Genomic DNA, 53,120 nt, shown 5'->3' with positions numbered 1-53,120 from the left:
GTGTTCTGTACTTATCTGCCTTTATCGGCATGAAGAACATAAACTTGAGCAGAGCGTGATGGTCTGCTCCATGTTAATTTAATCAAGTCCGCTTCTGGCACGAAGCGGACTGACACGCAGGCCTGTATCCGCTATGAGCGAAAAGCGGACGCCCGCATAGCGTGAACAGGCGTCCGATATTTTGAAGTGGGCAGATTACTTAACCCGCTTCCCCGTTTCGTCAATGACCTTCTCGCCATCCTCTTTGGTAAACGCTCTTTTCTGACCTTCCGGTAGAATATCCAACATTATTTCTGAAGGGCGGCAAAGACGAGTGCCAAGCGGCGTAACGACTACCGGCCGATTAATCAGGATCGGATGTTGAAGCATGAAATCAATCAACTGCTCATCACTAAATTTCTCTTCATCAAGACCCAGGTGTTCATAAGGCTCAACATTCTTACGCAGTAATGCACGCACCGTAATTCCCATATCTGAAATAAGTTTAATCAGCTCATCACGGGTCGGTGGCGTATCGAGATAATAAATTATCGTCGGTTCGTTGCCGCTGTTACGGATCATCTCCAACGTGTTGCGAGAAGTGCCGCAGGCAGGGTTGTGATAGATGGTAATGTTGCTCATATCTGTATCTCATTACAAAGTGATGGAGAGCCGCAACGCCAGCGCGGCCAAAGTGACAAACAGCACGGGCAGAGTCATGATAATGCCGGTGCGGAAGTAATATCCCCAAGTAATCGTTATATTTTTCTGGGCAAGCACATGCAGCCAAAGCAGGGTTGCCAGACTGCCAATCGGGGTGATTTTCGGGCCTAAATCGCAGCCAATCACGTTGGCATAGATCATAGCCTCTTTGACGACGCCAGTCGTCGTACTCCCGTCAATCGACAGTGCGCCAATCAGCACCGTCGGCATATTATTCATCACCGACGACAGGAACGCGGTCAGGAAGCCGGTGCCGAACGTTGCTGCCCATAACCCCTTTTCTGCCAGTAGGTTCAGCACGTCAGACAGATACTCAGTGAGCCCTGCATTGCGCAGGCCATAGACCACTAGGTACATGCCCAGCGAAAAAATAACGATCTGCCATGGCGCACCGCGCAGGACTTTTCCGGTGTTGATGGCATGACCTCTTTTCGCCACTATAAACAGTACTGCTGCGCCAGTAGCCGCTATCGCACTGACCGGGATTCCCAGAGGCTCCAGAACAAAGAAACCGACAAGCAGCAATAACAGGACAATCCAGCCAGCCCTGAACGTTGCCGGATCCTTTATCACACTGGCAGGCGCCTTCAGCAGCGAAACGTCATACGTCGCCGGAATGTCCCTGCGGAAGAAGAGATGCAGCATAACCAGAGTGGCCGTAATCGCTGCCAAATCTACGGGGATCATAACGGAGGCATACTGCGTAAAGCCCAGACCGAAAAAGTCCGCCGAGACGATATTCACCAGGTTAGAAACAATGAGCGGCAGGCTGGCCGTATCTGCAATAAATCCTGCGGCCATGATGAAGGCCAATGTCGTGCCCTGGCTGAATCCTAGTGCGAGCAGCATCGCAATTACAATCGGCGTCAGGATCAGCGCGGCGCCGTCATTGGCAAACAACGCAGCAACAGCGGCACCAAGCAAGACTATCCAGGTAAACAAAAGGCGGCCACGTCCGTTACCCCAGCGAGAGACATGCAGTGCGGCCCATTCAAAGAAGCCGGACTCATCGAGCAGCAGGCTGATGATGATGACCGCAATAAATGCCGCTGTCGCGTTCCAGACGATATTCCAGACAACGGGAATATCAGCGATATGGATGACTCCGGTTCCCAGCGCCAGCGCAGCTCCGACACTCGCGCTCCAGCCAATACTCAGGCCTCTGGGTTGCCAGATCACCAGTACCAGCGTCAGTAAAAATATACTCCCTGCTAAAAACATTTTAGACTCCGTTATATATGATTATGTAAATATGTTTCCCCTACTTCAGCAGGAGTTGCAGGCCGATTTTGCCAACCATTCCCGCACATCCTCCCGAAGGCACTGCCAAGACGTCGTGATTGTCTCAGCGGCCCACGCCGGAATATGAGGTGACAGACGATAGTGGATCCATTTGCCTTCCCGACGATCAAGAACAAGCTTAGCCTCGCGCAGGATGGCCATATGGCGTGATATTTTGGGCTGTGATTCGGCGGTAGCTGCACAGATATCGCACACGCACAATTCTCCGGACTCCCGCAGAAGCATGACAATGGCGAGCCGTGTTTCATCCGACAGGATTTTGAAAAGCTGAACAGGTTGTAGCATTTTCCTCTCCGTTACCTTTAGAATATACATATGGTAAATCATATGCATTAACTTTGAAATCATCTGCTCTCTGGAGGAGAAAAATGGAACAATTTCCTGCCCTGAATACTAAATGCTTTGATCAACACATCGCTGAGCGCCTGCACCTGCAGGAGCCACCACGGATTCTGATCCTGTATGGTTCAGTAAGAGAGCGCTCCTACAGCCGCTTTGCCGCAGAGGAAGCAGGTCGCCTGCTGACGGCGATGGGCGCGGAAGTGAAACTCTTTAACCCATCCGGTTTACCCCTGCCGGATGATGCGCCGGACACGCATCCCAAAGTCACCGAGCTGCGCGGTCTGGTCAGATGGTGTGACGGGATGGTGTGGAGTTCTCCGGAACGGCACGGTGCTATGAGCGCAGTTATGAAGGCGCAGATTGACTGGATACCCTTAAGTGAAGGAGCGGTTCGTCCTTCGCAGGGCAAAACACTTGCGGTAATGCAGGTCTGCGGCGGTTCACAGTCCTTCAATGCCGTGAACCAGATGCGTATTCTTGGTCGCTGGATGCGGATGTTTACAATCCCCAACCAGTCCTCTGTAGCCAAGGCATGGCAAGAGTTCGACGAAAACGGACGAATGAAACCTTCTTCATGGTATGACCGCATCGTCGATGTAGCCGAGGAGCTGTTTAAAATCACGCTGCTGCTTAAGGGACAAACCGGTTATCTTGCAGATCGTTACAGCGAGCGAAAAGAGAGCCATCAGGAGCTTTCATCCCGTGTCAATCAGGACAAAATATAACGTATATTCTTCGTGAATCCATACTGCATGAGCTTAACAACGTCCGCTATTGGTAAAAAGCGGACATTATCCACTGCAGCGTTCTTTCTGCCGTCAGTTCAACCTGTCTTCCAGCACCAGACTCGGTACCCTCTCAAACTCCCGCACATTATTCGTCACCAGGATGGCGCCGGTCGCAATGGCGTGCCCGGCAATGGCCGTGTCGTTCGGGTCGTTCGGGGTTCCGGCCGCGGCCAATGCCGCCTTCATCTCCATGGTTGTATTGAAAGCTGCACTGTCCCGGGCAGACCTGCCCTGAGTCAGGAAACATGATCTTCATCAGTTTTTTTCCATGTATGTAATATGGAAATAGTTTACCTCTAACCGGAACGGTGTTTATAATCAGTAGTCGTCACCTCGGGTGTTCCCTCTCTGCGCTTTTTACCGCCTGTAAATGGTTACAGGGACTTCCGGCAGTAGCCGGACTGTAAAAGGAAAACCCGCCATGAAACCGAAAATTGTACCCGTAATACGGTATACACGTTTTCGTTTCGGGCGCGTAGAACATGTGCGTAAGCACATGCGCTCGCTCCCGACGCGTTAAGTGAACGGTACCCGCAGGTGACGATACTTATCGTTTAGTCTCCCACTTCCTGTAGCTCTTTTGATTCCCCCATCATGGCAAGATAGTGATCATCATCATCAGTATGAATAAACACTTTCCTGAACATTTTCAGATAGCGCTCTTTATCAATGACACCGGTAGAAAAGATATTTCTGCCATCTGAATGAGAATGCCGGTTGATTGCCCGGTAAAATGAATCATATTCTCCGGCATCACTGTGTTCGCTTGCCAGAGACTCAAGGGCTTCTTTCAGTTTTTCATTTTTGCAGGCAAAGCTGAAATAATACTCAAGAATATTTCTCATCGTATTAAACAGCACAACAGGCTGGGTTTTCTCGTCCCTGACATCTTTCAGGGTCTGCCATAACGCCTGATATTCATTGAGCATTTCGTGCATGGAAAGCGTTTCGCATGAACTGAAGTCAGATTTAATGATTCGAAGCAGAGACCAGTTTACTGGCGTTTCCCGCTTATCCTGCAGGCGACCACTGTTTAGCAGTATTTCCTGGAAGAAAAACATATTATGAGTAAGTATGATGACATGTCTGGCCGCTTCTGCTTTGATGATTTTTCGTTTAATGAGTGCAGCGACTTCATAGATATAGTTATGTGACAGGCTGGAAATAGGATCATCAATGACAATGAGTTTATTTTCAGGATTAATTGTATCGGGTGTGAGGCTACCAGAGCATGATTCAATAAAATAGAGGAAAGACACAATGGTTTTCTCCCCTTCACTGAGAGATTTGAATACTTCCGCTTTATCAGGTTCGCTCCCACGCTGCAGACGATACAGTTTCATTTCGGCATCATGGCAGATTATTTCAAAACCGGTGATCCCCAGCAGCCTGAGATTAGCATTGATAACATTTATGGTTGGCTGTATGTCAGAAAGCTGGCCTGTCAGCGCGTTCGTTTCTTCATCCAGCTGCTGCTTACTGGCTGCGAGGGTTTGCGCTTCACTCAATCTGATCTCAACGTCATTCTGAAGCTCACCAAGCTGCCTGTCGCGTTCGGTAAAGAACTCATCACAGAGCCTCCTGAGGTGCGCCATGACGTCTGCATAAAGCTTCTGCTTTTCCTGACTGTAATTCTCAGCCAGCCGGTTGTTTTCCCGTACCCGGGTATTAAATGTGTCTACTTCATACTCGAGTAATGAAAGAGGATCCTGAATATTCTCAGGTTTTACTACCAGTGAAGGTTCTTTTATTTTATTAAGGAGTTGCTGCAGCAAGAGCTGAAAGCCTTTATTTACGGATTTCACCAAAGTAAGGATCTGACTCCCCTCATCGACGTAAAAATGGGTCGCAACACGGCGTTCAAATTCATTCAGGCTATCACAGTCCTGAGAGAGTCGTTCTGCTGCCTGGCGCAGTGATCCGAGGGACGTCTGATATGTCTCATCAAACATCTCACAGAGCTCTTGCGAAAATTTTATGACATCAAAGGACTGCTGACAGAACGGGCAAAAATCGTCGTGGATAAAATGCTGCCCCTGGCGCACCCAGTCGGCATTGCCAATGTTCTGAATAAATGTCGAGAATTGCGTACTGCTTGCAGGCATGACGGGTACCTGCATGAGTTTTATTATCTTTTCCGTCAGTACAAAGGTCGGGGGAATGTTAATTTCATCGACAAGTGTACCTTCACTTTGGCTAAGCGCCTGCCATCTTCCGGCCAGATCTTCAGTAGTGGTATGCGCGCCGGCAGGTAATGTTGCAATCATACGTTCGTAGAACGTTCTTTGTATTCTGGCGCCATTCAGAAAATCGCTGAGGCTTTTTCTGTCATTAACTGTCCTGTTAAAAATATCCTTGGCACAGTGCTCGATGACAGTCTCTTTCATCCCGTTCTTTTCCGCAATCTCCTGATTAAGTTTTTCAATGCGGGCAGTCAGCTTTGCTCTTTCTTTGTTAATACTGTTGATTTTATCCTGACTTTCTTCATTAGCTTCGCTGAGCGTAAAGATCCCGGGCTGATAATCTGAACGGGCGAATTTGCTGTCGATGTATTCCTGATTAAAGACCTGGAAATGACTGACATGTGGGCTTTCAAATGTGCAGTGCCGGTACCTGTCGGCCTGACGATCATAGAAATAACCTGATACAGTGGATTTTCCCGACCCGTTCTGGCCATAGATAAGCGTCACCTTGTTGCTGAGATCAAAGCTGATATCTCTGTCGGGAGCGTAGCTTCTTACCCCCCTGATTTTAAGTTGTGCCATTATTATTCTCCTTATCCCTGAATTATCTGAGCCTTCCCATCGTAGCGCACTTCGCTTTCAGGTTAACCCTGCTTGGTAAGATTTTTCTGATTTTCGCTCACAAGTCGAAAAATGACACGACGGGAATTGATGCCCCACCGGTTTACCCTTTCCGGTCATTTTTGCGTTTTTAGCAATAAAAATTAATTCCTTTAACTAAATAGTTATTATTGCTGTATTTGAAACAATCATCCTTAATTGATGAACAAAATGCCCTAGAGCTTTTCTACTTTCACGCAGATCCGAAAAAAGGTAATGTCGGGTCAGGACTGAGTGATGGTGTTGAAGAGTGAAAGAGATACGGCAGAAAGGAGTTCAAGGTAGAAGGCAGATGGGAACGGAAGGTCCGCTTTGAGCGAAAAGCGGACGCTGACAGTTTTTGTAAAAAGCCGGTTTGCGTTTTATTGCATTAGTCCAGGGAAGAAAAATATTGCGTCGGTGACTTCCCCAGCGCTTTTCTGAACATGGTTATAAATGCACTGACCGAATCATAACCCAGCATACCGGCTACGCGCTGCACAGACAGCCCTTCAGCCAGATGGCTCAGGGCAATCATTAAATGCAGTTGCTGACGCCAGCGACCAAAGCTCAGTCCTGTGGCATTTTTTATCAGTCTGGCCAGTGAGCGCTCGCTGGTTGCCAGGTGTACAGCCCACTCTTTTAACGTCCTCCGGTCATCAGGATCCTTAAAAAGTCTCTCGGCCATAGCCCGGATTTTAGGATGGCCGGATACCGGCAGGTGGAGCGCTTTAACCGGCACGTCCGGTATATGTTCCAGCAGCACCGCTGCCAGCCTCGCGGTTTTACTGTCAGGCGAATAAGCATGTTCCTGCTCTGCCAGAAACAGAACAAGCTCGCGGACCAGAGGACTAATCGCCAGGGTGCAGCAGGTTTCCGGCATTGCTGCCGCGCCGGGCTCGATAAATAAAAAGCAGGTCTCTGCATTCTTTGTGACACGGCAGCTGTGAGGGACTTCTCCCGGAACCCAGACAGCATGTCCCGGTGGGACAAGCCACAGCGCATCCTGAACCTCACAGCTCACTGCACCGCGCAAAGAGAGAATAAGCTGGCCTTTACGATGGGCGTGCGGACTTTGCCCGGCATACTCGCCAGACGAAGATACATGCAGGGCGATAGCAGCCTGACTGAATGCATCGGCTGTAAATTCTTCCGGCGAGGTCACCGGTTTCTTATAAGCTGGCATGATTTAGTTATATGTTGTCAGGTTATCTGTATTCTGTAACTCATGCGTACTTTAAAGTCTTTCTTTTTTTCAGAGAAAGCACAGTTTATGTCCCACACTACGAACAAGTGGTCTTCAGTCATACTTGTGACCGGCATCCTCTTTATCGCTATTAACCTGCGTGTTCCGTTTACCGCTGTTGCGCCCGTTTTAGAGTCCATCCGCCATGATTATGGGCTAAGTATTACTGCCGTTGGGTTGCTTAACTCACTGCCTTTACTGGCCTTTGCCGCCTTTTCACCCCTGAGCGCCTCCATCTCCAGGAAGTACGGTCTGGAACGCACCCTTTTTGGTGCACTGGCCGTGATTTCAGCGGGCATTCTGCTTCGCTCCACAGGTAGTGTCTGGACGCTTTATGTCGGGACAGTATTTATAGGTATAGGGATTGCCCTTGGTAATGTCCTGCTACCTGGCCTGATCAAACGTGACTTTTCCGGCAACGTGGCTTCCGTGACGGGGGCATATTCCATCACCATGGGCGCGGCTGGTGCTATTGGTTCAGCCCTTGTCATTCCTCTGACGCAGAGCTGGGGCTGGAACATCGCGTTAGCCATGCTGGTGATTGCGCCTCTGCTGGCGCTGCTTTTATGGTTGCCCCAGTTGAAGGAGAAGCATCAGCTCCCAGCAGTGGGGGAGAAAAAAGCGGCGACCGTCGCGGTCTGGCGCTCGCCTCTGGCCTGGCAGGTCACCCTTTTTATGGGCCTGAATGCAATGCCGTTTTATGTTGCAGTCGGCTGGCTGCCAGCCGTTCTTACGGACAGTGGACTCTCCTCAGCTCAGGCTGGTGAGGTACACGGGATCCTTCAGCTGACCACCGCCATTCCCGGCCTGATTCTGGCCGCGACGCTGCGTCGTCTTAACGATCAGAAATTAGCTGCTGCTGGCGTCAGCCTGTTAACCGCGGTGTCCTTTATCGGCATCCTGTATTTGCCGAATCTAGCGATGCTGTGGGCGGCGCTTCTCGGCTTCGGCTCGGGCGCCAGCATGATGCTTGGTCTGACCTTCATCGGACTGCGTACCAAAAACGCCGGTGATGCTGCCGCGCTGTCAGGCATGGCACAGAGTGTAGGTTATCTGATGGCGGCAATGGGGCCACTGTTGCTGGGTAAAGTACAGGAGCTGTCCGGAGGCTGGACGGTGCCGTTACTGCTGACCGCAGCAATCGCGGTCGCAGGTGCCTGCACCGGAATGGCTGCCGGACAAAATGCGCACCTGGAACCTGCGCAGCAGTCGGGCTGAAATTGCTGACACAGCAGGGAGACAATAGGTTCCTCTGCTGTGGGTTCTGTTAACTATCGTTCTGAAGCATCTTCCTGCTCTCAGGACCCTCTTTCATCGGGAAGACCGTGTCTTACCTGCGCCATCGTTAAAAAGCCCGGCGACCCAGCCAGCAAAAGCACGCACGGCAGGAGAAAGAAAACGCTGATGCGGATAGAGCATCGTCACCGGCACTGAAGGTGGCTGCCAGTCCGCCAGGACCTCGACCAGTTTGCCTTGCTGCAGGTCCTCCGAAATCACATTCTCAGCAAGCTGCGCCAGCCCAAAGCCCTCCAGACACAGTCTGATATAGAGTCCCGTTTCGTTAACGGCCGCATCGCCCCCGACCGGAACGGAGAACGCCTCCGTGCCTCGTGTAAAGCGCAGTTCATTGGTGCGTCTTCCCGAACCGGAAAAGTAATGAATCGCCCGATGCAGTGACAATGCTTCCGGCGTCTCAGGAATACCGTATTCCCTGAGATAGTCCGGCGAGGCGCAGGTCACCCAGCGAAACCGGCCAAGCGGACGCGCAACCAGCGTGGAGTCGGTTAACTCCCCGGTTCTGATAACGCAATCCACTCCTTCCTGAACAAGATCGACCTGCCGGTCGCTGACCCCAATCATCAGATAAATTTCCGGATAGAGCCGGTAAAAATCTTTCAGGCGGGGCATAACGATAAAATGGGCAATACCTCCGGGCATATCAACACGCAGCCGCCCCCGGGGGCGCCGTACGGAGTCGGTCAGGCTGGATTCACTGTGTTCAATCAGCGACAGGATCTCCCGGCACTGCGCCAGATACTGAAGGCCTTCAGGCGTGAGGCTGACCCGCCTTGTCGTCCGGTTAAGCAGGCGCACCTGCAGATATTTTTCCAGATTTTTAATCGTACTGGTGACGGTGGATGAGGGCAGTGAAAGTGTTTCTGCCGCGCGCACAAAACTTCCGGCTTCAGCAACCCGCATGAAAACCTGCATAGCCTGAATCCTGTCCATGGTTCTGTCCCGCAATAAATGTAAGTCTGATTATTCGCGAATTATGAATTATGAAAACGTTTTAAGCATCTTTTTCAGGTTAATGGTGTGGCGTATCGTTTTATTATTAATCAGGAAAGAGGCAGTTTTAATGACCAGTTACAGCAGAAATATTGTTAACAATCAGAACATCACGTCACAGGTTACGCTGATCCGTGGCGCGACGATACTGAGCATGGACGATAACGTCGGTAACATTGAACGCGGTGATATTCTCATCAACGGCTCAACGATCTCCGCTGTAGGACAGAACCTTGACGCACCGGGTGCACAGGTGATTGATGCCACCAACATGATTGCCATGCCGGGAATGGTCGATTCTCATCGTCATGCATGGGAAGGACAGCTGCGCCGCATTAACCCGAACGCCACCTGTCTGGATGACTACAGCAATGCCACGCACTTCTCGTTCGCTAAATATTATCGTCCTGCCGATATCTATGTCGGCAACCTGCTGACAGCGCTGGGCGCTATTGACGCGGGCATCACCACGATGATTGATAATTCGCATAACAGCCGAACCTCAGCGCATTCCGATGCCGCCGTCGAGGCCCTGCTTGATAGCGGTATTCGTGCCATTCATGCTTCCGGCGCACCGGTAGCCGGCGAATGGGATAAAGCGCACTGGCCGGGAAACTGGCAGCGCCTGCAGGAGAAGTATTTCACCAACAACCCTGAAAGCCTGGTTTCCCTCGCCGTCATGGCGCAGCTGGAGCCAGCATTGTGGGCCGAGGCACGCAGGCTGGGACTGCCGATTGTCACTGAGTTCTTTGGGGCTGAAATGGGGTCTGAACTTGAGTCGCTGCATCAGCAGAGGCTGCTGGGTCCGGACAATATTTTCAATCACTGCACGGCGCTGCCTGACCGTGGATGGGAAATTCTGCGGGAAGCAGGTGTCCGGGTGAACGTCTGTCCACGCTCAGATTCGCACTATGGCATCGAAAGCGGGATGTTCGCCATTGAGGCCGCGCAGCGTCATGGCATCAGTCCTGGCCTGAGCGTAGACAATGAAACGTCGTACAGCACCGATATGTTTATGGAGATGCGCGTCGCCTTTTACCTGCAGCGGGTGATGGGCATGCATCAGCAGCAATGCTGCGATTCTGAACATGCGCTGAAAACGCTTCCGGCGGCGCAACTCCTTAAAGCCGCGACTCTTGATGGCGCTGCCTGTGCAGGATTACAGGACAAAGTGGGCAGCCTGACACCAGGTAAGCAGGCTGACCTGGTGCTGATTAACGCCAGCGATCTCAATCTTTACCCGTCCGGCAATGCCGTTGGTACGGTGGTACATGCTGCTGAACGCAGCAACATCGATACCGTGATGATCGGCGGGCGCATCGTCAAGCAGAACGGCAAAGTGCTGGGTGTAGACAGCGAGTGCCTGCGTGCCGCCATTGATGAATCACGCGAGCACCTTTTTACGGCAGCAGGGTATGAACCAGATATCTTTGCGGAAAAATTCCTGCCGCTTATTCAGGCAAACTGACAGGGACGAACAGCATGAGCGCGATTTATTACGTGATAGCTTTTGCCGCAGGTCTGGGGATCACTCTGCAGACGACTCTGAACAGCCAGCTGGCACGAGGTCTGGGCGGCGACCCGGTCACTGCGGCGTTGTTTTCCTTTACGGTGGGCGCGTTCAGTCTGGGTATTTTCGCGCTGCTGAGAGGGGGGCTGATGACATCGTTAGCGGCGATCCCGTCGCAGCCTCCCTGGAGTCTGGCGGGCGGTCTGATTGGCGCATGTGCTCTGTTCAGCTATGTCGTGCTTGCGCCGAAAATCGGGTTTTCAGCCCTACTCGGGCTGGCAATTGTCGGACAGTTACTTTCCTCGCAGATGATTGACCATTTTGGCTTGCTGGGGGCTGTGCGTCGGCCGGTTTCGTTACTCAGGCTGGGGGGATTATTTGTCATGCTGGTCGGACTCGCCGTCATGCTTTTCGGCGACCGGCTCTCAGCACGTTTTCTGCAGTAACTGCGTTACCCACCCCTGCCGACGGGCAGTAAAACCTTTGATAATCCGGAGGATTAACATGTTATCAATCGCAGCAGATGTCAGGAATACGCTGGGAGAGTGCCCGCTGTGGTGTGAAAGAACCCGCAGGCTCTACTGGACTGACATCGAAGCCAGTGAACTGCTCGCACTGGAAGAAGGCACTGGCGCTGTGATGCGCTGGTCGCTGCCTGAACGTCTCGGCTCTTTTGCCCTGACTGAACAAAGCAACGTTCTGCTAATGGGATTTGCGTCCAGGCTGGCTTTCTATGATCTCAACCGCGCGTTGCTTACCCCGGTGGCCCATTCACCGGGAGACACCGGCACCCGCATAGGTGATGGACGGTGTGACCGTGCCGGTAATTTTGTCTTCGGGACGATGGATGACGGTTATCCCGTTAAAGTCATCGGTAAATTTCACCGGCTCAACGCGGCGACGCTGACCGTCGAGACGCTCGCACTGTCCGACGTCGCTATCCCGAACAGCATCTGTTTCAGCCCCGATGGCGGCACCCTCTATTACTGTGACTCGATGCAGGGTCGGATAATGTGCTGCGATTATCCCTCGCTGCAAAACCAGCGCGTATTCACTAAAGTCGAAGGTGAAGGTGCCCCTGATGGTTCCTGCGTGGATGCCACGGGCTATTTGTGGAATGCTGAATGGGGGGGAAACCGTGTTGTCCGTTACCACCCGGATGGGACCACCGACGCTATTCTGACGTCACCTGGAATCCAGAGCACCTGCCCGACACTTGGCGGTGAGGGGTTTACCCTTCTCTATTGCACCACGGCTTCTGTGGGACTCACTGCGCTGTCTGAATATGACGGTGCACTGCTAAAAGCTAAATCTGATGTCAGCCCCGGATTACCTGAGAACCGCTTTGCAGCACACACTGTTTAACGGTTTTGATACTGGCAGAACGTTGCCAGTTCAGACATCAAAGAAAATGTCCGCTTCTGGCACAAAGCGGTCCGTTTTACCCTACGGGTTTAAGGGACAACCTTTTAAGAGCCTGTTCAATTTTCTCTGCGTCCTGTTCAACGATGGCTCCCTCATCGGGTGTGGGCGGAACTTCTTCAAGGTAACGTCTGACAGAGGCTTTGCTTTCCAGTACCAGTCCGCGTGCGCTCTGTTTGAGCAGGTTAAAATCGCAACCAATGCAGGCCATCCGATGCTGACAGCTACTCCAGAATGGGTTCGTGCAGTATGAGTCCCCCAGATCATAGTACGTCGCGGGTCCGGTCAGACTGGCGGCTTCCGGATCGTGGTCAATCAGCACGCTTATCATGTGAACCACTCTGTCTGCTTTTACGAACGAGGCGGCCAGCTGAGTCGGACGTATACGAATATAATGCATGGTTGACTGTAGGGACGAGTGGCCGGACCACTGCATCAACTCATATAAAGACATGCCCTGAGGAACACTGGCCAGTGCTATAACATTCTTGAAGAGAGGTGCGCCCATTTTTATGGCCATACGTTTGGCTTCAGCTGAGCGGGCAATGATGCAGCCGTCATTGTTTGACACAACGCAAACCGGTTTTCCGCGCAGATCGGGCCGAAACACCGTTTCGCAGGACGCATAAAAGTTATTGGCGTCAGCAAGTGCAAACATATTTTCTCTCCGGCTCAATTTCGAGTATTTCAGCTTATACGCACCACAGTTTAACTGAGGATGTGTTTCGTTCACTGAGTGGATGCGTGAAGCCCAGCCCTGCGATATTGGTAAGCGCATAGGCCACAACACCCCATACAGGCAATTCCTGACTTTCATTGAGCAGGGTAATGGTTTCATCACCCCTAAGCTCTTGGAGAGCCGGAACGGGGTTTATAAGCAGTCTGCGAAGTACAAGCTCGCCATCAACCTCTGCCACAATAATATGCCTGTGCTGAGGTGTAAGCGCGTGATCGATAGCAAGAACTGAGCCTTTCATGATCCCAGCCTCGGGGTATTACTGTCGCTACGTACAAGAAACGTTGAATAAGGTAACAGCGTGACCAGATCGCCCAGATTGAGTCGCTGTTCTGCGAAGTTTTGTGCGGGGTCCTGAAATGCCATTTCAGCTCCAGTGTGTAGAAAATTAAGGAGATTAGAGTTTGTTTATCCACATATCCATTGGATAGATCAATTCTTTTAGATCATATAAAGATCAAGTAAAGATCAATAAAGATCACTAACTTTGTAACCCCATGATTCATAAATTAAAAAAGGTACTTTTGGCGGTCACTTTCATAAGAGCAGCGGTCACTTTCATAATAAAAGCGTTTACTTTCATAAGCTGGGCGGTTACTTTCATAACTCTACTGCGGTCACTTTCATAAACTGACTGATGTTTACTCATTGGGTGTGGATAAATGGAAAATAAACTAGAAAACAGCGAGATAGAAAGTCCTTTTTGCATTGTTAAAAAAGAGTCCAACACAAGTTATGAACTGACGCCAAACAGCAATAAGACGGTTCAGCCTGTAGCACTGCTTCGTCTTAGCGTGTTCACGCCTGTCGCCCCAAAAGAGAAGGGTAAACGCGACTTTTTGATCGATGCATCTGAGGAATTATCGAGCCTGGAAGTGGCAAGACAGGAAGGTTATACCGATATAAAAATACAGGGGGCAAAGCTAAGCATGTCCACTGATTTTAAAACATGGATTGGTGTGATCTCCGCCTTTTCAAAATATGGCTACAGCAGCGAGAAAATCACACTGTCGTTCTCTGAGTTCGCAAGGATGTGCGGCCTCAAACCAACGGATATCAACGGAAGAGCCCGTGCGCGCCTGCATGATTCACTCTTTAACCTTTCCAGCGTAACGCTCTCATTTCGTGGTAAAAATACAAAAAAATCGTTGGTCACCCACCTCGTTCAGCGAGCGGTGCTGAACCATGAAACTGACCAGGTTGAAATAGTCGGTGACAGCAGTTTATGGGAGCTTTATCGTTACGATCATAAGGTGTTACTCGGCTTAAAAGCGCTTTCAGAGCTGTCGCGAAAAGAAGCAGCACAGTCGCTTTATGTTTATCTGGAAAGTATGCCTGCAGGTCCCCTCTACATCTCAATGAAGCGCTTTCGTGAGCGCCTGGCTCTTGAATCACAGATTAAGGATCAGAATGCCATAATCAGACGTGCGTTGGCTGATCTGGTAAGGATTGGCTACCTCGACTTTACAGAATACAAAAAAGGCCGGGAAATCATGTTTGTTATTAACAGCCGCTCGCCAAAGCTTCAGGCGATAGGACGAACAGCAAAAAAATAGCGGTCACTTTCATAATGTATCTGCGGAGCGGTTACTTTCATAAGGCAGCTTCCACAAGGTAGGGTGCTTTCATAAATTATGACTCTGCAGGGTGGGGTACTTTCATAACATAGCTCGCTAAAAGTCGTTATGGAGGCAAAGATTTTATGAAAGTAACCACCTTTAAGGTTAGTCTTATGAAAGTAACCGCCATAGAGTTATGAAAGTGTCCGCCACAAAGGTCCATAACGACTTATTTATGAAAGTGACCGCCTTCACGTTCATGAGCAATGCATCATCCTACCGCTTTTGACTTCGATTGCAGCTCAACAGACTTATGAAAATGTATTGAAAACAGTTTGTTACGGAATGGTTATATCATGATTAGAACAGTTCATATTTATTCGACAGGTAGTTGTAACCAGCAAAAACGCGAAGGCTTTGCACAAGTACTGATAGAGCGGGAAAACATAAAAACGCCGATGACATTTCACTATCAGGACACGACCTCAAAACGCAGCTTAATGCAGGGGTTGATCGATGGTGTCCTGCAGCTTGATGAACCTTGCCACGTAGTCCTGGTTACTTCATCACGACTTGCTCTTGAAAAGGCTGCCGTAGGTGAAGGCCCAAATCGTGACCTTATCTACGAGCTGTATCGCGTTCTTGCAGCGAAAGGCTGCACGTATGGCTTCGATTTTCGCGAAGGGCAGGGAGTGAAGCTGAAAAAATACATTCAGGATATCTCGCGTTAACGTCATGCTTTTGGAATGCATCGGGACCAATGTACTCCTGCGACAGCACGGCTTCGGATGTGACTTTAGATCTCATCCTGTCCCGGCAATCAAAACATTGCCGCTCGTAAAGCCTTACAGCAGCTGAACGAGAAAGGATTTCCAGATTACCCGATCGAGAAAGAAGGGAAGAATTACGTTCTAAATGTCTTCAGACGCAATATAAGATATGAATTATCCGACATAGAGTGGTATTCACTGTAGCGGATTTTATCCCGCTACAGTGAATGTCTGGCTTAAATATGGCCATTTATTTATAGCGTTCCAGCACGATAATGATAATGGCCACTATCGGATGAATGAGCTTGAAGAAAAACAACGCTTTGTTAAGCATAGCTTGTCTCTTTTGGCTTTAGCGATACCCTTGCGCGACTGCCCTGACATTACCCATCGCGCCCGGTGAGACATTTTCCTACAGACGTCACACCAGATATTGCCAGGTTGGGGCTAAGAGATTACCGATCCCCACCGGTATCTCCCTGGATTTTCCTGGAACTACCCAAAAATTTTTTTCGTCTATTCAACAGGTTCAAATCTGCGTGTACCCATCCTCTTGATACCCGACCGGTCGCAAGTTATGCTTCGCAATACCTACAGACGTCACACCTGTTACAGGCTGATGTCATGGCAAGACCGGTTCCCCAAACCAGGCTTTGCCTAAAACCCGCTTCGGCGGGTTTTTTTATATTCTTTTTGAGGTTTTGAGAAACACAAATCCATCGCGAATACCGCATATAGTGGGTGTGTGCTTATAGGGAGACTAGATAATGAGCATTCTAGTAATTTCTCCCCGCTTAACAAGCCTTGATTTTCGCTAAGAATTCGTGATCTAAGGCTGGCTAATTTCCTAAGTCCACGTTTCATAAGGCGTCCTACACAAGTCAATCCTTTGAAAAAAAAACGTTAAAATTTGATCGAGTGCCTGGTTCTTGTTCAGCCTTAATTTTTAACCCATTTTGACAGTGTTTACCCTATGCGCGTAGCGCATGGAAAGGGACAAAGAAAGCTTTATGTCATGCTGTAGTTGAACGTCCCTGGAGGCGCGCCGCAGGCGCTTCAGGGCTGTAAATTGCACTGACCCAATCATCGCCCTGCAAAGCCTTACGCGCTTAACGCGATAAAATAGTTTATCTAATCCCTATAGCCCCGGTGAGCGGGCTTAACGGCGCATGGCGACGTTAAGTGCGTGATTTCCGGGGTCTTGGTCTCTGGTGGCGGTATAAGCCGCCAGAGAGCTAGAGGATTAGTTACATCATCCATTAAAGCCACTCCTGTTCCGCCCGAAGGGCGGGGCGGGCGCGGCTTTTTAATGGTTGGGTGTGCACAGGAGTTACCGATATCCCCGAACTTGGGGGTTGAATTAAATGTATATATTTTATGTTGTAACTAAAGTGAACGCCCGACGTTTACGTCGGGAGCTACTTTAATGATCTGAGCGGCGCGGATGCTTGTGGTCGCTGCAAGCGAAGGCATTTAGCTTATCCACGTAAAATGCCTGTATGAATACCTTATTTATTATTTTGATTATTTCTTTCTGATGTAAATCAGGACTGTCTTGCGCGTAGCCGTGATTGTGTATGCCGGTAAACTCAGGATATTAATTGCGGGTAACTGTGGGTAAAACAAACTGTGCCACATTTTTGACCCGGTTTGCGGTTTTGCAGGAACCAATACTGGTGCAAATACGGGCATTTGGGCACAGTACAAACGACTTTACCGCCAGTTAAGGCGGTAAAAATAGCAGGGCGGCATCAGTGAACGATATCAGGAATTTTTGTGAGCGCGGGCTCATAGTCGAGGCCCAGCTCCAGCTGTCGCAGACATTTCCAGACCAGGCGGTCAAAGTCTTCAGGCGGAAGATTTCGCCATACATGAGCCGGACGTGTACGCAGCAGCTTGGCCATTGCGTTACGCCTGTCATCAAGCGGCAACTTACTCAGGCGCTTGCGGCGCTTCTGCTTTGACGCTTTTTCACGGCGGCTTATCAACGTGGCCATGCGCATGTTTTCATACCAGCGCCGGCGCGCAGCGCGAACGGAAGCGTGTGTACCCGGTTCAATGATGCCGTCGGCTTCAGCAGCGAGGCGCTCATTGCGCTCCGCCAGAAATTTGTCCATATCGATGCCGCACAGCTGCCAGAACTGGTCAGTCAGTACGATGTGACGCGGCATGCAGTAACCCGTCACAGGATCCATCTCCAGATCCGGTCGTTCAATCAGGCCATAGCGTTCCCATTCCTCAAACAGGCGGGAAAGCCGGCTGGGCTCAACGCGCGTTTTCGGAATTACATTGCCATTTTCATCTTTTGGACTCAGCTCGTCAGCCAGCTTGCTGCCGTTGAAGGTGACTACAGATGTGGCCAGATCTGCTCGCTGAACACACAACGGCCACATGGCATCATATAATGCCTGTTTTTCCGGGCGAAAATCACGTTTACGTCCTGCGACGTCGCGAAGCTGAACAAAATAAGGATGGCGGGACATGCGCTGGCGCAGCGTCATTTTACCTGTGCGCTTGTCTTTTACTACAAGCCGGCTCATGGCATGGCCCATCTGCCCGGGCAGGCGTCGGTAGCTCTCTGGCGCAAACCACTCCGGATTAGCGCATTTGCACACTGTGGAATGATCGCCACGGTGGCGTTTGTCCAGTCGGGGAGCTTCAGTGAAGGTTACCTGCTTATACATGCCGCCCGGCGCTTATATTACGCAAGTGGAGTAAGCACAGAACGGATTGTCTTTTTCTGGCCATAAATCTATACTCCCTGCACAGGGCAATAATCCTGTGCAGAACTAGTTGAACCCCGTTAATCTTATCCGTCGCCAAACTGAAGAGATTTTCGGGGTTTTTTCTTTTCTGATTTGGTCCTACCGCCTCAGATCCCTGCCACATCATGGTGTGGCCAGCCATGAATTCTTAACTATCCGTAATCTATCACTCAAAAACGCTCAGGGCAATAAAGTAACCTGGTTACAGCAATCCTTTATTACGGGCTTGTGCCTCAATCAAAGTTTCTAGCACTTCAGCCTGCGTTGTTCCCTCTAACTCACAAAGCTTTATCAGCGCCTCTTTCAAGTCACTGCGAATAAAAAGGCTTAGTGCTTTATGAGTTTCGCGTTTTCTTGCCTTATAGGCACGAACGCGTTCCTTATCAGGAGTTGGCTGCTCTCTGTTACGGGTACGTTTCTTTTCGGGAGCTGATGTTACTGAATCACGGGGGCTCATGCTCGTATCCTGCTACAAAATAAGACTTTCCGCAGCATATCATAAGCCAAATCAGTAATAAGCCTTAATTGTGATGCCTCACAGCAGCTGGCGATTGGGCTGTTAGGCGTTACGGTCGGGTAAGACATTTTATCAGCCAGCATTCACTGCCCGAATCCCGGCGTGAAGGCCAAGGCTGTATATAGTGACTGCCAAGCTCCGGCATATCCCCGATGCCCAGTGCATTTTCACTATTGTGCCAGGGGGCAGCGCACCTACTTAAAGCCTTCGGTTTCAACCTTGTTGTTTCAGAGGACATTTTTCGCACAAGGCATACTTCTCAAACAAGCAGCCGTTAAGAGATGCTAACTTTTTTGGCCAAGAGTATAAAGAAATCTTACTTAAATCCGATATTTAGTTATTAAGTGTCAAGAGGAGCAAGAGGAATAGGCTCTCTCAAGGCTCCAGACCATAAACATCTATGAAAATATGGCTATACATGGATGTAAACAGAAGCATGTAATATTAACTATTGAAGAGGTAATTATGTCTAACTCTTATGAGGATTTCTTAGGCAGCTCCTATGATTATGATACACAAACTTTCGATGCTGATAAGGCAGCCCAAGAAGCCGAAGAGAGAAAAGAAAAGTTCAATATCATCTTGTTCGGGGCTACCGGGGTTGGGAAAAGCTCTTTAGTTAATGCCGTTTTTGGTGAGCAAATCGTCAAGGCTGGGGTCGGTAAACCAATTACCCAGCATTTACAAAAGATAAAAGTACCTAAAAAAGGATTAGTTTTATGGGATACTAAAGGAATAGAATCAAAAGATTATGAAGGAACCATAAGTCAGCTAAAAAAAGAAATTAAATCTAGCTTGGACAATTACTCTCATATTGATGACATCCCCCATCTGGGATGGATGTGTATTGATTCCTCAGGGGCTAGGATTGAACCTAGAGATATCGAGCTTATTAGTATATTAAAAGAACACAATATACCTATAGTAGTTGTATTCACAAAAACCCTTGGCGAAGAAACATCTGCATTTATTACTGAAGCCATCATTGAAATCGACACCCACCATGGAAATTATATCGGTGGTAAATATGTCCAGGTTAACTCAGCTGAAAGGAAAATATTAGGTTTCTCCGTTCCTGTTAGTGGCCTTGACGAGTTAGTAGATATAAGTTTTAAGGCTCTTCCAGAAGCTAAAAAAGGTGCAAAGCAAGCTTTAAAAAAGGCTCAAATGGTTAAAATGGGAGAAAGGCTTGAAGCTATGAAAAATGGTTCACGAAACATTGTCCATGGCGCTTCAGCAGCCGCCGGAGCTGTCGGTGCTTCCCCGATACCTGGTTCTGATGCTCCATTGATTGCAGCTGTTCAAAGCGGAATGATATATAAAATCAATTCTGAGTTTGAGCTTGATACTTCGACATCAACATCTATGTCTGTTGTTGCTGGAATACTAAGTATTACTGCAGTTGCTCAGGTTGGCAAAGCCGTTGTTTCTAACGCACTAAAATTCATACCCGGAGTAGGATCTGTTATTGGTGGAGCTATTTCTGCTGCAACGGCCATAGCCATTACACAAGCTGTGGGTCATGCGTACATCCAAGTTCTCGTCTCTTACTACAATAAAGAAACCGGCATTGTAGAACTACCCGAAAGCGCCACATCGATCTTAGCTGTATTTAAAGAACACTTCTCTTTTAAAAAGTAAGAAATGCGATAACAGTAAAATATTAGGGCCCCATTTTTTTAAATAGGGCTCTTTGTACTCCTCTGGCTATTTGGTATAGCTAGTTTTGCATCCAACCCCACGTACACATTTATAACTGTGCATATTGACCAGAACGAGCGCCGCGATAACTTCCGGCAAGGTAAAGCTGTGACTGGTAAGCAGGATACTAACCTGCGCATGCTAGATCATGCTGATTATCAGAGCTTCTGCGCTTTCTAGAGGTGAGAAGCCTACGATCACATTGGATGCAGCGTTTGTCTAGCTTGCGTCATCAGACTGCTGAGCAGCACTAACCGAAGGGTTACACTCATTGTGTACTCCAATGGTCGTGAGCGTGCGGGATTTTCAATCCAGGACGTGAGGGACCGGCCAACCGCAGGGCGGCAGGCCGTTTGTTTAATCCGGCTTGCCGGTAACCAGCACGTTTATCAGCCCTAAATCTGAATACGTGTAGCGCAGCAGCTGCAGACCGGTGAAGAACACTGCCGTGTTCAGAAAGGGCAGCAGCCACAGGCTCATGTTGTGCATGGCCATGCCGGCCAGCGGTGGCATGATAAGCGCGCTCACTCCCGTTGCCACAAACACAGCAGTCAGGTTTCGCCCGCGCACAAAGTGTCTTTTTTCACGCCTCACCAGTTGCGGATGCAGCAGAAGCGTTACGGGCATCATCCCGGGACGGATCTTCATTTCCCGGATGCGTGCCGTTTCGCCGTCCGTAAGGTTATGAGTCCCTGAGAAGTCCTGAATAAATGCCTCCACCACGCTCTGCACGGTTTCACTGCAGCGGGGCTCGCCGCCCCCCTTACTCCAGCGTCGAAGCAGCGCGCCTTCAGCCCTGAATTCAGGCAGCCAGGCCATCAGCATCAGCAGGGAAACGGCCACGGTGGCCGCAATCAGCAGTAATGTCATAAGGTCTACTCCAGCGTTTTTTGGGGTTTATGGCCAAACTCCGGCTCGGGTTCGCTGCGCTCATGGCGCATGACGTTTACTTCGTCGCTCATCATCGTGGCGCGGTCTTCCCGCTCCGGCGACAGATCATAGTCGCGGTAATCGAATGCCTCCTCTTCACGCAATTCCTCCAGTGCGGCCTCCAGCGCAGCCTCACGTTCGCTGTCCCTGTCATCCGGTGCGCTCCGCGCGTCATCGGGCGTGACGGGCTCCGGCTCTTTCTCCTCCTGCCCCAGTGCCGCTTTAATGGCTTTCTCCAGCGCTTCTGCCTCGCGACGGTCCAGTTCCTCACCACCCGACTCTGCAGCTGCCGGCGCACTCCTGTCATCGTGACGCTCACTGTGTTCAGCCGCGAGCACCACAGGGCTGTCCGGGTTATCTTTCATCAGCTGCAGCGCCTCAGCAATATCCGCGGCTTCCAGCACCTTCCCGTGCTTCTCCCCGCGCTGCAGCACGATGCGGCTGCCGTCCGCTGCCCCTTCATAATGGGCGGCAGAAAAATCCACTTCCCCGCTTGAGGGCGAAACGGGAACATGCCAGTTGCCCCGCTGTCTTCCGTGCTCGTTAATAACCGGCCAGAGCATCTCCGGCGTTTTACCCGCCATAAAGCGCGCGTCGGCCGTCAGATGCTGATCAACCCGGTCCGCCAGGCGCGTACCCGACACCGGCAGGCTTTTCTCCCATGCCTGCACCTCCCGTCCCGCACGCACGTCCTCCCCCCGCATCAGCACGTCGTGTACCGTCTGGCGCCGCCCGCTTTTGCTTTCAACCCGGTCGGCCCAGCCGGACAGATTGTCGAAGTAGGTCTGAACGTGCTCTTTTGCCCTGGAAAGCTGCACGTAGGTGCTGTCCAGGGCGGCCATCATTTTGCGCGCCCCCTCTTCCCCGAACAGGCCGATCAGGTATTTCACCGACGCGCCCTGCGAGCTGTAGGTGGTGACGGCGTAGCCGTAGTCCAGATGACGGTCGGCGTAACGTGCGGCAGGCTCAAATGACAGCTGGCGGTCGCCGGTATCAAGCGTGATTTTTCCGTCCGCCGTAATGCCTGAAACCACAGCCATATCGCTGGCACGCAGGTTGCGGTCGCGGTCGGTGGTCGTCAGGCGGATTTTTTCACCGAGGCTGATTTCCCTCGCCACCTCCTTAAATACCGCCACCTCTTCCTTACGCAGCTCGGCAGGCCTGACCCAGCGGTCAGCAGCTCCGTCAAGCCCTGCCATGCGCACCACGCCGCTTTCTGCGTCTGTTTCGCCGATCCGGTAATACTGCTCGCCCCGCTTAACCACCTTCCCGGCCTGTTCTTCCCAGAACGTCTGCCGCCCGAGGTCGGCATTACTGTTATTAATGCGCATCAGCAGCGGCAGCGTGACACCGTCACCCAGCGCGCCCTGCTCCCGCAGGCGCGCATGCACTGCATCATTTATGGCCTGACGATCGGCATTGAGCTCCGTCACGATAAGCGTGTTGTCGCGCGCCTCCGCCGTGCGCCCGCTGTAATCGTCCGCGATAAGGCCGATGAGGTTGGGGCCCGCTTTCTCATCCGGACCGGCCTCCTCTTTTTCTATTTTGCTGCCGTCCATCGTGCTGCTCTCCGGCACGTAGGCGCCAGGCTGACGCGGCACGCTCTGCGGACTGGTTTCAGCCGTTATCCGCACCGCCTCACGCACATTACCGGCAATAACGGCCTCCACGGCTGGTTTCAGCGCGGGGATCTGACGCACGATTTCCTTCATCACCGCGACATCGGCCGCACTGCGTTCAAGCGCCAGGGCAAATGGCGCACCGGACTCCAGCGACTTCAGCTGGTCCTGGTCACCGCTCAGTATGGCGCGGCCGCCGCCTTCGGCGATCACGTTCATCAGTGAGGCCATCAGAGCGTTGCCGTTCATCGAGGATTCGTCGATAACGAAGACGGTGTTGCTGAAGTCGCGCGCCTGACCGGCGGCCTGCCACTGGCTGCTTTCGCTGAGAAAGCTGGCGATGGTCTGCGAAGGAATGCCCGCACCGGAAAGTTCACTGACGGCGCGATGCGTGGGTGCCAGGCCGCGAATTTCCGGGCCGTCCTCAACGGCGTCCAGCGCCGCCGCCACGGTGCGGTACTGGGTGGTTTTTCCCACCCCGGCATAACCCTGGATGGCGGTGAAACGGTCGCGCGTGGTCAGAATAAGGTTGCCCGCCCCGCGTTGGCCCTCCGTCAGACCCGCCGCGTTCTCCTCACTCAGCCCCCCGGCCAGTAGCGGCTTCACGCTGTTTTTTCCTTCGGCGACGTGGCGCAGGATGGACACCTCGTTTTCAAAGTTTTCACGCGAGATGTATCTGCCTGCCGCGCCCTGCTCCGCACTGAGCTCAAAAATCTCGCCGCGCTGCACCAGGCGCGACAGCTCCTCCTCCGCGCGCTCAGGCGTGATGCTGCGGTCGGCGTTGATGGCTCCGGCCAGCGCCCGTACGCCCGTGAACGTGACGTCGGTGCCGGTGGCTTTCTCAATGGCAAGCCGCATCGCACGCTCCGGCTGCGACATCTTCCGCGACTCCAGCTCACGCAGCGCGTCCGTCAGGTCGCTCTCGCCGGCGAGAGATTTGATGCCCTGCGTCACACTCACCACCGGGCGGTTTTCTTCCAGCCGGCGGCCGATGGCGGCCTCGTCCAGCGGAGTGAAGGCGATGACATTTGAGCCGCTGCGGCGCAGCATATTCACGGTCGCGTCGTTCACCTCCTTGCCCGCCAGCACCGCCACCACGCTGCCCTCCGTGCGACGCGTGGAGCCAAAGGACTCGGCGTAGGCGTAGTCAGCATAGAGCGGCGCGTTGCGGTCCAGCTTCACGCGCTCGCCTTTTGCGTTTTCCATCAGGATGACGTCCTTAAACAGCCAGCGTCCCTCTTTCACGCCGGTGACGGTCAGCCGCTCGCCGCTGCCGGCGCGGCTGCCGAGTTCAGCCGTGGCGCGCAGCTGCTCGCCCTCACGCAGCTCCAGCTTTTTCTCCCGGAACAGGCGGTAATGGCTGTCGATGCTGCTGATACTTATTCCCTGCTTCTGGCCCTTTTCGTCCGAAACGGTCAGCAGGTTGTGACGCTCGCTGACGCCGGTAATGGTAAAAAACGACTTCTGTCCCTGCCCCTCGTGCTGCTCCAGCACCATGCCCGCGCGGTACACGCTGCGGTCGTTGCGGTTGGTGGCATCCAGCCACACCGGCACCCGTACCGTGGCCTCGCCCAGTACCCGACCAAGCTGTCCATCATCTGTCAGGATTTCCCGGGTGCGGGTCGTGAGCTGGTCGCGCGTGCGCGCGTTGCCAGCCTGCAGAGATACCGGACGCCCCAGCGCCTTTTCCTGTGCGTAGTAGCGTGCCGCCACGCTGAGCCGGTCTTCTACCGTGTCCTTCTGCACCATCGTCACGCGTACGTTTTCGGTTTTCGGGGTGGCGGTGAACTGCTTCACGCCCGCGCTACTCAGCACCTCAGAGGCAAAGCCCGCCGTTCGCCTGGCGTGCGTGTCGGTCACAAGCGTGGTGCCCTCCTGCTGTGCGGCCGTTTTCAGCACGTCGTGCAGCCCGGAGGTATTAAACCGCTCGGCCTCGGCAACCAGTACCAGCGGACGTGCCGGCAGCTCAGCGGTTTTCATCTCCTCCGCCGTCATCAGCGACACGCCGGGTTTATCCCCGAAGATGGCTTGCTGGCGCTTTCGCGCAGCTCCGTAGGCCGCCACCACTATTAACGGACGTTTGTTTTCACCGGCCATCGCCATGATGCTGCGGTTCAGGTCGCTGACGAACTGGGTGCCGCCGCGCACATCGATGAGCGACACGGCACGATCAGCGTCGGCCACCTGTGCCAGCACGCCCTTTTCACCCGCCGGCGCCAGAAGCCCGCCGCGTTTCTCCGCGAGACCTGCGGCCAGCTGCGCCAGGCGTGCTTCGTCGCGGACGTGGGCAGCGGTGGTGAACAGCGTCTGGTTCTTGTCCACGGCGATCAGCTGACCGCGGCCGATGGCATTATCAATGGCACTGCGGGCCTGACCGTACACGCCGGGCTCAACCGGGACATGATTCAGCACGCTGGTCATCACGTCGTCGTAGGTCACGCGCACGCTTTTTGAGGACAGGCGATCAATCGCCTCACGCACCGCACCGTCCAGCGAGGAAGGCATGGCTACCTTTTTTTCGTCCCCGGCGCTTTTTGCCTCCAGCGTCTGGCGGCGCTCAGCCACTTCCTGCCTGAACGTCTCCGCGTCAAAACCGGTACCTTTCAGCACTGACAGCCAGTGTTCGCGCAGCGTTTCGGGATCTTCAAAATGTTTGGCCTGCCTGGAGTCGAGTGCCGCCATGCTCTTTTGCTTCGCCGTGGCGTTCTCGCCAACCAGATCGACTATCTCCTGGCGGCGCGAGGAAAACGGCTTTACCGGCACGCCGGTGATGTCCCATTCGCCGCGCGGGCCGGTGTCCTCCGTCTGATAGCCCTCCGGCTCAATAATAGAACGGAAATGGCCGCGATAGAGCGCGCCGATGCTGACCTGCTCGTTCCACACCACGTCGGTAAAGCCCTGTTTGCCGTTGATATCCGTGGAGACAGTTTTCCAGCCGTTTTCCGAGAGCGTGGCGTTGGCGATGACCGCGTGCGTGTGCATCGCCGGGTCCAGATTGCGGCTGGTATCGTGCATGAAGGTGGCAATTACCAGATTGCCGGTTTTCTCCATTTCCGTGATGCCGTCGGTCATGGTGCGCGTGGTGGCCAGCTTTTCCACCTCGTCCAGCGTGCGCCGCACCGCCTCTTTATGGGCATCCACCAGAAAGGTATCGCCGGTCACCAGCGCCAGTACCGACGCGCTTTTGGGTGCCGAGAACGTCAGGTCATAGCCCGGGCGGTGTCTGTTAACTCCGCCCTCCATGCGGCGCATATCGGTGCCGTCCGGCAGCTGGCCTTCCAGCACCGCCACAAAGGTATCGCGGTTTACCGGGCCTTCCAGACCCAGATTTTCCGCGCCGGTGCCGTACCACTCCGTGGACTGCTCGCCGAGAAAGTAATAGTTATCTTCACTGGTATAGTAGGCGCCAGCCTTGCCGGCGTTTTTGACTGAAGAGACTGACAGCATGATTCACCTCAGTTGCGGTCCAGACCAAAATCCGCGTGTTTATGTTTAACCACATCCATAACCTGCAGCGGCCGCTCAGTTTCATGCTCTGATACCGGTGCTGGCGCAGGGCTGTCGGCTGCAGGAGTACGTGTGGAATCAGCTGCAGGAGGCGGCAACGTTGTAACACGGCCGCCCTTCTCGTCCGGCGCTGACTGCGCTGAGGTCGTTTCGGCGGGGGGTGTCGCGCTTTCAGCTGGCGCTGCTGCGGCCTGAGCGCTGCCGGCTCCCTGGTCTTCTGCAGCGGTTGCCGCTGCTGTCGCGTCGCCAAACAGCCTGCCCACAATCTGGCCCGCCTGGTTGTCGCTGGTTTCACCCGCCAGCGTCGCCTCGATGTCCGGGTCAAACACGTCTTCCACATCGCGGGGAATGCGCCCCTCAGCAATTTCGCGGTAGGCTCTCCAGGAGAGCTTCATGCGCACCACCGGCCACTCGCCCGGCAGGGTGATGTAGCACTCAAGGTCATTAAGGCTCTGCACGTCGGAATAGCTGACCAGGAACTCGTTAATCTCGTCTTTGGAGAACTGCACGCCGTCGCGAATGATGTCGATACCGTAGCTGTACTGATCCTTGAACTTCTTATGGCGCTGCTCGCCAATCTCCTTCTGTACCCAGTCCGCAATCGAGCCGCTGGGCGCACGGTAAAAGACGCGGGTGTTCAGCAGGTCCCAGATCGATTTGGCCGCGTTGGTACCGTACGTCTCTTCCAGCTGCGGGAAGTTCTGCAGGCCGGCGACGGTACAGCCGCCGAACTTACGGCCCTCCGCGCAGAACTCCGGCAGAATGGGCAGTTTGTGCAGGGACGGCAGCTCGTCCAGGAAGATCCAGATGCGGCGATTGCGGTCGGCCTTCAGGCCGAGAATGCCGGACATGGTCATGTAGAGCCACGCGCTCAGCAGAGGCTTCAGCGCATTGTGGTTCTGGCCGTCGCTGGAGATAAAAATCCACGGATTGTCGCCGCTTGCGTCTTCGGTGTGCAGCCAGTCGCGGATGTTAAACGGACGGCGTCCGCCCTGATCGAGCCCCTGCAGGTAGCGCAGCGAGCGAACGTAGGTGGTGAGAATGGTACGAATGGTCATCGCGGTTTTCTCGATGCTACCGTCCACCAGGTTCGCCGCGTCTGTGCCTTCCAGGAACTGGCGCAGGTCCGCCAGGCTGATGGACATCAGCTTTTTCAGCAGCTCACCGATGCTGCGGTTCTTTTCGCGCGCCATACGCCGGGCGGTGGCCACAAATAGCGAACGGGCCGACAGCACCCAGAACGGATCGCTGCTGCCGCTGCTGTCGGGCAACAGCGAGGTGGCGAAGTTTTCAAAGTCGCCCACCGTCCGACACTCTTCCCAGAGGTCCCACGGTGCGCAGCGCGCATCGAACGGGTTGAGAATGAGATCTTTATCCTGACGGTAAAACGTCGGGATAAAGTTATTGCCTTTGTCGTACACGATGACGCGATCGCCGCGCTCGCGAAGCTGGCGCAGAAGGTCATTCAGCGCGGTACTCTTGCCCGACCCGACGGTACCGTGCAGGCCAAAATTCTGCATCTCGGAGTCTTTCAGGATATGCAGGCCGCAGATGCTGAGCGGGGACATCACGCCGGCCTTTCTGAGCAGACGGTTCACGACAGCAGGACTTGTCGCGAGAATACGGCCGCCGGTAAGCTCGCTCTCGCGCTGTTTGGCGCCTTTGTTGCCCAGAAGCCAGGTGATAGCCATAATGGCGGCGACGAAGGAGAACGCTGCAATACCCCACCCATAAAACGCCGTGTCCTTGACGTGCTGGCCCATGAGTACAAAATACGGATCGTTCATCACCTGCAGCGCCGTGTGTTTAAACGCCACCACCTCGCCGTTTGGCCGCTCAAAGTGAAAAGTCCAGCCGGACTGAGAGGGCCTGCCGGAGAGCTTTGACAGTGGCATGATGAACCACTTAATCAGCCAGTAGGCGCTGCCGTGAATGAACTCCTGCAGCGTGAGCCGCAGGAGCATCCAGGAAAAAAATATCAGCACAGAAAAGAGTACAACCCAGTAGGTGGCGATATTCATGATCTGCACAAACATGCCGATCATGTATTTCATCACTTGGCCGCCCTGGGTGAAGTCGCGGGCGTTGAGGCTCATTGAAAATCCTTTATGTGGAAACAGTGGTAAACGTGCAGAGCTGCGGACAGGCGTAGGCCAGGCCGGTAGCTGCGCAAGGTTTAATTACGGTGTGAACGTGCCCGGCTGGGCTGACGTGATATTCCGCCTCCTCCGCCAGACGCATGGCGCGTCAGGCTGTGCGGCGGGCGGTCTCAGCGATCTGAAACCTGAAACAGCGGCTGGTTAATCTGGTACTCAACAAACTGCTTTTCGGCACCGGACAGGGCGCGAAAATGCGCGGAGAAACGACGGATACAGTTCATCAGGTTAGTGGTATTGGTAAAAAACACCGGGCATACCGCGCGAACTTCCTGCAGCACGGGCTGAATGATCGACGTAAACGCATCAAGCTCTCCAATTTCTTTCATGTCGCTTTCGATAAGCTCTTCATGCTCTGTAACCGGACATACCGTCACGCCCGGATAGGCGTAAAGCACACGCAGGGTGTCAGCGTAGTCGCGGACTTTGCAGTCAAAGGCGTCTTCCAGTGCCGGCAGACGGCTGTTGCTGCGGGAGGGTGAAAGCAGGCGTTCAGGCTCCACCGTCGCGGCAGTATAGAATTCCGTCTGCTGGCGGATAATCCCGGCCGGGTCGGCGCGACGCCAGATAGCCGGTTCACGCACGGACGGCCTGTCGCCGGCATTCACGGTCAGGCGGGGCTGACAGGATGCCGGTATCCAGTTTTTTGTGAGGTCGGGAGCCTTATCCCGGAACGGTGTATTCCAGACGCCACTCCAGAGGTGAATGACGTCCGTTGCCGCATCGTCTGCACCCACGATGTGCATATGCACTCGGTGCAAAGACACATTGCCCTGCACTAGCCAGCGGGTATTCACAGTAATGTCCGTTACGTAAGTGTCCGTATTCAGCAGAATGCCGTGAATAGCCTTACGGCCTTTTTTTCGGCAGACATAATGCAGGCGCTTATTCGGCGACGGGAACCGAACGGTAATATCTCTTTCAGCCTGCAGATGCAAACCCAGCTCAGGAATTTCGACATCAATTAAATCAACAGAGATATTTGAGTAATTAAGAAAAAAAGAGGGGGTCAGATGAATTAGCATTATCACCTCAAATCTTTAATTAAAGAAACATTGCCCGCCATTTTATGACGGGCCTAACGTGAAGATGGGTAATTATCGATTTAAATTATCTTTTGCGGCGCTTAAAACACCAAATAAACCAGCCAACTGAAAGCGGGATGTATCAAAATTAAAAGCGAGTGCAATAATCACTGTGGATAACAGGGATATACCTGCTAATGCTATGATATTTAGTATTGAAAAGACAGAAACCAACCCAGCCACAACTATGGCAGCAACCCAAACCAGATAGTAAACCTTTACTTTTTTGGTATAGATTCTCACTATCTCATACCTTTGTTCGGCGTCTTTAGGAAGCATGGAAAAAATCCGCCCATACCCACTCATAAACAAAGTAATAAACACCCAAAAAAATATTGATATTACCCCAACACCCTGCCAAACCGTTTTAATGTAAACATCGGTGTATATACACGCAATGTAAAAGCAGAAATATATCAACGCAGGTAATAGCCCACCCTTAACGCTTTGAAAAACACCTGGAACTACCGAATCTGACTTGGCAAGCTCTTCCGAGATTTGCCTCACCTCAAGTTTAATTTGATTATATGTGATGCTCATATTCAAACCTCAATTTTAAGTTATCGACCATTGGTTACGGCTTTTTCTTTTGCTCATCAAGGAATTCTTTTGTCTTCTCATTTTTACTGAGCATATCATTAGCTTCTTTTGGGAGCCAATTCCCTTGAGCTTTATCAGCTGCAGTCTTTTCATGCTGATAATTTTGACCTGCTCGGCTAAATTCATCTTGTCTTTCATTTACTCCTGCCTGAGATTTAGCTTCACCTGACTTCAGTTCCGTCTGTGCTTGGCTCGCTCTTTTATTCACGGCTGCACTTTGGGCCTCAACTTCTCCGCTCACATCTGTACGAATGTTATTCTTGGCCACACCCGCGTCAATGCTCTGGTTTGCGCTGTTATATCCGCTACCAAACTGCGTACCTGCTGTATTCGCCGGTGCGCCCATACCTTCTCCCGTACTTCCTGAGTTGCGCGCATAATCACCATCAATACGCCCCTGAAGCTTCTCGGCGAAGAATTCCTGAACCAGACCGTCACGCTGTTTCTGAACGTTTTCATCTGACGTGTTGGTAAGGATGGTTTCGGCATTGCCCGGCGAACGCTGCATTGCCCACTGCACAAACTGCTGCGTGTAGTTGTCGCGCGCGCCTGCGCTGAGCGTTTCGGTCTCAGAGGCCATCTTCTGCAGCTCATGCGTATGTGACTGGCTGGCAGTGTACTGCGCGTATTTGCTGTCAGAGGTGGTGATGCCCGAGGAAATTTGGTTCATCAGGCCGGACGCATTGTTATCAACATGCTGTCCATTGTAAGTCGTGCTGTAGTTACGCAGCACGTCCATACCCTGACTGAAGTCCTGCGATTCGCGTGTAGAAATGGTCTGGGAGTTGTCGTTTCCTTTTTGTCCTCCCTGAGTAGTCTGTGATGTTGAACCTGTTCGCCCCGTTGTCTCAACCCCAGCATGCACATCTGCTTTACCTGATAAACCAGTTACGAGTTCAGCCCCCTTTCCAAACAGATGCTTGCTGCTATCAACACCAGCCTGTACGCGCGCGCCACCATTAACAGCTAGATCGCGCGATTTGTTTTCAAGCTCAGAGTACGCCTCATTAAGGGAGATATGGTTACGGGTCGCATAGTCCTGCGCCACATTCTGCATTTTGTTCACACGCTCGGCATCGGTCACGCTTAAGCCGGTTGAAGCTGAGAGCGTTTTCGAGTCGCTGTTGCCGAACTGCTCATGGAACTGTTTGAGCTGCGAGCCGGTTTCCTGCACCGAGTGGTTGTAACCCTGCGCCGCCATTTCGGTCTGTGCCATGCTGTCACGCACTGAGCGTTGCGCTGCGCTTGCCAGGTTGCGGTCAAGGTGCAGATCGACCGGCAGCCGGCTGGTTGCACCTGATGCGTCATACACCGTCTGCCCCTCCTGCGTCATGGTGCGCATCGCCCCGTTACCCAGCTGCATCGTGGTATTGCCCTCGCGGTACACACGGTTCAGGTCTGTTTTGTGCCCGTTAATGTTATCGAGCTGCACGTTACCCACGCTCATGTTGCCGGACGCCACCGCGCCGGAATCGGCAGCAGAGGCGCTGCTGAGCGCGCTGCCCAGACTGGAGCTGAGGCTGGCAAAACCCTGACCCAGCCCGGTAAACAGACGGAATGCTAGGAATGGGATAGAGAGCATCAGCCAGCCAGCTATACCTGCCGTGGTGGTGCTGGTTTCCATCAGGCGGTTCATGTTGGACAGCGTCGGTCCCGTGGCGTGGAAACTGTTCTGCGTGCTGTAGTTCACGGCAAAGTTAAAGATGGCGAACATCACCGGCCAGAGCATCAGGCTCCCTATAAAATTCAGGTAGTTCTTGATAACCGACCAGGCAATTTCCCGCACGTACAGCGCCAGCACCATCACCGGGAAGATGCAGATGCAGAACAGCAGCAGTACCGTATGCAGCTGCGGCAGCACCTCCGTTGCGATGGTGTAGCTCACCGCATGCGACAGCCTGAGCTTCATCAGCGACTGCTCGGAGGCAATGTCCACCATCGAAGCGGTGTCGTTCATGCCCTTCACGTAGCTGTTCAGCCCGCGACGCAGGCCCGCGACGGCGATGTTCTGCATCATGATGGTCTGCGCAGACTTACTGCTGTCAAAAAAGTAGTCGTAAGAACCCGCCAGCTGCTCGGCATAGACCGTCTGCGGCGCCCGGTTACCCGGCAGCATTCTGGCTGCATGATCCATAAAGGTCGCGCCGGTGTTGTTTCCCTGTGCCGTCAGGAGGGTTTTCAGTCGCGGTGCTGCCTCGCGGCACACCATGAACGTGGTGCCGGTACCATCACGCCAGTAGACGCCGCGCAGCGGGCTCGGGTTTTCAAATATCAGCGACGCGACGTCCTCTGACTCCATGACGTCCTGCATGCTGTATTTTTGGTTCAGCATGATGTCCGGCACAACGCAATTTTTAGAAAACTCCCCCATATTGTAGGTGAGTACCGGGTCACGGCTCTGAACAGTAAAGCTGTCCTGCATCAGCTTGCTGGCGAACAGCATGCCGGTTTTTGTATAAGACCGCTCATCCGGGAAGTGAAAAATATCTTCATAGCCTGTCGTGAGCGTATAGCCCGCGCCGGTAACAAGATACAGCGGCATCGCCAGGCCTACCGGCACGTTATCCACCCGCCCTATAGTATCCGGAGCGGTCAGATCGTTGACCACCACGGTGACCTTTGGCGTCAGCAACAGCGCGGTGACCAGCACGAACGTCATCCCCCACCCGAACATGGCGGACATGTTATGCGTGCGCAGATAGGTCATTACGCAAAAAGCGATGCCCAGCATCTCCGCCACCCAAATTGTGCTGTGCCAGCCGCCGTTTTCCATCATGGTCGCCACGGCGTTAAGGCCCATTGTGATCATGCCACCGGAACTCACCACCCAGATATCAAGTGCCATCAGTTACTCCCGAATTGATAGTTCGACAGAACGCTGTCGGAAACGGAGGAAGAGAGCTGCTGGCGCGTCTCAGACAGGCTGCGGTCGTATTCAGCCAGTCCGTTCTGCTGCACCTGAATGCGCGCGACGCGCTGGCTCAGCTCGTTGCGCACCTGACGCAGGTTCTCGCGAAAATGCTTGTTCTCTTCTTCGGTACCGAGCGTGCCGGCGGCGGCGCTCGCGGCCACGTCAATCAGGCCATTGATGTAGGACATCACCATGTCGGCCGCGATGTACTCTGCCAGGCTGCTGACCACGCTCTGATCCATGCCCACGGAGGCAGAATCGATGGTGTAGCGTAGGATGCGCACCCGCGTGCTGCTGATGAGCGCTTTCTCGCTTTCGGTCAGTGCCGTGTCGCTGCGCGCTTTGTCAAAAATGTCATTGAGCATGTCACGTACCCGGCCGGTCATGCCCTCGTCTTCGCTCAGGGTAAGATTCGCAATGGTGGGTGACAGACAGGTGGTGTTGTCGTTGCAGCGGTAGATTTTCTCGGTGCCGCCGTTCAGGAGCGTGTTGAACATTGACTCACTGCCGCCGCGCGGCTGCAGGAACGTCGGGTTACCGTTCGCGTCATAAATCACCGTGCCGACCATCGACATAATGAATTCCTTGAGCGCACGATCGTTGCTGAAAAACTGGTTGAGCTTCGTGAACGTTTCCCATGTCAGGTTGCGGTTGCGCGGGATACGCTTCTTCTCTTCGTCAGTCGCCTTGCCGAACACGCTGTTGTTTTCGCCACCGACACCGCAGCCCTGACGGGACGCCGCCCAGTCGGAAAACACGTCGTGTTTGGTACCGAGGTCCTGGCAAATCTGCGCGCTGGCCGCCTGGGTTTTTGGCCACAGTCCGCCGACGATGGATTGTGCGGCCTGACAGGTAGAAATGTTCATGTTGTTGGTGTCCGCCGCAAGCTTCTGCAGGTAATCCTTTACCGACTTGCACTGCGGGCAAATGGTTTCCAGTCCGAGATCAAAGGCGTAGCCGGCGGCGTTGCTCAGTATTTGCTTGCCCATGATTTTTATCTGGTCGCCATTGATAAAACTGAACGAGCCGAGATAGGCGTCAATGCCGCCGCAGCCTGATTTAATGTCCGGGAGCGTTACCGAGATCAGCTGGATATTGCGCACCGGCGTGCGGATAAACAGGTTGCCGCCGGTAAGGTAGCCTGCGGACTGGCCCTGCCACGCGGCCGCCTGCGTGTAGTTGCCACCGCCGCCGCCCATCTCGTTAAAGAACTTATTGATGTCTTTCTGCACGTCCGCGTTCGCCGTAGCAGAAAACAGCAGGCCGAGGCTGAGAGCAACAGAAAAGATGCGGCGCATTGAGTCGTTCCTCATAAAGTCGATTCTGAAATCAGTCATGGCGGATGAACTCCATCACGATAGATGAGTGCGGGTCCTGTATCAGCTTTGGAACCAGCCCGGCACGTCTGACCAGCGTGGTAATCAGAAGGAATACGTCTGCGGTGTCCGGGAGGCTAATTTCCTTATGAGAAAGTCGCAGGTCATCGTCGCTAACAGGTGGAACGCTAAGCTCGCCCTGACAGATGGTCAGACAAAAAGGTGTGGTATTCTCCCGATGAACCAGCAGTTCGGTGACGGAACAACCGGCGCGGTAGCAGGCAACCTCAATACCCGTAAGGCCGGAAAAAATGCACATCAGTTTACTGACGATGGCGTCACTGCTGATGTCGTGCATCACCCTGAAGGTGGCCGAAATGTTGAATAAAACCGGTCTGTCTTTCATCACAGCACCCCCAGACGCACGGCCAGCGCAAAGGACTCATCCAGCCGCTGCTTCAGCGCCTCCTCACTCATTTCCCCCTGTGACAGCGGGATGGTCACCAGCGACTGCGTGTTAATAATGAAGTCTGTGGGAGTTGCCTGCGGCAGCTCCGCGAAGAAGTCCTTCAGAATGTTGTCGTTTACCGGCATAACGTTCGGGAACACCGCGTCGCCCTTGCCGTCAAAGCTGTAGACGAACACACCGATGCCGGTCTGCTCAGAGACCGACTTCAGGGTCGGGTTGAAACGGTGACAGTGCGAGCAGTCTGAGCGGACGAAGTGCACGATCTGCCAGTGGCCCACGTCCACACGACGACCGTCGCTCAGGTGATACCACACCGGCTTCGTGGGTGCCTGCTGCCGCGCGCCCTGTGCCTCAGCTACAGGCCCCTCTCTTTGTGGCTGGCTTTCCGCCGGCGCGTCCGCGCCCTCTTTCGCCTGCTCCAGGCGGGCAATGTCGTCAATCGTGCTGGCCGTCGCCAGTACCGGCGTGAGCATCAGCAGTACGGCAAAGAGTTTCGATATCATGGTTCAGTCCTCGGGCTGGAAGTCGGTAACGATGTTGAGCATCCGGCGCGCCAGGTCATCCTGGGTGATAAAACCGTACGCCAGCGGATGGTATTTCTTCGTGCGCGGTTCAACCAGGTAGATGGCCGGGAAGTGTTCGATTTTCATCTTCTCCGCCTGCCCGTTGTTCTGCCGGGTGTCCGGCAGGTCGGGGCTCGCACGTCCGTCAACGGTCACCGGGATAACGGTCAGGCCGTACTGCTCGCTGAACTCTTTCACCACCCCGCCGAGCCGGTTATCCAGCGGCTCGTTGCCGCGATAGAAGAAAAACACGCCGTAGCGCTGGTTCACGTAGCGGATGGCCGCCTGCTGCTTCTGACGACGCTCGGTGTACTGGATATTGGCAGTGCCGTTGTAGAACGGGTGCTTCAGGCTGTAGTCGAGTTCGGGGTTATCCAGCAGCACCTTTTCCCAGCGCGAGGCGAACAGGCTGGCCTGATTCACCATCCAGTCCTGCACGATTTTGTAGCGCCGGATGTTCTCGGTGGAGGGGTGCAGCATCGCCTCATTCATCAGGTTGTCGCGAAACGCCTGCAGGCGTTTCATCTTCTGCGTGGGCGTCTCCTGCGGCGGCGCGGGGGGCGGCGCAGGCGGCTGCTCGTCCTCATCCTTTTTTACCGGCTCGTTGTACCAGTACCAGCCGACGGCCGGGTCGTAGTGGTAGCCGTCGGGCTTTTTTTCCTCTGCTGCGTGCAGCGGAAGTACCGCAAGCAGCAGCGTCAGGCCGATAAGTTTTCTCACGCTTAGTCTCCTGATTTGAGGCTGTTCCGGATGTCAGAGGTAATACGCTGGTTCAGTGCGTCCTGATCGGGCAGTTTGATGTTGCTGTTGAGATCGTCGTAGAAGTCGCTGAAGTCGATGTGGTCAAATTTGATGCCCTGCAGCTCGGCCACCTTTATTCCCCGGCAGTCCGGGCTTTCGCCTGAACCGAAGCTGATACCCAGCTGGTCACGGCGCCCCTGCTCCTGCACGATGCGGGCAAGCTTGCTGTCAAAAACGCAGTAGCCCTCTTTCTTCTGCAGACAGACCCCGAGTGCCTTTTTCGAGCAGTAAGAGCCCACCTTCACGACCAGCTTTTTCTCCTTGCCGGTGCCGATCTCTTTTTCCTCGGTGTTGCAGTGCGCCAGCCCCACGTCCTGACCCCAGCCCCCGCTTTTGCAGCAGTTACTGAAGCCGGCCGCGCTCTTGCGACACGCCATTGCCTTGCCAGTGAAGGCCGTTACCGAATTGGGGTCCATGCCCGCGAAGTCTTTACCTGCCGCCGCGAGCGCAGCCAGCTGCGATACGGCGGCTTCAAAATTCTGGTTCTGGCCCGCCTGCATTGCCGAGCAGCTGCCGTCAGAGCAGTAAAACTCCGAGCCGCAGACGTAGCCGGTACTCTTTTCGGTATGTGCGCACTGGTAGGTCAGTTTGCTGTAAACGCAGAGGTTGCCAATTTTTTGGGTGCAGGTGCGTGTACCTTCGCTGCAGTTCGGATCGTTGATGTACGTCTGACAGGTGTTAGTGTCGTCTTCAAAAACGTTCCACTGTGTGGTGTAGCCCCAGCAGTCGCTGTAGAGGTTGTAGGCCTTGCCGCCAACGGTCACGGAGCGGGTGCCGCCCGGGTCGCTGCAGGTCTCACTCATTTTCACCGCATCCCCCATGTTCGCCGGGCAGCTGTTTGTCCACTGAAGTTTCGGTACGACAGTATCCCTGACAGCCTCCATCGGCAGGGTAATGCGCAGAACAATCATGCCTTTAGTTATCTGCTGCATCATGCCATCTGCAGCCGAATCGTAATGACCATCGGTGTTGTAACGTATCCGCATGCTGATAATCTGACCTGCCTTCACCTGCTGAGAGGTGATGCTGAAGGCGCCGGAATTGTTAATCTTTGTGCGGATCGTTTTTCCCATCGTCTGGAAAGAATAATCGAGGCGGCCGCCGTGCCAGCTACTGCTTCTCGGATATAACAGTTCCCATGTACCGCTGCTCACGGTGCCGTTTTCTGGTACCGTGACGTCGTACTGCACCCAGTAATCATTAATCCGTTTACCGATTACACTGCCGGCATTCAGCACCAGTTTCGTGCTGTACGTCTCGCGTGAACCCGTTGTCACGATGGTTGCCTTGCGTGTACAGGCCTGTGTCAGGTTATTGGCCATTTCACAACGGTGTGTAGTGTAAGTGGTTTTGTTCAGCTCCTGCGCCACGCACTGACTGCCGTTCACGCCGGTAATGGCGTTCGCGTTTTCGCGAATTTCGTCGCTATACTTCATCATGTCGGAGTCATAGCTGAGCCTGTCCGCGGGGTTGTTTACGTAAGACTCATGCGCGGTTTTCCCGAGATCTGACTCACTCAGTTCCTTCTGCCCCTTCACGTCAATGTTTGTGGATGTCTGCGTCGGGCCGCTATACAGGGCGCGCTGCGGCGCGTCTGCGCTGTAATTCTCGAAATAACTGTTCGGGTTGGCGCTGGTTGTGCCATCAGCGGCCTTGCCGGCGTTGATGCCTTCCTGATTTGAGGCATCCATCGACGCCGCCAGTGCGCCGGCAGACAGACAGCTCAGCAGCAGGCCCTGCAGCAGGGGGCGGGTTGCTTTTTTCATCTGGATTTCCGGTAATGGGGTAATAACTGCCCGCCGCAGCGGGCAGTGGGATCAGTCAGGGCTTTTTACGACAATCACCACGTTCATTGATCATGCCCAGCGCCTGGTTCAGCGCCACGTTGCCGTACACGATGTCGAAGTGATCGCCGCACTTCTTCACCAGCGCCGGGACCTGCTTCACGCCGTAGCGCTCAAAGCGAACCGGGTCAATCTGCACGCCGCGCACTTTATAGGTGGTGACCATGTACATCATGTACTTCGCGGTCTGCTCCATGCTGTCGCCGACCAGCCCCCGGAAATACACCGGGATACCCTGCACTTCGGCCGCCTTCATCAGGATGGCCATTTCTTTTTCCGGCACCGAGGCGGAAAGGAAATAGGCCGTTTCGTTTTCCGTGCTGCCGACCTGCGTGTCCTGCGGCGTGTCTTCGGCCTGTGCGGCCAGCGCTGCCACAAGACCGGCGACAAACAGCAGCGTGTTGCGTGTTTTCCTCATGTGTCCTCGCTTAAAGCACGACGCAGTTGCGCTTTTTCCAGATGAGATAGCCGTAGTTCTTTTTGCTGTTCGGTTTTTCCTTGCCGGTCTGCCACAGCATCACGTTTCGCCCGAACGAGTGACACGCTTTCACGTCCGGGATGGTGTTCACCATCTGATAGCGGTAGCGGCTTTTCGGCATGATCGCGGACGGGTATTCGTAGCAGACGGCGGTATTTTGCGGAACTGTGTCAAGGATGAGCCCCTCGCGGTGCAGCTTGAAGTCCATGCGCTCTGAGAGCAGCGCCCCGCTGTTGAGCCCGCTCGACTCGTTCACTATGTTGCCGGTAAACGGGTACATCGAGCCGTGCGAGCCGGCACACCAGAACAGCGCATCAATCGGCTTGCTCGCCCCGGCCGCCACCGCGTCCGCCGCGCAGGCCATCTGCGCAATCGGGTTGGCAAACAGCATCACTTCCGGATTGAGGAACAGTGCCAGGTTGTCGTTCTGCCAGGTCGGATCCAGCTCCGAGAGATAGCCGATGTCATACTCTCCGCCCTGCATGCACATCTCCGAGGTAATGATGTTGAGCCAGGAGATCAGCGGGTACTTGTACCAGTGAACGTGATAGAACGTGCCCGGATGCCCGTTCGCCGTTTTCGTGCCGGTGCCGGTCCCGGTGTTCGGGATATTGATGTTGAATCCGCCCATGTTCACCATGCAGCCCGGCGAGCGCGTCACGTCCGTCATTGCAAACGGCTCCCAGAAGCCAATCGCAATGCCCGGGCGCTGAAAAACAGGGGGGGGCGCCGGGCAGAACTGAATAGGTGATGACGGGTTTTCGGTGTCCGGCAGCGGCCCTTTTGATACCTGTACGTTACCGATGCTCATCGGGAACAGGCACTCCCAGCACACGTCGGTGATGGGGTTAACCCAGCGCCCCTCGCAGGTCAGAGACGTCTTGCCGTTGTCAGCTGCCTGTGCCGGCTGACAGCCCCACACCGCGAGTACCAGTAAAACCGTGCGCCAGGCCATGTCAGCCCCCTTTCTTCGCGCCGCTGCGCGCTTTTTCTACTGCCACCTGCATCGTCTGCAGGTCCATTGCACCAGGGATAACGCTGACGTTCTCCACAGTAGCGCCCTTCACCGGCATGACAAAGAAGGCGGGCGTACCCTGAATGCCGAGGCGTCTTGCAAGCGCGTTATTTCTATCCAACACCGCGCCCATTGCCTCGACCTCTTCTTTCGGCGTGGCGGTCACGCCTGCCTTCACCGCCGCCTGGCGGATATCATCATCCAGCAGCTTCCCTTCGGTATGGCCGGTCGCGTAGAGCGCGGCATGATAGCGGTGGTACGCGCCGGCGCCGCCGTCTTTATAAACGGACAGCCCGACTTTCGCCGCTTGAACAGACGCGGGCCAGCGGCTGCCGAAGATGGGCCATTCCTTATAAATGAAGCGCACGTCCGGGTTCTGGCTGATGAACTGTTCCACGGTCGGGGCGACCTGCGCGCAGTTGATGCACTGGTATTCAAAGAACTGAATGACCGCGACGTCACCTTTTGGGTGCAACACTGGTGAGGTCGGGTCATTCAGCAGAGCGTCCTGATTTTCCAGCGCCGCGCCGGCGGCGGCGGCCATCTGTTTTTCCTGCGACTGTGTCTGCAGCGCCTGGCTCATTTCGATCAGAATTTCCGGGTGCGCGCGCAGGTAGTCTGCTGCGATTTCGCCAATCTGTGTCTTCTGTGCGTCAGTAAACGAGCTGTCGGCAGCAAAAGCATGGCCGGTCAGGCTCAGCGTCAGGGCGGCGGCGAAGAAGTGCTTTTTCATGTCTGGCTCCGTTAGCGGTCGGGAAGACCGAATTCAGTAATAAGGAAGAGTTTCTGACCGGGCGCCTGCTTTACCTCTGCAGGAACCTGCGTGATGCCGAACTTTTTCGTGATGCTGCCGGTCTGGTCGAAGTAGACCCGGCTGCCGAGGGCCTCAGCGCTGTCACGCACGTTGCCGTTTACCAGGATGACGCGGGACGTCGTGGTGTGCGGCACCTGCTGCTTCATCCAGGTAATCTGCCGGTCGTCGTCGGCGTCGATGAAGTACAGCGTCTCGTCAAACACCGGGATGACGTCAAACGGGTTCACTACCTGGCCTTTATGCGCGAACACCACGCCGTTGTGGTCGGCAATGTCGCGCTGAACCGTGAACGACGGGTCAAACAGCCGGCTGTGCGTCTCGCGTCCGGTGGTGAGCCCCGGCACCGCCGGCGGGCGCATCGCCTCGTCTTCCGCCTTTTGCTGCATTTCCCGCTCGATATCGGCCTGCGACCGGCCCTCAAAGTGCTGCTTCAGGTTGTCTTTCAGGACAGCAATCAGGTTGCGCTCGCGGATATCCCAGGTATCGCCGTACGTGCCGAGCTCAGCCGCGCCCGCGTGCAGGCTCAGCGTGGCGAGCAGCGCGCCGGCGGCAATGCGCGCCAGCGGAGTTGCATGTTTCATCGGGGGGCTCCCGGTTGAGGTGATCGGGCAGGGTTATTGCTGCGGCGTCGCTTTCATCAGCTCAGCCAGGCGCGCCTGAATCTCCGGCGTGGCGTCCGGCAGGCCGGTAACGACAGCCGGGCTCACCAGTATCGCCGCGCCGCGTTCAGTGGCGTATTCCGCCGTTGCGGTGGTGACGCTGCGGTCAAAGCGCCTCAGCAGCGCCCTTCGCTGGTCATCGTTGAGGTCCAGCTTCGCGCTCTGGCGGATCAGCGCGTTGGTCGTGCCCTTCATGTCGAAGGTGACCAGCATGGGCGGCTTCAGCCAGAAAAACCAGGCGGCCGCGCACGCCCCCACGCTCAGCACAACCGACAGGCTGCAGCCCGCGACAAGGTGTTTTGTATTCAAAGTTGCATCTCCCGCAGCATGTTGATGATGTCGCGCTTGTGCGCGTCGTTGTCGGCCATCTCAAACAGGATGTCCTTGATGTCTGCGCCCTCGCGCAGGCGCTTTTCGCGGTAGGTAAAGTCTTCACCTTTCGATGAAAACAGCCCGTCGCTCAGCGGATCGAGAATGAGGCGGTGGAAGCTGGAAAATTCCCCGACGCTCAGCAGAAACGAGCTGTAGCGCGCCTTTTTCGCCGGCGGGAACTTGCGGATCATTTCCCACTCCAGCTCGTTAAACGCATGCGGCTCCTCCTTCTGGAAGGTGGTGAACGACTTGGCGTCCTGCATACAGGTGAACTTGAACGAGCTGTTGTCATAGGCCGCAAGCGCCGCCGTGGACAGATTTTTATCGCGTATCGCCTGCGTGACCGTACCGTATGAGCCGTTGTGGCGGCGGGCGGTGCGGTAGCCCTCCTCGATAAAGTCCTTGATTTTGGTACTGGACCCGCCGAGCAGTTTCCACCCCTCGTCGATGATGTTCATCTTGCGCATGCTGCGCGGCGTGGTGTACATCATGTTCTCGTTCCAGATCATGATGCTGAACAGCACCGCCGACAGCAGGTCCTGCTGCTTGCGCAGGTCACCCAGCTCAGTGACCACGAACTGCAGGTCAGGCTTCAGCGTTGGCTCGGATGAGTTGAAGAACCTACCGTAGATCCCTCTGGTGCTGTACTTACTGAGCAGCGTGGTGATTTCGTCAATGCGCCCGCCAATCAGCGAAGAGTGTTCGCGGGTGATGGCCTCCTGCCTCGTCTTCAGGTAGTCAATGACGTGATCGATGCGCATGTCCTGCTGATACGTCGGCCATGATTCGGTAATGGCCTCCAGGATCATGGATTCATGTACCTCATCCAGCAGGCCGTTGGGGCTTGCCAGAATGCACAGCTGGTCGCGGATGCGCTCGGCGGCAAGCGTGATGTCGGTGACGTTCGCAAACGGGTTAAAACGCAGGTTTTCGCCGTTAATATAGGTGCCGCCGAGGCTGCTGCAGGCGGCTTTATAGGAGTCACCGATATCCTGTACCGCCACCGTGCCGCCCTTGTCCAGCACCGAACGCGCGATGGAGTTAGCCAGCACCGATTTGCCCGCGCCCGAGGTACCGGACATAAACCAGTTGAAGTTGGTGTTCGGCAGGCTCTCGTCAAACACGTCGATAAACGCGACCTGGTTGCGGTAGCTCGGAATAAGAATGCCCGAGGCGCACAGCTTGTTATCCCCGATAACCGGCATCAGGTTCACCGCATGAAACGACTCCGATCGCTGTATGCCGCCGGTCTTGCGGCAGTCGTCGCGCAGCTTCTTGTTCACCATCGCAAACGGCAGCGTGGCCAGCAGGTTGCGCAGCTGCATAAAATCGGCGCGCACGAAGCGCAGCCCCTGCGCGGCGAAGGCGTTGCGCGTTTTTTCGGTGTAGCGCGACGTCAGATCGTCGTCATCCGGGCAGAACAGCGTGATACCGTAAAAGTAGCTGGTCAGTGAGGTCTGGTTCGACAGCAGCCGCGCACGGGCATCTTTCCACTCGGCGTGCTGACGCGTGGTGGACGGAATGTACTTGGCGTAACTGGTGTTCACGCGCGAGTCCAGCGCCAGAAAGCGGCTGTTCGCCTCGCCCTGGCTTTTCATCTGCTCCTCGGTGGTCAGCACCATCGTGCAGATAAACGGGCAGGGTATGCCGTTGGTTGGCGACATCAGATCCTGAATGATGTTGCCGTTCTGCCAGAGGTAATGCTCCTGCGGGTTGCGGTCCAGGTTAAGGTTCACCATGCGCGCCGCAAACGGTCTGTTTTTCGCATCACTGCCCTCGATACGGATATGTGAGGGCTTTACCCGCCAGGACGTGGTGCGGTCTACGAACTGGGTGCTGAGGTCGGCCGCCGGATCATACTCGCAGTCATAACGATCAAGCCGCGCCGGGTCGTGGTTGAAGAACTCGCGCAGCACGCTGCTGAACTCCGCCACGCCGATAGCCGATGACCACAGGTCGGCGGCGTTGAGCGCGTTCAGCAGGTTACGTCGCACGTCGCGCACGCGGATCATATCGGTTTCGGACAGGTGCTTCACCGGCATCGCCCAGATAAAAAACAGACGGTAGTCGCGCAGGGTCAGCGGATGATCTAGGCCGTTGCTGTAGGTATAGCGCGCGCCGTTCAGGAAAAAGCGGGCGGTGACGTCGTTGCACTCGTCCGCACGGTGTCCCTTCCAGGCAAAATTTTTCAGGCCCTGCTCGACCTGCTCTTTCACCGCCCGGGTGGAGACCAGCATTACCTGCAGCGGAATATCGCGCGGGGCCACGTCGCGCAGCAGGTACTCCAGGCTTTCCGCCAGCTTCTCGTTGGCGCCGATCAGCGGCTGTGATTCCACCACAAAGCCCACCGACTCCTTGTTCACCCAGATCTGACTTTCGCTGTCGTAATCTTTATAGGGCAGCAGGTCGCGGATGTGCGGATAGTCCATGTCCTGCAGCTTCTGGCGCGTTTCGTTCGTGGTGTCGCGCTCCCCCAGAATCCCCACCACCGTCTCCACCACGTTCAGCGGGTCAAAGCGGAAGCCTTTCAGAAATTTCATGCAGACCTCACATCAGAATGCCGCTCCAGTCACCGTGACTGGATACGCTGTAAATGACCTCGCCCATGTGGACGTTGTTGTCAGGTGAGACGTAGGGTGCTATCCAGATGCGCGCCACGCCGTCAGGGCGGCGGAACGCAGCGGCGGGTTCAGGAAAGCAGTGCGCTGAGCTGCAGTACGCGTTCTGGTTCGTGGCGGTGCGCAGCACGCCGTTTTCACGCGTGAACGGGCGGACTGCGTCGGATGACGCCACGCGCACCGGCATGCCGTCATTCAGGCCGCTGTGGCGTGCCTGCGCGTCGGTCTGCGGGTCCAGACGGATGTTGCCGGTATCAATCAGGCGGTAGTCATCCAGGCGGATACCCGCGCCGGTGAAGCCGTTCGGCACAGTTGCTGCAGGCGCGTTTCCGCTGCTACTGGCGGACATGTCGTCGGCCTGCGACATCCAGACGCCGGAGTCTTTAGCGGGCTTGTCAAACTCAAAGTCTTCGTTCATGCCCGCGCAGCCGCTCAGCATGATGGCCAGCGCGCTGACCATAAAAGGATTCGCTTTAGTCATGATGTTCTCCATCCGCGCTGTCAGGTGAAAGCGCATCAAGTTCGGTAAAGTCGATAAAGAGACCGCCGTTTTTGCCGCTGGTCCCGAGTCGGGACAGCATGTTCAGGGCGAAGGTATCGCCGGGCGCCACCTCCAGCAGGCGGCGCAGCGTTTCCCCGAATAGCGCGACGTAGCCGTCGTCCGGAATGAGGCCGGGTTTGCAGTAAAGCTTCTTGACGCCAAACCCCAGCGCCTGCAGCCCCGGAATGCGGGCGTCGGCGTCTCGCCCGAAGCAGTTAATCGTCCGTTCGGTAAATACCATCCAGCCGCAGTGTTCTGCGTGACGAAGCCGGATTTTTCTGTCCGTCATTGCGCCACGCCCTGCGGAGTCATGCCCTTCGCCTGCCCGGCGTTTGTCGGGGTAACGAAATCATTCATGTTCAGACGCGTTGCATCGCCGAGCTTGCCCACCAGGTCCGGCGGCAGGCCGCTGTTGCCCTGGTCGCGCGTCTGCGTGTCCTGCTGTTGTCCGTCGGCGCGCGGCTGCGCCTTCGCCAGCTTCGCGGCCTCTTCATCCTCAATAAACTTCGCGCGGAAGCCCTCGATAAATACCACCTCCACGCGGTTCGCCGCGCCAATCGGGATAATCGGGTGATACTGCTCGGCGCGCTCGATGTAGTAGTCGGCCAGCTTGTCCGCTGCCTTGCCCACGCCGCCACCGATTGCCCCGCGCGCCACGTCGCTGCCGCTTACCGTGCTGGTCGCCCCGATGCCCGTGACTGTCTGACCGACCTGTGACACGCTCTGTCCCAGCCCGCCCAACGCGCCGGCGGTGAAGGCCAGCTCAAGGATTTTACCGTTGCGCATCACCGGCACGCCCTTGATACCGTTTTTGCCGTAGAAGGCGACATGCCCCTTCACCGGCTGATCGATATGCTTGCCGTCAATGATGCAGGAGAGGCGCTGCGTCTGAACGATGGCGCGTTCGCTGGATATGTCGCCGTAGGCCGCTGCGGTCACGAAACAGTTATCAAGCTGCACCATTTTGTTGTTGCCCGGCATGTGTGCCCTGCCCTTGAGCTTGAACTGCATCGGCACTAGGTTGTTCTCACCGCGCACCGAAGCGTTGGCGTCGGCCCCTTCAATGATGATGGCATCAGAGAACGTACCGGTCGGCACCCAGAAAGAGGTGTCTTTGGTTTTTGGCTCAAACTGCGAATAGTCGAACGTCTGGTTATCGATTTGCCCCGTCTGCACCGGCGCGGGCGCAAACGAGTACACCGTGCGCGGCGGCGTGTAGCCCGCGCCCTGCTGTGCGCCCTGCTGTGCCTGCTGACCGACAGGCGCCTGCTTTTGCTGGCTCTGCTGATTTTTCAGCTGTTCCATCAGGTCGCTCACGTTCTGCTGCAGCGATTTGTTGTTGTTCATCACATCCGACATCTGGTCTTTCAGTGATTTGAAGTCTTTTTGCATAGAGGAAAGCTGCTCGCGCGCCTCCTTCTCGCGGTTCTGTGCGGTGACCAGCAGCGAGCCCTGTGCGGAACCGTCAAAGGCATTCACCACGCCCCCGCCGGTCAGGTCCGGCTCGGCGGTGGCCCTGTCCGGCTTTTCCTCTTTACCACCGGTGTGCCCGGCCGCGCCCCGGTTAGCCAGATAGAGCCCGCCGATGATCACTGCAGCGGCGGCCAGAATGATGCCAAACAGCCGGCGCTGCTTGCTGCGGACCAGCGTATTAAGGTTCATCCGGGCCTCCTTTGGTACGGAACACGGTGATCACCGAGACCTTTGCCCCCGGCTCCAGTACGTCGAGCTGCGGATGAAACGCCACGGCCATGACGCCCGGGCTCCAGAAGTAGCGCTCGCTCAGGCGAATGCGCTGTGAGGAAAGGCTGGTAATGTCAGTGCGTACAATGCGCACCCGGTCGCCCTGCCACGCGGTGACCGGACGCAGCGAAAAGGCGCTTTCCACCGCCCCGCTCACCGGTACGTCGGTGTTTTTGCTGAACACGTAGCCTGCCGGTTTCCGGTTAGTGATGAAGCGCCCGACCAGCCCGCTGATGAGCGCGCTGTAGGTATCCTGCTTCTGCTCATACTCTCGCGCCTCTTCCGTACCCTTCACGTCGCGGTTATCCACCGTCAGGCTTAAGCCCGCGCGTTGGCCCGGCGTCGCCTGTACCGAGAAGGCAAAACCTGACGCAGTCTGCACGAACATGGTGAACGGCTTATCAGTCACGGTAGAGAACACAATCGCGCCTTCCGGCGTCGGTGATTTGGCGCTCAGCACCCCCTGCGCCGCCTGTACGCTGAGAATACGGTCGTCATTAACGCGCAGGTAGTTCGGGTTGGTATTGCTCACGGCCGCGTTCACGCGGGCGCCGGGATTAAGGGTCAGCTGATCGGCGCGGGCGCCGAAGACGGTCAGCAGCGCCACGGCGCTGACTAGCAGGGATTTACGCATCAGGAACCTCCAGGAAAGCGCTCCAGCAGAGACGGTTGTTGCGGGTGTCGGTGCGCAGGCGGTAGTGCTTCTTCACCGGCTTACCGTCATGCAGCCCGTAGCTCAGTTGCAGATCGCCGGTAACATCCACGATGCCCCTGTCCGGCCAGACGCTGACGTCTTTGGGATAGAACACCGAGCCGCCGCTGTTGCCTTTCACGCGTGAGGCTTCATCAGCCAGCACACCTTTGAGTGATTTCTCCGCGCCGTCGCAGGCACCCGCCAGCAGCATTTCGTGGCTGGCCTCTGCATTTTTGTCGGAGATATTGAGGCGCAGGTTCAGCCACGCCAGCGCCATCAAGCGCAGGTAGCGGGCATCGCCGCGCTCGCCGGTAAAGCTGAACGGCGTGTCTGCGCCGTAAGGAACGATGATGGTCTGACGGTTATTGAGAAGCTGATTCATCAGCGCGCGGTTATCACTGTAAAGGCGCCAGCAGAGTACGAGCGCGAGGATGGCGATAACGAGCAGCACCAGAATAGCCACGGCCATATTGCGGTTTCCCGCCGAACGCAGCTTTAATTCCATGTTGTCTCCGGAGGGGGTCAGGCGACCCAGTGCCGTTTGTAGCTGTCTGGCAGGATGCTGATAAAGAAGCGCATCACTGAGGTGGGCAGGCACCAGTACGCAAGGTTGAGAAGATACTGAGAACCGCGGCCTTTCTTGAGATGACGAATTCCGACCACGGCAGCCAGGAGCGTGGGGCCGAAAATCCACATGTTGAGAAAAACTGCCAGCAGTGCCAGCGGCACATACAGGCAGAACTCATCAGGTGGCAGCCCCACGAAGCGCCTTTGCTCGGAAAACGTAGCCGCATAGGTATACCGGTCACGTTTTTCCATAAGCAGTCGTTAAGAAGGGATCACGTTAAAGGCGACGTTAACGAAAACCAGCAGCGCGGCGATGCTACCGAACAGCGCCAGGTTTTTGGTTTTGATATAGGTGAACGCGATAAATGCAATTTCCAGAATATAAAGAATGTAAACGACAGCTGAATTACTACCGAAGGTATCGTTAACATCAGTTTTGGCCCCGGCGAAGTAGTCTACGGCGTGGGCGGGCATGGCAGAAACAGCCAGGAACGCCAGTGCAGAGAACAACGCATTCTTGTTCACCTTTTTCCACGCTACCGCCCCTGCCTTGCGGCAGTAATTTACACACGAAGAGAGAGTGCCCTTCATAGGATTTTTCCTCAGTTAGAGATATAATGATGAGTTGGTTAAACTATCTTTTGTCGCTGTCGCTATTACCTTAAGTCAAATTACTGTTGTGCCGGTTACGCCTCCTTTACATATCTGTGGTATCGCAGCAGAAAATTACGTTTTCTTGACGGGTTGACGTTTTTTTACGCTTCCGGATCGCATACTTCAATTTAAGTTATTGATCTTTCTGATCAATTTCACTTATCGTGATGGTGAGAGTTTTCGCTTATCTCGATAACTGACTGAATGGAAAAGATAAATCATGGCTGACACTGCCGACCTGGTTGTTCTTGTCGCCGATCCGGCGGGCTTTGCGGCTGAATTATTCAGGATAAATCATGAGACGTCCTTAACAGTCCTGCTAAGAGAGGCTCTTTTACATTACAGGCGCGACCCCGGCTGGTTTGAAGTCACCGTCAGAGGCAACCGCTACTATGCCTGCCAGCTCGTCACAATCCCCCTGCTCGTATTTATTAAAAAACGCGTTCACGCAAGGCAACTGCAGGCAGCTGCGGAGCGAACGCTCGCGCAACTGAGCATGTATTCAGATACCGCTGATCCGGATGCCTGGATAATGATAAATGCGCATTTTTTCTCCCCCCTTCCCCGTCCCTGCGTAAACCTCTGGCAGGCCCGTAAATTAAAGAACAGCCTGGAAAAGGCGATATTTACCGATCCAGGTGAATACGCCGGACCGGAAAAAAATCCTGCACTGCCGGCGGTTAAAAATACCGTGGAGGGTGCTGGTGAAAATGTATCTACGACGCAGAGAAAAAGAAAAAATGGCCCCGATGCGGAGAAAGTAATGGCGCGCGTTATGCTTGGCTGGCGCGTCAGGGATATATGTGAAGAACAACACTGCTCTGAAGCCTACGTTTATAACTTGATTAAAAAACGCAAGGGAAAATCCGCAATGGATTACCGCTGGAAGCAGTGGGAGCTGATTTCAGTCATGTATCATACTGAACCAAAGATGACGCTGGAAGAAATTGAAAAGGCCTGCGGGGTAACGCGGGCGGGAATTTATCATGCAATAAGAAAAATAGCAGAGCGTGATGGAAAAGAAATTACGCCCCGTGAGAGAGAAAAAAAACTGACACAGGAAGATGTCGAGACGATAAAACAAAAATTAAGTCAGGGCATGCTCAGGAAAGATATTCTTGCCGAATACCGTATTTCGGCAGAAACGCTCATCAGATACATAGGCACTCGCGATGAGCACAGGGTAATACCCGGTGAACTCAAAGAGATTGCGGTGCGACTGCGGGTTCAGGGTAAAACTATCCAGCAGACTGCCGATATTCTCGGTGTGAACCTTGACTGGGTAAAAAAAGCGTGGAGAGAAAAAAAGGATTCGTCTGTCATTAAAGAAAAACGCGTCAAGTATGATAATCGCAATGTGCTATCAAAACGCGACCGCGATCAGGCTGTGAATGCTGTCCTGCGTGACGGGCATACACGCAAGCAAATTTATACGCAGTACGGAATTAATGCACTCACGTTGCGACGCTATATCAGGGATGCACAAAAAAGAGAGACGGAAGCATTAAAAGAAGAGGGAAAAGATTCAGACCAGCATAATGAAAAGTAAAGAGTTTTGCCTGACGCGATACAGAAGCATCAGGCACCTGATATTTATTTAAAATATTCCTGCAGTTTCCCCGCCACGCGCTCATTGACAGCTTTTAACCACTCAGGCTCAAGAATCATTTCATTTTTAATGACTTTAGCAGGATCGACGGTTTCCTTCTGAATGCCAAAAATGGCGTCAGTTATAAAACCGCTGACCAGAACGTTCTTGGCGATAAATTCCAGCTTCTGATCCAGCGTCTTTTCTGAAGTGTCCTTGCTGATTTTATTTTCATAAACGCGAAGTCCCAGCTTAAACATCTCCATGATAAAAGCTGACCGATTCGCCGTTTCGCGTGACTCTCCGTCTTCAAGCTTCTTTTCAACGTGTGCATCAACCTTTTCTATAAGTGAAAAGGGAACGGTGAGATTAACGCGATTACTTTTAGGTGTATTGTACTCTGACATAATTTTTACCTCATAACCTGATATTAGAGCGAATCGTAACCGGATGACCGGACGACCGATTGTTCATACTGCATGAGAAAATAAACTCAACTCACCCACTTTTCAAGTAACTACAAAGTAACAACAAAGGGCTTAAACAGTGCCTGTACAGACACTCCTAAGTTAAAACAATAGTAAGTTATTGTTTTTAATATGAGTACTTCGCAGTTACTTACAAGGAACTATTAAAGCACTACAAAGTTTCTTTGAAGAGGATTCGTTATGGGCTAAAATTCCTACGTTTTAGGACTAAATCACTGATATTAAAGAATTAAAACGGCAAAAATAAGTTTGCGAGTGGTGTGTAAAATCCCACTTATTATGATATTATTAAGTTAATAAGCACCCCCGAACTTTTCAAATCAGGAGCCGCTATGCGTTTATTTATACACGCTGCAGCCCTGCTGGCTACAGGGATTTTCTCAGCCAGCGTGAATGCGGACTGTTTTATTAAAGCAGGTGAATGGTATTCCATTGATCCGGACTACCTGCGTGCTATCGCCTGGCAGGAATCCCGCTACAATCCTGCCGCCATAAATACGAACAAAACCAAAGACGGAAAGCCCGGTAGCAGCGATTACGGCATCATGCAGATTAATTCGGTGACCATGCGCGGACTACAGAAAGAATATCCTGATCTCAGTAAAGAAAAGCTTCTCAGCGATCCATGCCTGAACATTTATATCGGTGCCATGCTGCTGCGCCGTAACTTCAATCAGTACGGCACAACGTGGCTGGCAGTGGGAATGTATAATGCGGGAATGAAAAACGTTCCGGTAACGGTCAAGAACCGGTATAACTACGCAATGATTATTGACGGGCATTACAAGTCTATCAAGGCGGGAAAAATCCCACGAACGGCAATCAATGACTGAATGAGTAAATCCTTAGTGCGGGCCGCATTACTTTTTTCCTCTATGCCTGTGCTGATTTAAATCCGTCAATGAAGTCTGCGCGCAGACTTAACCGATTCCGATTCAATGCCGGTTTCGGTTAAAATGAGTAACAACCCTGATGTTTTACCGTGCCGTGCAGGAAGATTTTGCGCCGGTTTTTTATTTATTCGTCACCAGTTCAATACCGGAGACGGATAACAGGCCTCAAAAAAAGGGAGCCATCCGGCCCCCTGCTGTTTATGATTTCATTTCAGAAAGTATTCTGTTTATTTCACCGTGAACGCCCTGACTGTGCCAGAAGCAATCCCGCCCGACTCGGTACAGTTCGCCCGAGTTAAATCGTTCCAGCGTAATTTCCTTGCCCTCCAGGATGCGGCCATATTTTTTAGCAATGATATCCACCGCTTTTTGTTTCATGGCATCGGAATAATTTCTGCCGGTAAAAACGTAACCCACACCGCCGAAAATACGATTAAAGGGAGACGCACTCGAAACAGACATATCCTGCATGGGGTCGAAATAGCTGTCCTTATACTTATCGGTAACGGATTTAACTTCCTCCTCCGTGGGTCCGTCGGTCCAGATAACGCTTACGCTGTCATAACTGCGCTTGCGAACCGAAAATTTAATGCCCGGAAACTTCGTTTTTAGCTCCCTGCGTATATTTGACGTGACCTGTACCGCGCCGTTTTTATCCTGCGAAAGCGAGGAGTATTCCGGTGCCGTTTTCAGGCGCTGGCATTCTGCTTCATATTTGCGGGCTGCTTCCTCCCGCTCCTGCTTTTTACGGCGTTCTTCTGCCTCTGCCTGCTTTACAATTTGCGTCGTTTCTTTAGCGCTCTTTATTTCCGGAAATATACTCCACTGACGGCCATGAAGAATACTTTCAGGCAGCGCGCGCGATATTCCGCCGCTCTCGAAAGCAACATCAAACGTCGCATTCCCTCCGTATGAAACGCACCCCGAAAGTGACCCCACTGACGCCGGTTTCTGCTCACCGTGGATCGCGAAAATCACACCCCGGCCGCGATTGTAAAGAACCGTGCTGACAACCTGTCCCACAACCAGAGGCTGCGCATTCTGCATTTTCATTTCAGTTTCCCTTAATGCTGATGAAAGAGAGGCGCGACCCGTTTTCTTCCGGGCCGCAGGACGTGTTCAAAACGGGATATCGTTTAAGGCGGTATCAGCGGAACCGGCAGTTACCTGAATGCTTCGCGCAGGATTCAGGGCGCTCTCCAGTGAGGTGATGCCGCTTGCGACGTCGCTGGCTTGGTAATAATCAAGCCCTGCATCAGACGCTGCATGAAACCTGTCGAAAAACTTTTTCGCTTCTTCCGCCATTACTGAGGAGGAGCGCCGTATATACTCCCGGCGGGCTTCCTGCCATGAGGCAGTGCGGTAATAAATTTGTCCCCGGCTGGCAATGATGTAACGTTCCGCAGAGATGTCGCCCACATCGTACAGCGCCGTCATCCCCCTGGCTGAACTCGCCATGCGCGGCAGCGCAAGATTTCCTGCCGCCAGTAATGCCGCCACTTCAGTTTCATCGAGCAACAGCACATCTGCGCCATAACTGCCGTTTCGCGACGGATAGTGCTTTCCCTTTGCAGGCGTGGCGTTTTCATTCCCTGCTTCTGTGTTATGCCAGCGGTCGCGCAGATCGTTCGCGCTAACGCAGACTTTCTGGCTGTTAACCCATGTTTTGGAAGATTCTGAAGCGGCGGTGTTGACGTTTTGTGTGTTCATGCTGGTTCTCCTCT

General features: G+C 54.1%; 45 protein-coding genes and 4 pseudogenes. 10 read left to right on the top strand and 39 right to left on the bottom strand.

Going from position 1 to position 53,120, the window contains the following annotated elements; all coding sequences use genetic code 11:
* Positions 1–195 precede the first annotated feature (195 nt).
* The 3 genes from arsC to J2X14_RS19300 are packed head-to-tail and all read right to left on the bottom strand — an operon-like array spanning position 196 to position 2,289.
* On the bottom strand, positions 196–621 hold the full coding sequence (gene arsC / locus J2X14_RS19310; protein WP_352412771.1) for a glutaredoxin-dependent arsenate reductase: 426 nt from the start codon (positions 619–621) through the stop codon (positions 196–198).
* A 12-nt stretch (positions 622–633) separates the two neighbouring features.
* A complete protein-coding gene (locus J2X14_RS19305) occupies positions 634–1,923 on the bottom strand; it encodes an arsenic transporter (RefSeq protein WP_352412770.1) in 1,290 nt (429 codons plus the stop codon).
* Positions 1,924–1,968: 45 nt separating this feature from the next.
* Positions 1,969–2,289 carry a transcriptional regulator gene (locus J2X14_RS19300; RefSeq protein ID WP_352412769.1) on the bottom strand — a complete coding sequence of 107 codons (321 nt, stop codon included), beginning with the start codon at positions 2,287–2,289 and terminating at the stop codon, positions 1,969–1,971.
* An 83-nt stretch (positions 2,290–2,372) separates the two neighbouring features.
* Here J2X14_RS19300 and arsH point away from each other — a divergent pair, with 83 nt between their 5' ends.
* Positions 2,373–3,071, top strand: coding sequence for an arsenical resistance protein ArsH (gene arsH / locus J2X14_RS19295; protein WP_352412768.1), 699 nt, complete (start codon positions 2,373–2,375; stop codon positions 3,069–3,071).
* Positions 3,072–3,164: 93 nt separating this feature from the next.
* Here arsH and J2X14_RS19290 read toward each other — a convergent pair.
* The 3 genes and pseudogenes from J2X14_RS19290 to J2X14_RS19280 all read right to left on the bottom strand — a co-directional run.
* Positions 3,165–3,350, bottom strand: a pseudogene (locus J2X14_RS19290) (PIN domain-containing protein); the annotation flags it as partial.
* Positions 3,351–3,688: 338 nt separating this feature from the next.
* The gene (locus tag J2X14_RS19285) at positions 3,689–5,899 is read right to left on the bottom strand and encodes an AAA family ATPase (protein WP_352412767.1); all 2,211 of its coding nucleotides are present in this window, start codon (positions 5,897–5,899) and stop codon (positions 3,689–3,691) included.
* 448 nt (positions 5,900–6,347) lie between these two features.
* Positions 6,348–7,142 (bottom strand): AraC family transcriptional regulator, encoded by a 795-nt coding sequence (locus J2X14_RS19280; protein ID WP_352412766.1) that lies wholly within the window; start codon positions 7,140–7,142, stop codon positions 6,348–6,350.
* A gap of 87 nt (positions 7,143–7,229) precedes the next feature.
* On the opposite strand from J2X14_RS19280, the gene J2X14_RS19275 reads away from it, so the two are divergent.
* Positions 7,230–8,420, top strand: coding sequence for an MFS transporter (locus J2X14_RS19275; protein WP_352412765.1), 1,191 nt, complete (start codon positions 7,230–7,232; stop codon positions 8,418–8,420).
* A 93-nt stretch (positions 8,421–8,513) separates the two neighbouring features.
* Here the strand turns inward: J2X14_RS19275 and J2X14_RS19270 are convergent, their stop codons facing one another.
* Positions 8,514–9,431 carry a LysR family transcriptional regulator gene (locus tag J2X14_RS19270; protein WP_352412764.1) on the bottom strand — a complete coding sequence of 306 codons (918 nt, stop codon included), beginning with the start codon at positions 9,429–9,431 and terminating at the stop codon, positions 8,514–8,516.
* Positions 9,432–9,561: 130 nt separating this feature from the next.
* Here J2X14_RS19270 and J2X14_RS19265 point away from each other — a divergent pair, with 130 nt between their 5' ends.
* The 3 genes from J2X14_RS19265 to J2X14_RS19255 are packed head-to-tail and all read left to right on the top strand — an operon-like array spanning position 9,562 to position 12,366.
* Positions 9,562–10,959 carry an amidohydrolase family protein gene (locus J2X14_RS19265; RefSeq protein WP_352412763.1) on the top strand — a complete coding sequence of 466 codons (1,398 nt, stop codon included), beginning with the start codon at positions 9,562–9,564 and terminating at the stop codon, positions 10,957–10,959.
* Positions 10,960–10,973: 14 nt separating this feature from the next.
* Entirely contained in the window at positions 10,974–11,447 is a 474-nt protein-coding gene (locus J2X14_RS19260) for a DMT family transporter (RefSeq protein ID WP_352412762.1), read from the top strand.
* 58 nt (positions 11,448–11,505) lie between these two features.
* On the top strand, positions 11,506–12,366 hold the full coding sequence (locus tag J2X14_RS19255; protein ID WP_352412761.1) for an SMP-30/gluconolactonase/LRE family protein: 861 nt from the start codon (positions 11,506–11,508) through the stop codon (positions 12,364–12,366).
* A gap of 76 nt (positions 12,367–12,442) precedes the next feature.
* On the opposite strand, the pseudogene J2X14_RS19250 reads toward J2X14_RS19255, so the two are convergent.
* The 3 pseudogenes from J2X14_RS19250 to J2X14_RS19240 form a co-directional block, all read right to left on the bottom strand.
* A pseudogene (locus tag J2X14_RS19250) lies at positions 12,443–12,907 on the bottom strand (tyrosine-type recombinase/integrase); the annotation flags it as partial.
* A 3-nt stretch (positions 12,908–12,910) separates the two neighbouring features.
* A pseudogene (locus tag J2X14_RS19245) lies at positions 12,911–13,081 on the bottom strand (Y-family DNA polymerase); the annotation flags it as partial.
* 34 nt (positions 13,082–13,115) lie between these two features.
* Positions 13,116–13,525 (bottom strand): annotated as a pseudogene (locus tag J2X14_RS19240) (S24 family peptidase).
* A gap of 296 nt (positions 13,526–13,821) precedes the next feature.
* On the opposite strand from J2X14_RS19240, the gene J2X14_RS19235 reads away from it, so the two are divergent.
* Both J2X14_RS19235 and J2X14_RS19230 read left to right on the top strand, forming a co-directional pair.
* Entirely contained in the window at positions 13,822–14,715 is an 894-nt protein-coding gene (locus tag J2X14_RS19235) for a RepB family plasmid replication initiator protein (protein ID WP_352412759.1), read from the top strand.
* A 359-nt stretch (positions 14,716–15,074) separates the two neighbouring features.
* The gene (locus J2X14_RS19230) at positions 15,075–15,449 is read left to right on the top strand and encodes a hypothetical protein (protein WP_352412758.1); all 375 of its coding nucleotides are present in this window, start codon (positions 15,075–15,077) and stop codon (positions 15,447–15,449) included.
* 1,790 nt (positions 15,450–17,239) lie between these two features.
* Here J2X14_RS19230 and repA read toward each other — a convergent pair.
* Both repA and J2X14_RS19220 read right to left on the bottom strand, forming a co-directional pair.
* Positions 17,240–18,172 (bottom strand): plasmid replication initiator RepA, encoded by a 933-nt coding sequence (gene repA, locus J2X14_RS19225; protein ID WP_352412757.1) that lies wholly within the window; start codon positions 18,170–18,172, stop codon positions 17,240–17,242.
* 283 nt (positions 18,173–18,455) lie between these two features.
* Positions 18,456–18,710, bottom strand: coding sequence for a RepB family protein (locus J2X14_RS19220; RefSeq protein WP_352412756.1), 255 nt, complete (start codon positions 18,708–18,710; stop codon positions 18,456–18,458).
* Between the two features lie 525 nt (positions 18,711–19,235).
* Between J2X14_RS19220 and J2X14_RS19215 the strand changes: the two genes are divergently transcribed.
* The gene (locus J2X14_RS19215) at positions 19,236–20,411 is read left to right on the top strand and encodes a GTPase (protein ID WP_352412755.1); all 1,176 of its coding nucleotides are present in this window, start codon (positions 19,236–19,238) and stop codon (positions 20,409–20,411) included.
* 417 nt (positions 20,412–20,828) lie between these two features.
* On the opposite strand, the gene J2X14_RS19210 is transcribed toward J2X14_RS19215, so the two are convergent.
* The 24 genes from J2X14_RS19210 to J2X14_RS19095 form a co-directional block, all read right to left on the bottom strand.
* The gene (locus tag J2X14_RS19210) at positions 20,829–21,341 is read right to left on the bottom strand and encodes a hypothetical protein (RefSeq protein WP_352412754.1); all 513 of its coding nucleotides are present in this window, start codon (positions 21,339–21,341) and stop codon (positions 20,829–20,831) included.
* A gap of 5 nt (positions 21,342–21,346) precedes the next feature.
* Positions 21,347–26,467: a MobF family relaxase gene (gene mobF / locus J2X14_RS19205; protein WP_352412753.1), complete on the bottom strand. Its 5,121-nt coding sequence runs from the start codon at positions 26,465–26,467 to the stop codon at positions 21,347–21,349.
* Between the two features lie 8 nt (positions 26,468–26,475).
* Positions 26,476–28,623 carry a type IV conjugative transfer system coupling protein TraD gene (traD, locus tag J2X14_RS19200; protein ID WP_352412752.1) on the bottom strand — a complete coding sequence of 716 codons (2,148 nt, stop codon included), beginning with the start codon at positions 28,621–28,623 and terminating at the stop codon, positions 26,476–26,478.
* Between the two features lie 173 nt (positions 28,624–28,796).
* Positions 28,797–29,708 carry a DUF6012 family protein gene (locus tag J2X14_RS19195; RefSeq protein WP_352412751.1) on the bottom strand — a complete coding sequence of 304 codons (912 nt, stop codon included), beginning with the start codon at positions 29,706–29,708 and terminating at the stop codon, positions 28,797–28,799.
* A gap of 72 nt (positions 29,709–29,780) precedes the next feature.
* Positions 29,781–30,308: a hypothetical protein gene (locus J2X14_RS19190; protein ID WP_352412750.1), complete on the bottom strand. Its 528-nt coding sequence runs from the start codon at positions 30,306–30,308 to the stop codon at positions 29,781–29,783.
* Between the two features lie 34 nt (positions 30,309–30,342).
* Entirely contained in the window at positions 30,343–33,213 is a 2,871-nt protein-coding gene (traG, locus tag J2X14_RS19185) for a conjugal transfer mating-pair stabilization protein TraG (protein WP_352412749.1), read from the bottom strand.
* On the bottom strand, positions 33,213–34,577 hold the full coding sequence (locus J2X14_RS19180) for a conjugal transfer protein TraH (RefSeq protein WP_352412748.1): 1,365 nt from the start codon (positions 34,575–34,577) through the stop codon (positions 33,213–33,215). The genes traG and J2X14_RS19180 overlap by 1 nt, the downstream gene beginning before the upstream one ends.
* A 31-nt stretch (positions 34,578–34,608) precedes the next feature.
* Positions 34,609–35,001 (bottom strand): hypothetical protein, encoded by a 393-nt coding sequence (locus J2X14_RS19175; protein WP_352412747.1) that lies wholly within the window; start codon positions 34,999–35,001, stop codon positions 34,609–34,611.
* A complete protein-coding gene (gene trbB, locus J2X14_RS19170) occupies positions 35,001–35,567 on the bottom strand; it encodes a type-F conjugative transfer system pilin assembly thiol-disulfide isomerase TrbB (protein ID WP_352412746.1) in 567 nt (188 codons plus the stop codon). The genes J2X14_RS19175 and trbB overlap by 1 nt, the downstream gene beginning before the upstream one ends.
* 3 nt (positions 35,568–35,570) lie before the next feature.
* Positions 35,571–36,347, bottom strand: coding sequence for a type-F conjugative transfer system pilin assembly protein TraF (traF, locus tag J2X14_RS19165; RefSeq protein ID WP_352412745.1), 777 nt, complete (start codon positions 36,345–36,347; stop codon positions 35,571–35,573).
* Between the two features lie 2 nt (positions 36,348–36,349).
* On the bottom strand, positions 36,350–38,194 hold the full coding sequence (traN, locus tag J2X14_RS19160; RefSeq protein ID WP_352412744.1) for a type-F conjugative transfer system mating-pair stabilization protein TraN: 1,845 nt from the start codon (positions 38,192–38,194) through the stop codon (positions 36,350–36,352).
* A 55-nt stretch (positions 38,195–38,249) separates the two neighbouring features.
* Positions 38,250–38,690: a type-F conjugative transfer system pilin assembly protein TrbC gene (gene trbC / locus J2X14_RS19155; protein WP_352412743.1), complete on the bottom strand. Its 441-nt coding sequence runs from the start codon at positions 38,688–38,690 to the stop codon at positions 38,250–38,252.
* Positions 38,691–38,700: 10 nt separating this feature from the next.
* Positions 38,701–39,705: a conjugal transfer pilus assembly protein TraU gene (traU, locus tag J2X14_RS19150; protein WP_352412742.1), complete on the bottom strand. Its 1,005-nt coding sequence runs from the start codon at positions 39,703–39,705 to the stop codon at positions 38,701–38,703.
* 1 nt (position 39,706) lies between these two features.
* A complete protein-coding gene (locus tag J2X14_RS19145) occupies positions 39,707–40,498 on the bottom strand; it encodes a DsbA family protein (RefSeq protein ID WP_352412741.1) in 792 nt (263 codons plus the stop codon).
* Positions 40,499–40,509: 11 nt separating this feature from the next.
* A complete protein-coding gene (gene traW / locus J2X14_RS19140) occupies positions 40,510–41,160 on the bottom strand; it encodes a type-F conjugative transfer system protein TraW (protein ID WP_352412740.1) in 651 nt (216 codons plus the stop codon).
* 33 nt (positions 41,161–41,193) lie between these two features.
* On the bottom strand, positions 41,194–41,547 hold the full coding sequence (locus tag J2X14_RS19135) for a TrbI F-type domain-containing protein (RefSeq protein WP_352412739.1): 354 nt from the start codon (positions 41,545–41,547) through the stop codon (positions 41,194–41,196).
* Entirely contained in the window at positions 41,544–44,150 is a 2,607-nt protein-coding gene (gene traC, locus J2X14_RS19130) for a type IV secretion system protein TraC (protein ID WP_352412738.1), read from the bottom strand. Before traC ends, J2X14_RS19135 begins: the two co-directional genes overlap by 4 nt.
* A 7-nt stretch (positions 44,151–44,157) precedes the next feature.
* Positions 44,158–44,709 (bottom strand): type IV conjugative transfer system lipoprotein TraV, encoded by a 552-nt coding sequence (traV, locus tag J2X14_RS19125; RefSeq protein ID WP_352412737.1) that lies wholly within the window; start codon positions 44,707–44,709, stop codon positions 44,158–44,160.
* Complete coding sequence (locus J2X14_RS19120; protein WP_352412736.1) at positions 44,702–45,058, bottom strand: hypothetical protein; 357 nt, start codon at positions 45,056–45,058, stop codon at positions 44,702–44,704. The genes traV and J2X14_RS19120 overlap by 8 nt, the downstream gene beginning before the upstream one ends.
* Complete coding sequence (locus J2X14_RS19115) at positions 45,055–46,431, bottom strand: TrbI/VirB10 family protein (protein WP_352412735.1); 1,377 nt, start codon at positions 46,429–46,431, stop codon at positions 45,055–45,057. The genes J2X14_RS19120 and J2X14_RS19115 overlap by 4 nt, the downstream gene beginning before the upstream one ends.
* Positions 46,421–47,146 carry a TraK domain-containing protein gene (locus J2X14_RS19110; RefSeq protein ID WP_352412734.1) on the bottom strand — a complete coding sequence of 242 codons (726 nt, stop codon included), beginning with the start codon at positions 47,144–47,146 and terminating at the stop codon, positions 46,421–46,423. Before J2X14_RS19110 ends, J2X14_RS19115 begins: the two co-directional genes overlap by 11 nt.
* Entirely contained in the window at positions 47,139–47,711 is a 573-nt protein-coding gene (locus J2X14_RS19105) for a TraE/TraK family type IV conjugative transfer system protein (RefSeq protein WP_352412733.1), read from the bottom strand. Before J2X14_RS19105 ends, J2X14_RS19110 begins: the two co-directional genes overlap by 8 nt.
* Positions 47,712–47,728: 17 nt before the next feature.
* The gene (traL, locus tag J2X14_RS19100; RefSeq protein WP_249894788.1) at positions 47,729–48,025 is read right to left on the bottom strand and encodes a type IV conjugative transfer system protein TraL; all 297 of its coding nucleotides are present in this window, start codon (positions 48,023–48,025) and stop codon (positions 47,729–47,731) included.
* 9 nt (positions 48,026–48,034) lie between these two features.
* Positions 48,035–48,364, bottom strand: coding sequence for a type IV conjugative transfer system pilin TraA (locus tag J2X14_RS19095; protein ID WP_352412732.1), 330 nt, complete (start codon positions 48,362–48,364; stop codon positions 48,035–48,037).
* A gap of 283 nt (positions 48,365–48,647) precedes the next feature.
* Between J2X14_RS19095 and J2X14_RS19090 the strand changes: the two genes are divergently transcribed.
* Entirely contained in the window at positions 48,648–49,976 is a 1,329-nt protein-coding gene (locus tag J2X14_RS19090; RefSeq protein ID WP_352412731.1) for a hypothetical protein, read from the top strand.
* A gap of 44 nt (positions 49,977–50,020) precedes the next feature.
* On the opposite strand, the gene J2X14_RS19085 is transcribed toward J2X14_RS19090, so the two are convergent.
* Positions 50,021–50,422, bottom strand: a complete 402-nt coding sequence (locus J2X14_RS19085; protein ID WP_352412730.1) for a relaxosome protein TraM — start codon at positions 50,420–50,422, stop codon at positions 50,021–50,023.
* Between the two features lie 413 nt (positions 50,423–50,835).
* On the opposite strand from J2X14_RS19085, the gene J2X14_RS19080 reads away from it, so the two are divergent.
* Positions 50,836–51,336, top strand: a complete 501-nt coding sequence (locus J2X14_RS19080; RefSeq protein WP_352412729.1) for a lytic transglycosylase domain-containing protein — start codon at positions 50,836–50,838, stop codon at positions 51,334–51,336.
* Between the two features lie 258 nt (positions 51,337–51,594).
* Here the strand turns inward: J2X14_RS19080 and J2X14_RS19075 are convergent, their stop codons facing one another.
* Together J2X14_RS19075 and J2X14_RS19070 are read right to left on the bottom strand one after the other, a co-directional pair.
* Positions 51,595–52,449: an LPD29 domain-containing protein gene (locus J2X14_RS19075; protein ID WP_352412728.1), complete on the bottom strand. Its 855-nt coding sequence runs from the start codon at positions 52,447–52,449 to the stop codon at positions 51,595–51,597.
* Between the two features lie 66 nt (positions 52,450–52,515).
* Positions 52,516–53,106 (bottom strand): hypothetical protein, encoded by a 591-nt coding sequence (locus J2X14_RS19070; RefSeq protein ID WP_352412727.1) that lies wholly within the window; start codon positions 53,104–53,106, stop codon positions 52,516–52,518.
* Between the last annotated feature and the right edge of the window lie 14 nt (positions 53,107–53,120).

The organism is Mixta sp. BE291 (genome assembly GCF_031457955.1).
Lineage (GTDB): Bacteria > Pseudomonadota > Gammaproteobacteria > Enterobacterales > Enterobacteriaceae > Mixta.
The sequence above is the reverse complement of the archived record's forward strand: the minus strand, read 5'-3'. Positions and strand labels throughout refer to the sequence as shown.

Excerpts from the sequence above, each read along its gene's own strand:
- arsC (WP_352412771.1), bottom strand. The coding sequence starts at position 621 with ATGAGCAACATTACCATCTATCACAACCCTGCCTGCGGCACTTCTCGC.
- J2X14_RS19305 (WP_352412770.1), bottom strand. The coding sequence starts at position 1,923 with ATGTTTTTAGCAGGGAGTATATTTTTACTGACGCTGGTACTGGTGATC.
- J2X14_RS19300 (WP_352412769.1), bottom strand. The coding sequence starts at position 2,289 with ATGCTACAACCTGTTCAGCTTTTCAAAATCCTGTCGGATGAAACACGG.
- arsH (WP_352412768.1), top strand. The coding sequence starts at position 2,373 with ATGGAACAATTTCCTGCCCTGAATACTAAATGCTTTGATCAACACATC.
- J2X14_RS19285 (WP_352412767.1), bottom strand. The coding sequence starts at position 5,899 with ATGGCACAACTTAAAATCAGGGGGGTAAGAAGCTACGCTCCCGACAGA.
- J2X14_RS19280 (WP_352412766.1), bottom strand. The coding sequence starts at position 7,142 with ATGCCAGCTTATAAGAAACCGGTGACCTCGCCGGAAGAATTTACAGCC.
- J2X14_RS19275 (WP_352412765.1), top strand. The coding sequence starts at position 7,230 with ATGTCCCACACTACGAACAAGTGGTCTTCAGTCATACTTGTGACCGGC.
- J2X14_RS19270 (WP_352412764.1), bottom strand. The coding sequence starts at position 9,431 with ATGGACAGGATTCAGGCTATGCAGGTTTTCATGCGGGTTGCTGAAGCC.
- J2X14_RS19265 (WP_352412763.1), top strand. The coding sequence starts at position 9,562 with ATGACCAGTTACAGCAGAAATATTGTTAACAATCAGAACATCACGTCA.
- J2X14_RS19260 (WP_352412762.1), top strand. The coding sequence starts at position 10,974 with ATGAGCGCGATTTATTACGTGATAGCTTTTGCCGCAGGTCTGGGGATC.
- J2X14_RS19255 (WP_352412761.1), top strand. The coding sequence starts at position 11,506 with ATGTTATCAATCGCAGCAGATGTCAGGAATACGCTGGGAGAGTGCCCG.
- J2X14_RS19235 (WP_352412759.1), top strand. The coding sequence starts at position 13,822 with ATGGAAAATAAACTAGAAAACAGCGAGATAGAAAGTCCTTTTTGCATT.
- J2X14_RS19230 (WP_352412758.1), top strand. The coding sequence starts at position 15,075 with ATGATTAGAACAGTTCATATTTATTCGACAGGTAGTTGTAACCAGCAA.
- repA (WP_352412757.1), bottom strand. The coding sequence starts at position 18,172 with ATGTATAAGCAGGTAACCTTCACTGAAGCTCCCCGACTGGACAAACGC.
- J2X14_RS19220 (WP_352412756.1), bottom strand. The coding sequence starts at position 18,710 with ATGAGCCCCCGTGATTCAGTAACATCAGCTCCCGAAAAGAAACGTACC.
- J2X14_RS19215 (WP_352412755.1), top strand. The coding sequence starts at position 19,236 with ATGTCTAACTCTTATGAGGATTTCTTAGGCAGCTCCTATGATTATGAT.
- J2X14_RS19210 (WP_352412754.1), bottom strand. The coding sequence starts at position 21,341 with ATGACATTACTGCTGATTGCGGCCACCGTGGCCGTTTCCCTGCTGATG.
- mobF (WP_352412753.1), bottom strand. The coding sequence starts at position 26,467 with ATGCTGTCAGTCTCTTCAGTCAAAAACGCCGGCAAGGCTGGCGCCTAC.
- traD (WP_352412752.1), bottom strand. The coding sequence starts at position 28,623 with ATGAGCCTCAACGCCCGCGACTTCACCCAGGGCGGCCAAGTGATGAAA.
- J2X14_RS19195 (WP_352412751.1), bottom strand. The coding sequence starts at position 29,708 with ATGCTAATTCATCTGACCCCCTCTTTTTTTCTTAATTACTCAAATATC.
- J2X14_RS19190 (WP_352412750.1), bottom strand. The coding sequence starts at position 30,308 with ATGAGCATCACATATAATCAAATTAAACTTGAGGTGAGGCAAATCTCG.
- traG (WP_352412749.1), bottom strand. The coding sequence starts at position 33,213 with ATGGCACTTGATATCTGGGTGGTGAGTTCCGGTGGCATGATCACAATG.
- J2X14_RS19180 (WP_352412748.1), bottom strand. The coding sequence starts at position 34,577 with ATGCGCCGCATCTTTTCTGTTGCTCTCAGCCTCGGCCTGCTGTTTTCT.
- J2X14_RS19175 (WP_352412747.1), bottom strand. The coding sequence starts at position 35,001 with ATGAAAGACAGACCGGTTTTATTCAACATTTCGGCCACCTTCAGGGTG.
- trbB (WP_352412746.1), bottom strand. The coding sequence starts at position 35,567 with ATGATATCGAAACTCTTTGCCGTACTGCTGATGCTCACGCCGGTACTG.
- traN (WP_352412744.1), bottom strand. The coding sequence starts at position 38,194 with ATGAAAAAAGCAACCCGCCCCCTGCTGCAGGGCCTGCTGCTGAGCTGT.
- trbC (WP_352412743.1), bottom strand. The coding sequence starts at position 38,690 with ATGAGGAAAACACGCAACACGCTGCTGTTTGTCGCCGGTCTTGTGGCA.
- traU (WP_352412742.1), bottom strand. The coding sequence starts at position 39,705 with ATGGCCTGGCGCACGGTTTTACTGGTACTCGCGGTGTGGGGCTGTCAG.
- J2X14_RS19145 (WP_352412741.1), bottom strand. The coding sequence starts at position 40,498 with ATGAAAAAGCACTTCTTCGCCGCCGCCCTGACGCTGAGCCTGACCGGC.
- traW (WP_352412740.1), bottom strand. The coding sequence starts at position 41,160 with ATGAAACATGCAACTCCGCTGGCGCGCATTGCCGCCGGCGCGCTGCTC.
- traC (WP_352412738.1), bottom strand. The coding sequence starts at position 44,150 with ATGAAATTTCTGAAAGGCTTCCGCTTTGACCCGCTGAACGTGGTGGAG.
- traV (WP_352412737.1), bottom strand. The coding sequence starts at position 44,709 with ATGACTAAAGCGAATCCTTTTATGGTCAGCGCGCTGGCCATCATGCTG.
- J2X14_RS19120 (WP_352412736.1), bottom strand. The coding sequence starts at position 45,058 with ATGACGGACAGAAAAATCCGGCTTCGTCACGCAGAACACTGCGGCTGG.
- J2X14_RS19115 (WP_352412735.1), bottom strand. The coding sequence starts at position 46,431 with ATGAACCTTAATACGCTGGTCCGCAGCAAGCAGCGCCGGCTGTTTGGC.
- J2X14_RS19110 (WP_352412734.1), bottom strand. The coding sequence starts at position 47,146 with ATGCGTAAATCCCTGCTAGTCAGCGCCGTGGCGCTGCTGACCGTCTTC.
- J2X14_RS19105 (WP_352412733.1), bottom strand. The coding sequence starts at position 47,711 with ATGGAATTAAAGCTGCGTTCGGCGGGAAACCGCAATATGGCCGTGGCT.
- traL (WP_249894788.1), bottom strand. The coding sequence starts at position 48,025 with ATGGAAAAACGTGACCGGTATACCTATGCGGCTACGTTTTCCGAGCAA.
- J2X14_RS19095 (WP_352412732.1), bottom strand. The coding sequence starts at position 48,364 with ATGAAGGGCACTCTCTCTTCGTGTGTAAATTACTGCCGCAAGGCAGGG.
- J2X14_RS19090 (WP_352412731.1), top strand. The coding sequence starts at position 48,648 with ATGGCTGACACTGCCGACCTGGTTGTTCTTGTCGCCGATCCGGCGGGC.
- J2X14_RS19085 (WP_352412730.1), bottom strand. The coding sequence starts at position 50,422 with ATGTCAGAGTACAATACACCTAAAAGTAATCGCGTTAATCTCACCGTT.
- J2X14_RS19080 (WP_352412729.1), top strand. The coding sequence starts at position 50,836 with ATGCGTTTATTTATACACGCTGCAGCCCTGCTGGCTACAGGGATTTTC.
- J2X14_RS19075 (WP_352412728.1), bottom strand. The coding sequence starts at position 52,449 with ATGAAAATGCAGAATGCGCAGCCTCTGGTTGTGGGACAGGTTGTCAGC.
- J2X14_RS19070 (WP_352412727.1), bottom strand. The coding sequence starts at position 53,106 with ATGAACACACAAAACGTCAACACCGCCGCTTCAGAATCTTCCAAAACA.